Source organism: Curvibacter sp. PAE-UM, assembly GCF_001432305.1.
Classification (GTDB): domain Bacteria; phylum Pseudomonadota; class Gammaproteobacteria; order Burkholderiales; family Burkholderiaceae_C; genus Hylemonella.
The window spans coordinates 3,315,200-3,372,003 of record NZ_KQ483358.1; the positions used below are offsets into that span (position 1 = coordinate 3,315,200).

Annotated in this window: 56 protein-coding genes (1 of these 56 cut by a window edge); 20 read left to right on the forward strand and 36 right to left on the reverse strand. The window is 65.1% G+C overall.

What is annotated here, in order from left to right; translation table 11 throughout:
- Positions 1-103: 103 nt before the first annotated feature.
- The 13 genes from AO057_RS15845 to AO057_RS15905 all read left to right on the forward strand — a co-directional run bounded on the left by AO057_RS15845 (position 104) and on the right by AO057_RS15905 (position 13,917).
- Positions 104-484 (forward strand): hypothetical protein, encoded by a 381-nt coding sequence (locus AO057_RS15845; RefSeq protein WP_057676855.1) that lies wholly within the window; start codon positions 104-106, stop codon positions 482-484.
- A gap of 140 nt (positions 485-624) precedes the next feature.
- A complete protein-coding gene (locus AO057_RS15850; RefSeq protein ID WP_057676856.1) occupies positions 625-1,548 on the forward strand; it encodes a LysR family transcriptional regulator in 924 nt (307 codons plus the stop codon).
- A gap of 25 nt (positions 1,549-1,573) precedes the next feature.
- Positions 1,574-2,995, forward strand: a complete 1,422-nt coding sequence (leuC, locus tag AO057_RS15855; protein ID WP_057676857.1) for a 3-isopropylmalate dehydratase large subunit — start codon at positions 1,574-1,576, stop codon at positions 2,993-2,995.
- A 10-nt stretch (positions 2,996-3,005) separates the two neighbouring features.
- Positions 3,006-3,656, forward strand: coding sequence for a 3-isopropylmalate dehydratase small subunit (gene leuD, locus AO057_RS15860; protein ID WP_057676858.1), 651 nt, complete (start codon positions 3,006-3,008; stop codon positions 3,654-3,656).
- A 30-nt stretch (positions 3,657-3,686) separates the two neighbouring features.
- A complete protein-coding gene (leuB, locus tag AO057_RS15865) occupies positions 3,687-4,769 on the forward strand; it encodes a 3-isopropylmalate dehydrogenase (RefSeq protein ID WP_057676859.1) in 1,083 nt (360 codons plus the stop codon).
- Between the two features lie 71 nt (positions 4,770-4,840).
- On the forward strand, positions 4,841-5,980 hold the full coding sequence (gene asd, locus AO057_RS15870) for an aspartate-semialdehyde dehydrogenase (RefSeq protein ID WP_057676860.1): 1,140 nt from the start codon (positions 4,841-4,843) through the stop codon (positions 5,978-5,980).
- 317 nt (positions 5,981-6,297) lie between these two features.
- Positions 6,298-8,664, forward strand: a complete 2,367-nt coding sequence (locus tag AO057_RS15875) for a motility hub landmark protein FimV (protein WP_156404587.1) — start codon at positions 6,298-6,300, stop codon at positions 8,662-8,664.
- Between the two features lie 38 nt (positions 8,665-8,702).
- Entirely contained in the window at positions 8,703-9,485 is a 783-nt protein-coding gene (gene truA, locus AO057_RS15880) for a tRNA pseudouridine(38-40) synthase TruA (RefSeq protein WP_057676861.1), read from the forward strand.
- Complete coding sequence (locus AO057_RS15885) at positions 9,485-10,246, forward strand: phosphoribosylanthranilate isomerase (RefSeq protein ID WP_057677340.1); 762 nt, start codon at positions 9,485-9,487, stop codon at positions 10,244-10,246. Before truA ends, AO057_RS15885 begins: the two co-directional genes overlap by 1 nt.
- 3 nt (positions 10,247-10,249) lie before the next feature.
- A complete protein-coding gene (trpB, locus tag AO057_RS15890; RefSeq protein WP_057676862.1) occupies positions 10,250-11,539 on the forward strand; it encodes a tryptophan synthase subunit beta in 1,290 nt (429 codons plus the stop codon).
- Positions 11,536-12,354, forward strand: a complete 819-nt coding sequence (gene trpA, locus AO057_RS15895; protein WP_057676863.1) for a tryptophan synthase subunit alpha — start codon at positions 11,536-11,538, stop codon at positions 12,352-12,354. Before trpB ends, trpA begins: the two co-directional genes overlap by 4 nt.
- A gap of 57 nt (positions 12,355-12,411) precedes the next feature.
- Positions 12,412-13,284, forward strand: a complete 873-nt coding sequence (accD, locus tag AO057_RS15900) for an acetyl-CoA carboxylase, carboxyltransferase subunit beta (RefSeq protein WP_057676864.1) — start codon at positions 12,412-12,414, stop codon at positions 13,282-13,284.
- 33 nt (positions 13,285-13,317) lie between these two features.
- Complete coding sequence (locus tag AO057_RS15905) at positions 13,318-13,917, forward strand: hypothetical protein (protein WP_156404588.1); 600 nt, start codon at positions 13,318-13,320, stop codon at positions 13,915-13,917.
- A 122-nt stretch (positions 13,918-14,039) separates the two neighbouring features.
- Here AO057_RS15905 and AO057_RS15910 read toward each other — a convergent pair whose 3' ends face one another.
- Positions 14,040-14,600: a YggT family protein gene (locus AO057_RS15910; RefSeq protein WP_057676866.1), complete on the reverse strand. Its 561-nt coding sequence runs from the start codon at positions 14,598-14,600 to the stop codon at positions 14,040-14,042.
- A gap of 100 nt (positions 14,601-14,700) precedes the next feature.
- On the opposite strand from AO057_RS15910, the gene lysS reads away from it, so the two are divergent.
- Together lysS and AO057_RS15920 are read left to right on the forward strand one after the other, a co-directional pair.
- Complete coding sequence (gene lysS, locus AO057_RS15915; RefSeq protein WP_057676867.1) at positions 14,701-16,233, forward strand: lysine--tRNA ligase; 1,533 nt, start codon at positions 14,701-14,703, stop codon at positions 16,231-16,233.
- Between the two features lie 24 nt (positions 16,234-16,257).
- Positions 16,258-16,776, forward strand: coding sequence for a YgjP-like metallopeptidase domain-containing protein (locus AO057_RS15920; RefSeq protein WP_057676868.1), 519 nt, complete (start codon positions 16,258-16,260; stop codon positions 16,774-16,776).
- Positions 16,777-16,819: 43 nt separating this feature from the next.
- Here AO057_RS15920 and AO057_RS15925 read toward each other — a convergent pair whose 3' ends face one another.
- The 23 genes from AO057_RS15925 to AO057_RS16035 all read right to left on the reverse strand — a co-directional run bounded on the left by AO057_RS15925 (position 16,820) and on the right by AO057_RS16035 (position 37,609).
- Positions 16,820-18,406, reverse strand: a complete 1,587-nt coding sequence (locus AO057_RS15925; RefSeq protein ID WP_057676869.1) for a methyl-accepting chemotaxis protein — start codon at positions 18,404-18,406, stop codon at positions 16,820-16,822.
- A gap of 106 nt (positions 18,407-18,512) precedes the next feature.
- Positions 18,513-19,571, reverse strand: coding sequence for a beta-N-acetylhexosaminidase (gene nagZ, locus AO057_RS15930; protein WP_057676870.1), 1,059 nt, complete (start codon positions 19,569-19,571; stop codon positions 18,513-18,515).
- A 19-nt stretch (positions 19,572-19,590) separates the two neighbouring features.
- Positions 19,591-20,013, reverse strand: coding sequence for a holo-ACP synthase (gene acpS, locus AO057_RS15935; protein WP_057676871.1), 423 nt, complete (start codon positions 20,011-20,013; stop codon positions 19,591-19,593).
- The gene (locus AO057_RS15940) at positions 20,010-20,759 is read right to left on the reverse strand and encodes a pyridoxine 5'-phosphate synthase (protein ID WP_057676872.1); all 750 of its coding nucleotides are present in this window, start codon (positions 20,757-20,759) and stop codon (positions 20,010-20,012) included. Before AO057_RS15940 ends, acpS begins: the two co-directional genes overlap by 4 nt.
- Positions 20,756-21,505, reverse strand: coding sequence for a DNA repair protein RecO (gene recO / locus AO057_RS15945; protein WP_057676873.1), 750 nt, complete (start codon positions 21,503-21,505; stop codon positions 20,756-20,758). Before recO ends, AO057_RS15940 begins: the two co-directional genes overlap by 4 nt.
- 24 nt (positions 21,506-21,529) lie before the next feature.
- Positions 21,530-22,465: a GTPase Era gene (era, locus tag AO057_RS15950; RefSeq protein WP_057676874.1), complete on the reverse strand. Its 936-nt coding sequence runs from the start codon at positions 22,463-22,465 to the stop codon at positions 21,530-21,532.
- Between the two features lie 4 nt (positions 22,466-22,469).
- On the reverse strand, positions 22,470-23,156 hold the full coding sequence (gene rnc, locus AO057_RS15955; protein ID WP_057676875.1) for a ribonuclease III: 687 nt from the start codon (positions 23,154-23,156) through the stop codon (positions 22,470-22,472).
- A gap of 1 nt (position 23,157) precedes the next feature.
- A complete protein-coding gene (locus AO057_RS15960; protein ID WP_057676876.1) occupies positions 23,158-23,514 on the reverse strand; it encodes a DUF4845 domain-containing protein in 357 nt (118 codons plus the stop codon).
- 28 nt (positions 23,515-23,542) lie between these two features.
- A complete protein-coding gene (lepB, locus tag AO057_RS15965; RefSeq protein WP_057676877.1) occupies positions 23,543-24,517 on the reverse strand; it encodes a signal peptidase I in 975 nt (324 codons plus the stop codon).
- Complete coding sequence (gene lepA, locus AO057_RS15970) at positions 24,517-26,325, reverse strand: translation elongation factor 4 (RefSeq protein ID WP_057676878.1); 1,809 nt, start codon at positions 26,323-26,325, stop codon at positions 24,517-24,519. Before lepA ends, lepB begins: the two co-directional genes overlap by 1 nt.
- 492 nt (positions 26,326-26,817) lie before the next feature.
- Positions 26,818-28,278: a DegQ family serine endoprotease gene (locus AO057_RS15975; protein WP_082605665.1), complete on the reverse strand. Its 1,461-nt coding sequence runs from the start codon at positions 28,276-28,278 to the stop codon at positions 26,818-26,820.
- 67 nt (positions 28,279-28,345) lie between these two features.
- A complete protein-coding gene (locus tag AO057_RS15980) occupies positions 28,346-29,377 on the reverse strand; it encodes a MucB/RseB C-terminal domain-containing protein (protein ID WP_082605595.1) in 1,032 nt (343 codons plus the stop codon).
- 17 nt (positions 29,378-29,394) lie between these two features.
- The gene (locus AO057_RS15985; RefSeq protein ID WP_240480800.1) at positions 29,395-29,997 is read right to left on the reverse strand and encodes a sigma-E factor negative regulatory protein; all 603 of its coding nucleotides are present in this window, start codon (positions 29,995-29,997) and stop codon (positions 29,395-29,397) included.
- Between the two features lie 11 nt (positions 29,998-30,008).
- On the reverse strand, positions 30,009-30,632 hold the full coding sequence (gene rpoE, locus AO057_RS15990) for an RNA polymerase sigma factor RpoE (RefSeq protein ID WP_057676879.1): 624 nt from the start codon (positions 30,630-30,632) through the stop codon (positions 30,009-30,011).
- Positions 30,629-31,090, reverse strand: a complete 462-nt coding sequence (locus AO057_RS15995) for a hypothetical protein (protein ID WP_156404589.1) — start codon at positions 31,088-31,090, stop codon at positions 30,629-30,631. The genes rpoE and AO057_RS15995 overlap by 4 nt, the downstream gene beginning before the upstream one ends.
- Before the next feature lie 21 nt (positions 31,091-31,111).
- Positions 31,112-32,356, reverse strand: coding sequence for a beta-ketoacyl-ACP synthase II (gene fabF / locus AO057_RS16000; RefSeq protein WP_057676881.1), 1,245 nt, complete (start codon positions 32,354-32,356; stop codon positions 31,112-31,114).
- A gap of 116 nt (positions 32,357-32,472) precedes the next feature.
- A complete protein-coding gene (acpP, locus tag AO057_RS16005) occupies positions 32,473-32,712 on the reverse strand; it encodes an acyl carrier protein (RefSeq protein ID WP_057676882.1) in 240 nt (79 codons plus the stop codon).
- A gap of 106 nt (positions 32,713-32,818) precedes the next feature.
- Complete coding sequence (gene fabG, locus AO057_RS16010) at positions 32,819-33,565, reverse strand: 3-oxoacyl-ACP reductase FabG (protein WP_057676883.1); 747 nt, start codon at positions 33,563-33,565, stop codon at positions 32,819-32,821.
- Positions 33,562-34,512, reverse strand: a complete 951-nt coding sequence (gene fabD / locus AO057_RS16015; RefSeq protein ID WP_057676884.1) for an ACP S-malonyltransferase — start codon at positions 34,510-34,512, stop codon at positions 33,562-33,564. The genes fabG and fabD overlap by 4 nt, the downstream gene beginning before the upstream one ends.
- A gap of 54 nt (positions 34,513-34,566) precedes the next feature.
- The gene (locus AO057_RS16020) at positions 34,567-35,544 is read right to left on the reverse strand and encodes a beta-ketoacyl-ACP synthase III (RefSeq protein WP_057676885.1); all 978 of its coding nucleotides are present in this window, start codon (positions 35,542-35,544) and stop codon (positions 34,567-34,569) included.
- Between the two features lie 50 nt (positions 35,545-35,594).
- Positions 35,595-36,620, reverse strand: coding sequence for a phosphate acyltransferase PlsX (gene plsX, locus AO057_RS16025; RefSeq protein ID WP_057676886.1), 1,026 nt, complete (start codon positions 36,618-36,620; stop codon positions 35,595-35,597).
- Positions 36,621-36,728: 108 nt separating this feature from the next.
- Complete coding sequence (gene rpmF, locus AO057_RS16030) at positions 36,729-36,911, reverse strand: 50S ribosomal protein L32 (RefSeq protein WP_057676887.1); 183 nt, start codon at positions 36,909-36,911, stop codon at positions 36,729-36,731.
- Positions 36,912-37,060: 149 nt separating this feature from the next.
- The gene (locus AO057_RS16035) at positions 37,061-37,609 is read right to left on the reverse strand and encodes a YceD family protein (RefSeq protein WP_057676888.1); all 549 of its coding nucleotides are present in this window, start codon (positions 37,607-37,609) and stop codon (positions 37,061-37,063) included.
- 25 nt (positions 37,610-37,634) lie between these two features.
- Between AO057_RS16035 and AO057_RS16040 the strand changes: the two genes are divergently transcribed.
- The 3 genes from AO057_RS16040 to AO057_RS16050 are packed head-to-tail and all read left to right on the forward strand — an operon-like array spanning position 37,635 to position 40,257.
- On the forward strand, positions 37,635-38,237 hold the full coding sequence (locus tag AO057_RS16040; RefSeq protein ID WP_057676889.1) for a Maf family nucleotide pyrophosphatase: 603 nt from the start codon (positions 37,635-37,637) through the stop codon (positions 38,235-38,237).
- Complete coding sequence (locus tag AO057_RS16045; protein WP_057676890.1) at positions 38,234-38,998, forward strand: SAM-dependent methyltransferase; 765 nt, start codon at positions 38,234-38,236, stop codon at positions 38,996-38,998. The genes AO057_RS16040 and AO057_RS16045 overlap by 4 nt, the downstream gene beginning before the upstream one ends.
- 59 nt (positions 38,999-39,057) lie before the next feature.
- On the forward strand, positions 39,058-40,257 hold the full coding sequence (locus AO057_RS16050; RefSeq protein ID WP_082605596.1) for an HD-GYP domain-containing protein: 1,200 nt from the start codon (positions 39,058-39,060) through the stop codon (positions 40,255-40,257).
- A gap of 15 nt (positions 40,258-40,272) precedes the next feature.
- Here the strand turns inward: AO057_RS16050 and AO057_RS16055 are convergent, their stop codons facing one another.
- From AO057_RS16055 to AO057_RS16070, 4 genes are read right to left on the reverse strand one after another with little or no spacing between them, the layout of a single operon-like run.
- Positions 40,273-41,265 (reverse strand): S49 family peptidase, encoded by a 993-nt coding sequence (locus AO057_RS16055; RefSeq protein WP_082605597.1) that lies wholly within the window; start codon positions 41,263-41,265, stop codon positions 40,273-40,275.
- Position 41,266: 1 nt separating this feature from the next.
- Entirely contained in the window at positions 41,267-41,638 is a 372-nt protein-coding gene (locus AO057_RS16060; protein ID WP_057676893.1) for a Rieske (2Fe-2S) protein, read from the reverse strand.
- Between the two features lie 4 nt (positions 41,639-41,642).
- The gene (locus AO057_RS16065; RefSeq protein ID WP_057676894.1) at positions 41,643-42,308 is read right to left on the reverse strand and encodes an HAD family hydrolase; all 666 of its coding nucleotides are present in this window, start codon (positions 42,306-42,308) and stop codon (positions 41,643-41,645) included.
- A gap of 7 nt (positions 42,309-42,315) precedes the next feature.
- Positions 42,316-43,365: an RluA family pseudouridine synthase gene (locus tag AO057_RS16070; RefSeq protein WP_057676895.1), complete on the reverse strand. Its 1,050-nt coding sequence runs from the start codon at positions 43,363-43,365 to the stop codon at positions 42,316-42,318.
- Between the two features lie 494 nt (positions 43,366-43,859).
- Here AO057_RS16070 and AO057_RS16075 point away from each other — a divergent pair, with 494 nt between their 5' ends.
- Positions 43,860-46,763, forward strand: coding sequence for an Rne/Rng family ribonuclease (locus tag AO057_RS16075; protein ID WP_057676896.1), 2,904 nt, complete (start codon positions 43,860-43,862; stop codon positions 46,761-46,763).
- 682 nt (positions 46,764-47,445) lie between these two features.
- Here the strand turns inward: AO057_RS16075 and AO057_RS16080 are convergent.
- The 5 genes from AO057_RS16080 to hemC all read right to left on the reverse strand — a co-directional run bounded on the left by AO057_RS16080 (position 47,446) and on the right by hemC (position 52,673).
- Positions 47,446-48,513, reverse strand: coding sequence for a GGDEF domain-containing protein (locus AO057_RS16080; RefSeq protein ID WP_082605598.1), 1,068 nt, complete (start codon positions 48,511-48,513; stop codon positions 47,446-47,448).
- Between the two features lie 73 nt (positions 48,514-48,586).
- Positions 48,587-49,870 carry a heme biosynthesis HemY N-terminal domain-containing protein gene (locus AO057_RS16085; protein ID WP_057676898.1) on the reverse strand — a complete coding sequence of 428 codons (1,284 nt, stop codon included), beginning with the start codon at positions 49,868-49,870 and terminating at the stop codon, positions 48,587-48,589.
- Between the two features lie 21 nt (positions 49,871-49,891).
- Positions 49,892-50,971, reverse strand: a complete 1,080-nt coding sequence (locus tag AO057_RS16090; protein WP_057676899.1) for a uroporphyrinogen-III C-methyltransferase — start codon at positions 50,969-50,971, stop codon at positions 49,892-49,894.
- On the reverse strand, positions 50,968-51,738 hold the full coding sequence (locus tag AO057_RS16095; RefSeq protein ID WP_057676900.1) for a uroporphyrinogen-III synthase: 771 nt from the start codon (positions 51,736-51,738) through the stop codon (positions 50,968-50,970). Before AO057_RS16095 ends, AO057_RS16090 begins: the two co-directional genes overlap by 4 nt.
- Positions 51,739-51,743: 5 nt before the next feature.
- A complete protein-coding gene (hemC, locus tag AO057_RS16100; protein ID WP_057676901.1) occupies positions 51,744-52,673 on the reverse strand; it encodes a hydroxymethylbilane synthase in 930 nt (309 codons plus the stop codon).
- A 123-nt stretch (positions 52,674-52,796) separates the two neighbouring features.
- On the opposite strand from hemC, the gene ppc reads away from it, so the two are divergent.
- Positions 52,797-55,598, forward strand: a complete 2,802-nt coding sequence (gene ppc / locus AO057_RS16105) for a phosphoenolpyruvate carboxylase (protein WP_057676902.1) — start codon at positions 52,797-52,799, stop codon at positions 55,596-55,598.
- Here the strand turns inward: ppc and AO057_RS16110 are convergent.
- The 3 genes from AO057_RS16110 to queE form a co-directional block, all read right to left on the reverse strand.
- Complete coding sequence (locus AO057_RS16110) at positions 55,595-56,314, reverse strand: hypothetical protein (RefSeq protein ID WP_057676903.1); 720 nt, start codon at positions 56,312-56,314, stop codon at positions 55,595-55,597. The two genes, ppc and AO057_RS16110, sit on opposite strands and share 4 nt — an antisense overlap.
- Positions 56,315-56,392: 78 nt before the next feature.
- Positions 56,393-56,758: a 6-carboxytetrahydropterin synthase gene (locus tag AO057_RS16115; RefSeq protein WP_156404590.1), complete on the reverse strand. Its 366-nt coding sequence runs from the start codon at positions 56,756-56,758 to the stop codon at positions 56,393-56,395.
- Positions 56,755-56,804: the final stretch of a 7-carboxy-7-deazaguanine synthase gene (queE, locus tag AO057_RS16120; protein ID WP_057676905.1), read on the reverse strand. Its footprint extends 586 nt past the window's final position; the window shows 50 of its 636 coding nt (coding positions 587-636); its start codon lies beyond the right edge, outside the window — the gene reads right to left on this strand; it ends in the stop codon at positions 56,755-56,757. The genes AO057_RS16115 and queE overlap by 4 nt, the downstream gene beginning before the upstream one ends.

Consider the following 56,804-nt stretch of genomic DNA (forward strand, 5'->3'; position numbering starts at 1 on the left):
CGGCTCGCCGCGCCGCGACGTGCCGCCGCTGGCCAAGCGCTAAGCCGCGCCACACAGCCCGCCGCACGGCAACGTCGGCGGGCTTTTTCTTTGGGAACCCCGCATGAAACTGATCCAGCGCGCCGCCGAACTGCGTGCCCTGCAGGCCGAGGCCCCGGGCACGGCCCCTTGCGCCTGCGGCCTGGCGGCTTACACCGGCTGGACCAGCCTGACCGAAGAGCGCTGGCCCGCCGCGCTCATGACCCAGCTCGCCACCCTGCGCGACCCGGAGGTCTACGAACCGACCTTCGAGGAATACCACCCGGCCGGCACGCGTTATGACGACCCCGCCGCCCCGGTGGCCCTGGCCTGGTTCCCCTACAACCGCTGCGATGTCTGGCGCTGCCAGGCCTGCCAGCGCCTGGTGCTGCGTTACACCGAATTCGGTGGTTATTACGTGGACCACCGCGTGCGCGTCCTGGATCCAACCCTGATCACCGACTGAGCCCCCCGCCTCCGGAACCCGACCGCCGGCATCCCCCGTCAGGCAGCAGAGTCATCGCGAAACACGATGACAAACACATCCTTCATAAGGGAAAATTGGAAACTCATCGCCAAAAGCGATGACAAACCCCTACCTTCCCGATGAAAACCGCCGACCGCAGCTTTGCCCGCCGCATGGACCTCACGTCCCTGCAGCTGTTCGTGGCTGTCTGCGAACTGGGCAGCATCGGCAAAGCGGCCGAACGTGAATTCATCGCCGCCTCGGCCATCAGCAAACGCCTGGCGGATCTCGAAGCCACGCTGGGCACCCCGCTGCTTTATCGGCACACGCGTGGGGTGGACCTCACGCCGGCCGGCGAGAGCCTGCTGCACCACGCGCGCTCCGTGCTCTACAGCCTGGAAAAGATGCAGGGCGAGCTCAGCGAGTACGTGGACGGCGTGCGCGGCCATGTGCGTGTGCATGCCAGCATCTCTGCCATCGTGCAGTTTTTGCCCGAAGACCTGGGCGCCTTCATCCGCCAGCACGAGCAGGTCAAGATCGACCTCGAAGAGCACCTGAGCACCGAGGTCGTGCGCGCCGTGCAGGAAGGTGCCGCCGACCTCGGCGTCTGCAACGTGGCCGTTGGCACGGGTGAACTGCAGACCCTGCCCTACCGACAAGATCAACTCGTGCTCATCGTGCCCCAGGGCCATGCGCTGGCCTCGGCCGGCGCCATCGACTTTGTGCAGACCCTGGACTGGGACCATGTGGGCCTGCACGCCACCAGCTCCATCTACCTGGCCATGCGCGAAGCCGCAGCGGCTGCCGGGCGAAGCATCCGCCTGCGCATCCACGTCACCGGCCTGGACGCCATGTGCCGCATGATCCACAACGGCCTGGGGGTGGGCGTGATGCCGCGCCGCGCCTTCGAACTCATGCACGGCGTGGGCAAGCTGGCCTGCGTGACCCTGCGGGACGACTGGGCCCACCGCCGCATCGAACTGGTCGCCCGCGATTTTTCCACCCTGCCCGTCACTGCGCGGCTGCTGGTGGATCACCTCACAGCCGTGCCGGCTACCACCTAAAATCGAAAACTCTGCAGAGGACACCATGGGACGCACCCTTTACGACAAGATCTGGGACGAACACGTCGTCCACACCGAGGAAGACGGCACCGCCGTCCTCTACATCGACCGCCATCTGGTCCATGAAGTGACCAGTCCGCAGGCCTTCGAAGGCCTGCGCCAGGCCGGCCGCAAGGTCTGGCGCGTGAGCTCCATCGTGGCCACCGCCGACCACAACACCCCGACCACGGGCTGGGAACTCGGCTACGACGGCATTGCCGACCCGATCAGCAAGGAACAGATCACCACGCTGGACGCCAACATCAAGGAATCGGGCGCCGCCGCCTTCTTCCCCTTCTTGTCCAAGCGTCAAGGCATCGTGCACGTGATCGGCCCGGAGAACGGCGCCACCCTGCCCGGCATGACCGTGGTCTGCGGCGATTCGCACACCTCGACCCACGGCGCCTTCGGTGCGCTGGCGCACGGCATCGGCACCAGCGAGGTCGAGCACGTGATGGCCACGCAGACCCTGCTGGCCAAGAAGGCCAAGAACATGCTGATCAAGGTCGAGGGCAAGGTGGCCCCGGGCGTGACCGCCAAGGACATCGTGCTGGCCATCATCGGCCGCATCGGCACGGCGGGCGGCACGGGTTACACCATCGAATTTGCCGGCTCGGCCATCCGCGCCCTGTCCATGGAAGGCCGCATGACGGTCTGCAATATGGCCATCGAAGGCGGCGCCCGCGCCGGCCTGGTAGCAGTGGACGACAAGACCATCGAATACGTCAAGGGCCGTCCGCTCTCGCCCACGGGTGTGGAGTGGGACCTCGCTGCGGCCTACTGGAAGACCCTGCAATCCGACCCGGACGCGAAGTTCGACACCGTGGTCGAACTGGACGCCACGCAGATCCTGCCGCAGGTCACCTGGGGCACCTCGCCCGAGATGGTGCTGGGCATCGACGGCCGTGTGCCCGACCCCGACAAGGAAAAAGACGCCAACAAACGTGGCGCCATCGAGCGGGCCCTGACCTATATGGGCCTGGAGCCCGGCAAGCCGCTAACCGACATCACCATCGACAAGGTCTTCATCGGCTCCTGCACCAACAGCCGCATCGAGGACATGCGCGAAGCCGCCGCCGTGGTCAAGAAGCTGGGACAGAAGGTCGCCAAGAACGTCCGTCTGGCCCTGGTCGTGCCGGGTTCAGGCCAGGTCAAGGAACAGGCCGAACGCGAAGGCCTGCACGAGATTTTCAAGGCCGCCGGCTTCGAATGGCGCGAGCCCGGCTGCTCCATGTGCCTGGCCATGAACGCCGACCGCCTGGAGCCGGGCGAGCGCTGCGCTTCCACCAGCAACCGCAACTTCGAGGGGCGCCAGGGCGCCGGGGGCCGCACCCACCTGGTCAGCCCGGCCATGGCCGCAGCAGCCGCCGTGCACGGCCACTTCGTCGACATCCGCAAGTTCTCCTGAGAGGTCCCCCATGCAGAAATTCACCGTGCACAAGGGTCTCGTGGCACCCATGGACCGCGAGAACGTCGATACCGACGCCATCATCCCCAAGCAATTCCTGAAGTCCATCCGCAAGACCGGCTTCGGTCCCAACCTGTTCGACGAATGGCGTTACCTGGATGCCGGTTACCCGGGCCAGGACCCGGCCGCTCGCCGCCCCAACCCGGACTTCGTGCTGAACCAGCCGCGTTACGCGGGCGCCTCCGTGCTGCTGGCGCGCAAGAACTTCGGCTGCGGCTCCTCGCGCGAGCACGCGCCCTGGGCGCTGGACCAGTATGGCTTTCGCGCCATCATCGCGCCCAGCTTCGCCGACATCTTCTTCAACAACAGCTTCAAGAACGGCCTGCTGCCTATCGTGCTGCCCGAGGCCACGGTGGCCCAACTCTTCGACGAATGCGCAGCCTTCCCCGGCTACAGCCTGACCGTGGACCTGGAGCGCCAGGTCATCGTCAAGCCGCAGGGCGAAGAGATTCCCTTCGACGTGCAGCCCTTCCGCAAGTACTGCCTGCTCAACGGTTTCGACGACATCGGTCTGACCCTGCGCCACAAGGACAAGATCGCCGCCTTCGAAGCCGAACGGCTGGTCAAAAAGCCCTGGCTCGCCCATACGATGGTCGGCTGAGCACACTCTCCTCCATAACAGACAAGCACTATGAAAATCGCAGTTCTGCCGGGTGACGGCATTGGTACCGAAATCATTGCCGAGGCCGTCAAGGTCCTCCAGGTCCTGGACCTCAAGTTCGAAATGGAAACCGCCCCGGTGGGCGGCGCGGCCTATGAAGCTGCCGGCCATCCCCTGCCCGATGCCACGCTGAACCTGGCCAAGGCGTCCGACGCCATCCTCTTCGGCGCCGTGGGCGACTGGAAATACGACAAGCTGGATCGCCCCCTGCGCCCTGAGCAAGCCATCCTGGGCCTGCGCAAGCACCTGGGCCTGTTCGCCAACTTCCGCCCGGCCATCTGCTACGAGCAACTGGTGGGGGCGTCCAGCCTCAAGCCCGAGCTGATCGCCGGCCTGGACATCCTGATCGTGCGCGAACTGACCGGTGACATCTACTTCGGCCAGCCCCGCGGCCGTCGCATCGCGGTGGACGGTGCCTTCCCCGGCGCCGAGGAAGCCTTCGACACCATGCGCTACAGCCGCCCGGAGATCGAGCGCATCGCCCACGTGGCCTTCCAGGCCGCACGCAAGCGCAACAAAAAGGTCACCAGCGTGGACAAGGCCAACGTGCTCGAAACCTTCCAGTTCTGGAAGGACGTGGTCACCGAGGTGCACCAGCAATACCCCGACGTGGAGCTGAGCCACATGTACGTGGACAACGCCGCCATGCAATTGGTCAAGGCCCCCAAGAGCTTTGACGTGATCGTCACCGGCAACATGTTCGGCGACATCCTGTCCGACGAAGCCGCCATGCTGACCGGCTCCATCGGCATGCTGCCCTCGGCCAGCCTGAACAGCAAGAACCAGGGCCTGTACGAGCCCAGCCACGGTAGCGCGCCGGACATCGCCGGCAAGGGCATTGCCAACCCGCTGGCTACAATACTGTCTGCTGCCATGATGCTCCGCTTCTCGCTCAACCAGGCCACGGCCGCCGACCGTATCGAGTCGGCCGTGAAGAGCGTGCTTGCGTCCGGACTGCGCACGGCAGACATCTGGTCGGCAGGCACCACGAAAGTGGGCACCCGCGAGATGGGCGACGCGGTGGTCGCCGCCATTACGAAAACCAAGGGCTGAACAGCTCCCGGTTCGTCACGCCCTCCCGGCCGACGAGCCGGGTAAACAGGATTTGATTGAAAGGGCATGTGATGAGCAAGGTAGGCAATGTGGTGGGCCTCGTCGGCTGGCGAGGCATGGTGGGTTCGGTCCTGATGGACCGCATGCAGGCCGAGGGCGACTTCGGCCTGATCGAGCCCGTGTTCTTCTCGACCTCCAATGCCGGCGGCAAGGCTCCGGCACAGGCCAAGAACGAAACCACCCTCAAGGACGCCAACAGCATCGAGGACCTCAAGAAGTGCGACATCGTCCTGACCTGCCAGGGCGGTGACTACACGAAAGAGGTGTACCCGAAGCTGCGCGCTGCCGGCTGGAAGGGCCACTGGATCGACGCCGCTTCTTCGCTGCGCATGGCCGATGACGCCGTCATCATCCTGGACCCCGTCAACCGCCACGTGATCGACCAGTCGCTCGCCAAGGGTGGCCGCAACTGGATCGGCGGCAACTGCACCGTGAGCCTGATGCTCATGGGCATGGGCGGCCTGTTCAAGGCCGGCCTGATCGAGTGGGTCAGCGCCATGACCTACCAGGCTGCATCGGGTGCCGGCGCGCAGAACATGCGTGAACTGCTGAGCCAGATGGGCGCCCTGCACGACGCCGTCAAGGCCGAGCTGGCCGACCCGGCCTCGGCCATCCTGGACATCGACCGCAAGGTGGCCGCCACCATGCGCGAGGCCAGCTTCCCGACCAAGAACTTCCGCAACACGGCCCTGGCCGGCAGCCTGATCCCCTGGATCGACGTGCCCGTTGAACACGGCCAGAGCAAGGAAGAGTGGAAGGGCGGCGCCGAGTGCAACAAGATCCTGGGCAACCCGGCTTTCCGCAGCGCCGGCAGCATCCCGATCGACGGCCTGTGCGTACGCATCGGCGCCATGCGCTGCCACTCCCAGGGCCTGACCATCAAGCTCAAGAAGGACGTTCCCCTGGCCGAGATCGAAGGCCTGCTGGCCGGCGCCAACGACTGGGTGAAAGTGGTCCCCAACCAACGCGAGATCACCGAGCGCGAACTGACCCCGGCGGCCGTGACGGGCACATTGACCGTGCCCGTCGGCCGCCTGCACAAGCTGGCCATGGGCAATGACTACCTGGGCGCCTTCACGGTCGGTGATCAGCTTTTGTGGGGCGCTGCCGAGCCGCTGCGCCGCATGTTGCGCATCCTCTTGCAGGCCTGACGCTTAAAGAGATATTCGTTGTCCGTTAACAACAAATGTAGCCAGAAGCAGAGCAAGGATCTTAGGCTGAGAAGGTTAAGCGCTTTCTCAGCTTGTCAGGCTAAAGTATTGATGTTAAGGTACTTTTCCAGATTCAAGGCTCATTTTTGGGGATCGCCCAACATGACTGTTTACGCTATTTGTCCGCCCGATCATCGGAGGCCCCTAAATTGATTGCTAAGTCACAACGCTGGCAAAGAACCGCCCTGGCGATTGCCTCTGCCACGGTTCTGGGTTTGTGGAGCTCGCAAGCCGCGGCGCTCTCCCTGGGGCGCATCATGGTCCAGTCAGCGCTGGGCGAACCGCTGCGCGCCGAGATCGAGATCCTGGAAATCAGCGAGGACGAAGCCTCCTCACTGCGGCCCCGGGTGGCCTTGCCGGACACCTTCCGCGCCAGTGGCATGGAATACAGCTCGGCCCTCAATGGCTTGCAGATCTCCCTGCAAAAACGCGCCAACGGACAGCAGTACCTGCGTCTGAGCAATACGCGGGCCGTCAATGAACCCTATGTGGACCTGATCCTCGAGGCCAACTGGTCCTCAGGCCGCATCGTGCGTGACTACACGATGCTCTTCGATCCGCCGGCCCTCAATGGATCCCAGACCATCGTCGTGCCGCAGGCGCCCCAGGTCAGTTCGGTGCCGATCCGCATCGCACCGCCTCCCGCGCCTGTTGAAGCTGCGGCCCCGGTCCCCGTGCCTGCACCGGAAACACCGGCCAGCGCGCCGACGGAACCGGTAGCGGCAGCTGCGGCCCAACCTGCAAGCGATGCAGCCAGTGCTCCGGCCCCCGCGACCTCCGTCGAACCCCAGAAGAGCGCGGAGCCCCCACCGCCCGCCGTGGCTGGCCGCGAGCGCATCACCGTCAAGGCTGGCGATACCGCCGGCAAGCTGGCACTGAACCAGAAGCCGGCCGACGTATCACTCGACCAGATGCTGGTGGCCATGTTGCGCAGCAACCCGGAAGCCTTTATCGGTGGCAACGTCAACCGGCTGCGCAAGGGCGCCGTGCTGGACATGCCCGGCGCAGAAGACGCGCAAGCCACCCCGGCCGACGAAGCCCGCCAGATCCTGCAGACCCAGAGCAAGGACTTCAACGAATTCCGCCGCCGCCTGGCGGCCAGTGCTCCGGCCAGTCCTGAGGCAGCGGCCGATCGCAAGACCAGCGGCACCGTGCAGACCCAGGTCGAGGAAAAGAAACCTGCGACCAGTGCACCCGACAAGCTGACCCTGTCCAAGGGCGCCGTCCAGGCCAAAGCCCCGGAAGACAAACTGGCCAAGGAACGCAGCGCCAAGGATGCGGCAGCCCGCACCGAGGAACTGTCCAAGAACGTGGCCGAGCTGGAAAAACTCAGCAAGGCTGCCACCCCGGCACCCGCACCGGCCACCAAACCGGCCGCTCCCGCCGTGCCGGCAGCGGCGCCAGTGGCTTCGGCACCGGTAGCGACACCCGCGCCCGCACCGCAAGTTGCGGCAGCCCCCGTGACGCCGCCCGTCGCTGCGCCGGCTGCGGCCGCATCCGCGCCCAAGGCGGCTGCGCCTGCTCCGCGCCCGACAGCATCGGCCCCCATGCCGGCGCCCGTCGCCGAGGAGCCCTCGCTGCTGGACGAGTTGATGGACAACCCGCTGATCCCGGCTGCGGCCGGCGGTCTGGTGGCCCTGCTGGCCGGTCTGGCCTTCTATCGCAGCCGTCAGCGCAAGAATGCAGGACAAGTCGACAGCGCCTACCTGGAGAGCCGTCTCCAGCCTGACTCTTTTTTCGGCGCAAGCGGCGGACAACGAGTTGACACCAATGACAATGGTGCCAGCAGTTCCTCGTCCATGGTCTACTCGCCCAGCCAGCTTGACGCTGGCGACGATGTCGACCCCGTCGCTGAAGCCGATGTCTATCTCGCTTATGGCCGTGACCTGCAGGCCGAAGAAATCCTCAAGGAAGCGCTGCGCAATCATCCGAGTCGTGTCGCCATCCACCAAAAGCTCCTGGAGATCTACGCCAAGCGGCGCGATGTGAAGAATTTCAGCGTGATCGCCAAGGAAGCCTACAAGGTCACCGGCGGCAGTGGCTCCGAGTGGGAGCACATCTGTGAACTCGGTCGCGGCATCGACCCGAACAACGAGGCCTACCACCCCGGCGGCGAACCCCCGGCTTCGGCACCCGCCCCCTTGCAGGCCACCCCCAGCAGCTACGCCAGCCAGCCCGCACGTCAGGCAGCCCCCGCTCCTGCTGCCGCAGCCAGCATGGACCTGGATCTGGACTTGGACTTCTCGCTGGATGAAGCTGAGTCGCGCGCTGCCGCGCCCTCAGCCTCCACCATGCCCGCACCGATCGCCTCGGCACCCGACAACAGCCTGGCCTTCGAAGCCTCGCCCCTGCCGCAGATCAGCCCGGCGGCCTCTGCCCCGGCCCCCGCGGCGGACAACATGATGAACTTCGACATGGGCGGGCTCTCGCTCGACTTGGGCACACCCTCCGTGGAACCCGGCACCGGCTCCGACGACCCACTGGGCACCAAGCTGGCACTGGCCGACGAGTTCAAGGCCATTGGCGACACCGACGGCGCCCGCGCGCTGATCGAGGAGATCATTGCCGAAGCCTCGGGTGACATGAAGGCCCGCGCACAGAAGGCCCTGGCCCAGCTCGGCTGATCCGGCCGGGTCCCTTCGTCCATGGCACAGGCCGCGTCGTGAGGGTCGCCCTCGGCGTCAGCTACGACGGCCACTCCTACGACGGCTGGCAGAGCCAGCCGTCGGGCCGCACGGTGCAAGACCAGCTGGAAAAAGCGCTGGGCCAGTTCGCCGATCAACGCATCTCCACCCTCTGCGCCGGCCGCACTGACGCCGGCGTGCACGGCCTCATGCAGGTGGTGCACTTCGACACCACGGCCGAGCGCACACCCTACGCCTGGGTCCGCGGGACCAACAGTTTCCTGCCGCGCGATATCGCGGTGCAATGGGCGCAGATCGTCCCCGAGGCCTTCCACTGCCGCGCCAGCGCCACCTCACGCCGTTACGCCTACCTGCTGCTGGAGTCGCCGGTGCGCCCCAGCGTCGACGCGCATCGGGTCGGCTGGGTCTTCCAGCCCCTGGATCTGGAGCGCATGCAAGAAGCGGCCCGGCATCTGCTGGGGGAGCACGATTTCACCTCCTTCCGGGCCTCGGCCTGCCAGGCCCTGTCACCGGTCAAGAACATGCTGCGCATCGAGATCAGCCGGCGTGGCGCCTACTGGCGCTTCGAGTTCGAGGCCAGCGCCTTCCTGCATCACATGATCCGCAATCTCATGGGCTGCCTCATCGTCATCGGCCAGGGCAAACAGCCCCCAGCCTGGATGGCCGAGGTACTGGCCGCACGCAGCCGCGATGCCGCCGCCCCAACCTTCGCGCCCGACGGCCTGTACTTCCTGGGGCCCCGCTACGACGCCCACTGGGGCCTGCCGGAACGCACGCCTGCGTATGATTGGCTGCCATGATGAACAAGGCCCCCACGCTTGCGACGTCGTCTGCTGCGCTGCCCCCCGAGGGGGCCCCATCCGCCTTGGGGCGGCCCGGCGGCGGATTGAGCCACGGCCGCACCCGCATCAAGATCTGTGGTCTGACGCGCGAGCAGGACGTGGAGGCGGCTGTGGCCGCGGGCGCCGACGCCGTGGGTTTCGTGCTGTATGAGAAGAGCCCCCGTCACGTGACGGCCCAGCGCGCCGCCGAACTGGCGCGCCGCCTGCCCCCCTTTGTGACGCCGGTGCTGCTGGTCGTCAATGCCAGCCCGCAGGCCATCCGGGCCGCCTGCGATCTGGTGCCGACCGCCACCCTGCAGTTCCATGGCGACGAAACCCCGGATCAGTGCCAACTGGCTGCCGGCACCCGCCCTTTCCTGCGCGCCGCCCGCATTCCCGTCGGGGAAGCGGGGCGAAGCTTCGACCTCGTAAAATACGCCCAGGATTACTCGGCCGCCCAGGCCATCCTGCTCGACGCCCATGTCGAAGGTTTTGGGGGCGGCGGCAAGGCATTCGATTGGTCACTTCTTCCTCCAAGCGTCGACGCTCACCTCGTCTTGAGTGGTGGACTCACGCCTGCAAACGTGACCGAAGGCATACGGCAGCTGCGGCCGCGCTGTAAGTCGCTGGCCGTTGACGTCAGTTCCGGCGTCGAGTTCGCCAAGGGCATCAAGGATGCCACCAAGATCAACCAGTTCGTCGCGGCCGTGCGTGCCGCCGATGCACACCTCGCAGGTTAAAACATGTTCGACTACCAACAGCCCGATGCCAAGGGCCATTTCGGCATCTACGGCGGCAGCTTTGTCAGCGAAACGCTGACCCATGCCATCAACGAGTTGCGCGCGGCCTACGCCAAGTACCAGCACGACCCGGCCTTCATCGCCGAGTTCAAGTACGAGCTGGCCCACTTCGTCGGCCGCCCCTCGCCGGTCTACCACGCCGCCCGCATGAGCCGCGAGCAGGGCGGCGCCCAGATCTTCCTCAAGCGCGAGGACCTGAACCACACCGGCGCGCACAAGATCAACAACACCATCGGTCAGGCCATGCTGGCCCGCCGCATGGGCAAGACGCGCATCATTGCCGAGACCGGCGCCGGCCAGCACGGCGTGGCCACCGCCACCATCTGCGCGCGCTACGGCCTGGAATGCGTGGTCTACATGGGCTCGGAAGACGTCAAGCGCCAGAGCCCCAACGTCTACCGCATGAAACTGCTGGGCGCCACCGTGGTGCCCGTCGAATCCGGCAGCAAGACCCTGAAGGACGCGCTGAACGAGGCCATGCGCGACTGGGTGGCCAACGTCGACAACACCTTCTACATCATCGGCACCGTCGCCGGCCCGCACCCTTATCCCATGATGGTGCGCGACTTTCAGAGCGTGATCGGTGAGGAATGCCTGGTGCAGATGCCCGAGATGCTGCAGCGCACCGGCTGCAAGAGCGCCCAGCCCGACGCTGTGGTCGCCTGCGTGGGCGGCGGCAGCAATGCCATGGGCATCTTCTACCCCTACATCCAGCACGAGCAGACGCGCCTGATCGGCGTGGAAGCCGCTGGCGAAGGCATGGACTCCGGCAAGCACTCGGCCTCGCTGCAACGCGGCAGCCCGGGCGTGCTGCACGGCAACCGCACCTACGTGCTGCAGAACGAGGACGGCCAGGTGACAGAGACCCACAGCATCAGCGCCGGCCTGGACTACCCCGGCGTCGGCCCCGAACACGCCTACCTGAAGGACATCGGCCGCGCCGAGTACGTGGGCATCACGGACACCGAGGCGCTGGCCGCCTTCCACTACCTGTGCCGCACCGAGGGCATCATCCCGGCGCTGGAGTCCAGCCATGCCGTGGCCTATGCCATGAAACTGGCCAAGACCATGCGAACCGACCAATCCATCCTGGTCAACCTCTCCGGCCGGGGCGACAAGGACATCGGCACCGTGGCCGACCTGAGCCAGGCCGACTTCTACTGCCGCCCGAGCTGCAAGGGCCAGGCCGTCAAGGGTGGCATGGCCGAACAAAAGATCGAGTTGAAAAAATGAGCCGCATTGCCTCCACGTTCGCCGCGCTGCAGAAGAACCAGCGCAAGGCCCTGATCCCCTTCATCACGGCCGGCTACCCCTATCCCGACATCACGCCCGAGCTCATGCACGGCATGGTGGCTGCGGGCTCCGACGTCATCGAGCTGGGTGTGCCCTTCTCCGACCCCAGCGCCGACGGCCCGGTCATCCAGGCGGCGGGTGACAAGGCCCTGGCCGCCGGCATCGGCCTGCGCCAGGTGCTGGAGATGGTGCGCATCTTCCGCCAGAAAAACAGCGCGACCCCCGTGGTCCTGATGGGCTACGCCAACCCGATCGAGCGCTACGACCAGTTGCACCAGGCCAGCGGCCCCAACGCCTTCGCGCGCGACGCTGCCGCTGCCGGCGTGGACGGCGTGCTGGTGGTGGACTACCCGCCCGAGGAATGCGAAGCCTTCGCCGCCGCCCTCAAGCAACACGGGCTGGACCTGATTTTCCTGCTGGCCCCCACCTCGACCGACGAGCGCATGGCCCAGGTCGCCCGTGTGGCCAGCGGCTACGTCTATTACGTCTCGCTCAAGGGCGTGACGGGCGCCGGCACCCTGGACACCGCCGCCGTGGAAGCCATGCTGCCGCGCATCCGCCAGCACGTGAAGGTGCCGGTGGGCGTGGGCTTCGGCATCCGCGACGCGGCCAGTGCCAAGGCTGTGGGCCGGGTGGCCGACGCCGTGGTCATCGGCAGCCGCATCATCCAGCTGATCGACCCGCTGCCCCGGGCACAAGTCGTTACCGTGGCCTCGGATTTCCTGCGGGAAATTCGACAGGCTTTGGATTCATAATCCCGGTCTTGCGCCTGACCGTCGTTGGAACCTGACCCCAATTAAAGGAAGCATCCCATGAGTTGGCTCGAAAAACTTCTGCCCCCGAAAATCCAGCACACCGACCCGGCCGACCGCCGCAGCGTGCCCGAGGGCCTGTGGATCAAGTGCCCCAGCTGTGAGTCCGTGCTCTACAAGACCGATCTGGAGCAGAACCAGAACGTCTGCCCGACCTGCAGCCACCACCACCGCATCGACGCGCGCACGCGCCTCAACCTGTTCCTGGACAACGAAGGCCGCTTCGAGATTGGCCAGGAAGTGCTGCCGGTGGATGCCCTCAAGTTCAAGGACAGCCGCAAATACCCCGAGCGCCTGAAGGAAGCCCTGGAAGCCACCGGCGAAACCGACGCCCTGGTGGTCATGGGCGGTGCCGTGCACGGCATCAGCCTGGTGGCGGCCAGCTTCGAGTTCGGCTTCATGGGCGGCAGCATGGGTTCGGTGGTCGGCGAGCGTTTCGTGCGCGGCGTCGAGACCGCCATCGAGCAGAAGGTGCCCTTCCTGTGCTTCACCGCCACCGGCGGCGCCCGCATGCAGGAAGGCCTGCTCTCGCTGATGCAGATGGCCAAGACCAATGCCGCCCTGACCCGCCTGGCCAAGAAGAAGCTGCCCTACATCAGCGTGCTGACCGACCCGACCATGGGCGGCGTGAGCGCCGGCTTCGCCTTCCTGGGTGATGTGGTGATCGCCGAGCCCAAGGCCCTGATCGGCTTTGCCGGCCCGCGCGTGATCGAGTCCACCGTGCGTGTGAAGCTGCCCGAAGGTTTCCAGCGCGCCGAGTTCCTGCAGGAAAAGGGCGCCATCGACTTCATCTGCGACCGCCGCGAACTGCGCAAGACCGTGGCCAACACCCTGGCCATGCTGCAGCGCCAGCCGGCTGACGCCGTGATCTAAAGAGCTCAGCCCCAATACAAAAGGGGACTATAGATGAGCGATCAAGAGGATCGGAACATAGAGCGCGCACTGTTGGATGCCTCTAGAGCGCCTCTGTGGAAAAGGATCAAACCATTTCTATTGATCCCGCTCGTAATGCTGCTGATCTACATTGGCATCAAGCCAATGTTTGTCACGATGTGGACCACTGAATCTGTGGCTGGCACATATGAACTCCACGGCAAAGACGGTCGCTCACTTGTCATTACATTCCTGCCAGACAGAGAAATATTGATGGCCTACCGAGAAGAATCGACAGGCTATCTGGAAGTAGCAAAAGCGAAGGCAACGGGACATATGGCGACCCATTACTTCGGCCCATTCTGGAGCATTGCGAAGGACGGCTCAATGACAACGCCGTTCGATTTGAGGCTGTACTTCAACGACGAAAAACCAGCCATTGTGCAGATAAAAATCGAACAGAAATACACATCTCAGGAAGGAAAAGATGTGTTTCTTAAGACCGGAGAGTCCAACGTTTCAGTTCTGTTGTTCAGGCCCAAAGAATTCAGGTTCGACTCGATGTGGCTTGAACATAAACCAGTTGACCAAGCTCTGGTTGCCAAGACAATTCAACTGTTGGACATGAAATAGGCTTTTCATGCCGCCGGCCAAGATACCAATAATACGGGTATGGCTACGAGCCCCCCAGCGTGGGAGATTCTGAAAGCACCCCATTGCAAAAGCAAAAACCGGCCGCGCGGCCGGTTTTTGCTTTACAGCAAGGCCACGCCCTGCAAGTGCCCCAGCACGATGGCCGCCACCTGCAGCAAGACCAGCAGCACCAGGGGCGACAGGTCCACCCCACCCACCAGCGGTACGAAACGGCGGATCGGTGCCAGAAAGGGGGCCACCAGGCGCTCGATGATGTCGGACAGAACGGTATGGGACTGCACCCAGGACAGCACCGCGTACACGATCACCAGCCCGGTCAGGCCGGAAATCACGAGGCGCACCACGCCAAACGCGGCCAGGATCAGCACCGACACATAGCTGGCGACGAAACTGGTGAAAGCCCACAAGAGCGAGAACATGGCCAGCTCGATCAGCCAGGCCGCCAGCAGGCTGGAAAGATCCCAGCGGCCGGCAGAGGGCACAAAACGCCGCAGCGGCAGCACCAGCCAGTCGGTCAAGGCAAAGACAAAACGACCCAGCGGATTGCCCGAGCGCGACGACATGGGGATGCGCTGGTACTGCATGTACAGGCGCAGGAGACAGGCGCCACCGAGTACGCCGGCCACGACTTCGAGCAGGAGGGAAAAGATCTGGAACAGCATGACGGGCCCGGTCAGAAGGGAAAAAGCTGAAGGGATGATAGCGTCATTAAAATAGCGGGTTCTGGCCCTCTCTCAGGGCCACCTCCTACCCGGCCCTCTCATGTCAGAACAACACACCGCTGCCCCCGCCCAGGACGAAAACCAGCTGATCGCCGAACGGCGCGAAAAGCTCAAGGCCATCCGCCAGCAGCAGGCCGACGGCAAGGGCCCGGCCTTCCCCAACGACTTCAAGCCGGCCGACCGCGCCGCCGAGCTCTTTGCGGCCCACGCCGGCCAGACCCCCGAAGGTTTGCTGGCCCAGGCCAGCCGCGCCAGCGTGGCCGGCCGCATGATGCTCAAGCGCGTGATGGGCAAGGCCAGCTTCGCCACCCTGCAGGACAGCAGTGGCCGCATCCAGATCTACGTCAAGCGCGACGAGATCGGCGAGGAAGCCTACGAAACCTTCAAGCACTGGGACCTGGGCGACATCGTGGCCGCCGAAGGCCTGGTCTTCAAGACCAAGACCGGCGAGCTTTCCATCCAGGCCAGCAGCGTGCGCCTGCTGACCAAGAGCCTGCGCCCCATGCCCGACAAGTTCCACGGCGTGGCCGACCAGGAGGTGAAGTACCGCCAGCGCTACGTGGACCTGATGACCGACGAGGAGGCACGCCAGCGCTTCGTGGCCCGCAGCAAGGCCGTGAGCTCGATCCGCGAGTTCATGGTTTCGCATCGCTTCCTGGAAGTCGAGACGCCCATGCTGCACCCGATCCCGGGCGGCGCCAATGCCAAGCCTTTCATCACGCACCACAACGCGCTGGACCAGGAGATGTTCCTGCGCATTGCGCCCGAACTGTTTCTCAAGCGCCTGATCGTGGGCGGTTTCGAACGCGTGTTCGAGATCAACCGCAACTTCCGCAACGAAGGGATCTCGGTACGCCACAACCCCGAGTTCACCATGATGGAGTTCTATGCGGCCTACTGGGACTACCAGGACCTCATGACCTTCACCGAAGGCCTGGTGCGCCATGCCGCCCAGCAGGCCACGGGCACCTTGCAACTGAGCTACGGTGGCAAGCCGGTGGACCTGGCCCAGCCCTTCGAGCGCCTGACCATCCGCGAAGCCATCATCCGCCACAGCGAAGCCGGCAGCGCCTATGTGGACGACAGCGCCTGGCTGATCAACGCGCTCAAGAAACTCGGCATGAACGAGGAGAAGCACAAACTCTCGACCCGTTCGCTGTCCAGCCTGCAGGTGCTGTATTTCGAGGAAGTGGTGGAAGAAAAGCTCTGGCAGCCCACCTTCATCTGCGAACATCCGGTGGAAATCTCGCCGCTGGCGCGCGCCAGCGACACGCGTCCCGACGTGACCGAACGCTTCGAGCTCTACATCACCGGTCGTGAATTCGGCAACGGTTTCTCCGAGCTGAACGACGCCGAGGAACAGGCTGCGCGCTTCCACGCCCAGGTGGCGGCCAAGGACAGCGGTGACGACGAGGCCATGTTCTTCGACCACGACTTCGTGCGCGCCCTCGAATACGGCATGCCGCCAACCGGCGGTTGCGGCATCGGCATCGACCGCCTGATGATGCTGCTGACCGACAGCCCCAGCATCCGCGACGTGATCCTCTTCCCCGCGCTGCGCCGCGAAGGCTGAGCCGGCCCCACACCGACAGTCATCTTGAAATATCTGTCGGGTTATCCGCAGCCGATTCAGAGCCAGGTCCAGCAGCTGCTCGCCCAGGGCCGTCTGGGTGACATGCTGCTGGGCAAATACCAGCGCCGGCATGGCATCCGCACCGACCGTGCCCTGTTCTCTTACGTGCAGGACCTCAAGGCGGATTTCCTGCGCAGCGCCGAGCCCTTGAACAAGGTCTGCTTCGACAACAAGCTGCACGTGATCCAGCATGCGCTGGGCACGCACACGAGCATCTCGCGCGTGCAGGGCAGCCGGTTGAAGGCCAAACGCGAGATCCGCATCGCCACCTTGTTCCGGGACGTGCCCCTCGAATTCCTGAAGATGATTGCGGTGCATGAACTGGCCCATCTGAAGGTCCAGGCCCATGACAAGGCCTTTTACCAGCTCTGCACCCACATGGAACCGGACTACCACCAGATAGAGTTCGATCTGCGCCTGTACCTCACCTACGCCGAGGCCAGCGGGCGCCTGGACTGGCCGGATCAACCAGGCAGTTCCTGATACAGGCCGCAGTGAAGTACCGCCGCATGCGCGGCGATCCGCATCACGCCGTCAGCAGCAAGGGCTGGCGTTCCCGGTTCACGACGAAACGGCGCATCACCCCGGCCATGCGATCGGCCTGATCCTTGAGGCTGGCAGAAGCCGCTGCCGCCTGCTCGACCAGGGCCGCGTTCTGCTGGGTCATCTGTTCAAGCTGGCCCATGGACTGGTTGACGCCGCCGATCTCGTTCGACTGCACACTGGCGTCCTGTGTGATCGCCTGGATCATGCGGCTGACCTCGGCCACCTGCTGCACGATCTGCGCCATGGCCCGGCCGGCATCCTCGACCTGCCGGGAGCCTGCCGCCACTTCGGCACGGCTGGCATCGATCAGACCCCTGATCTCGCGTGCCGCCTCTGCCGAACGCTGCGCCAGCAGGCGCACCTCACCGGCCACCACGGCAAATCCCCGGCCCTGCTCGCCGGCCCGCGCTGCTTCCACGGCCGCATTGAGCGCCAGGATGTTGGTCTGGAAGGCGATGCCGTCGATCACCGCGGTGATATCGGCAATCCGGCTACTGGAGGCCTGGATGCCCTGCATGCTGTGCACGACCTGCTGGACCAGTTCACCGCCCTGCCCGGCGGAACTGGCGGCGGCACTGGCCATCTGGCTGGCAGATCGCGCCGACTCGGCCATGGTGCGTACCGTGGCGGTCAGGGCATCCAGCGAAGCGGCCGCCTGCTGCAGGCTGGCCGCCGCCTGTTCGGTGCGCGAGCTCAGGTCCAGGTTGCCGCTGGCGATCTGTGCGCTGGCGCCCGTGATGCTGTCGGCGGACAGCCGGACGTCCAGCACCATGGCCTGCAAGGCATCGACCATGCCATTGAAATCGTGTGACATGCGGCCCAGCTCGTCCTCGGAGCGCACCTGTACTGCGCGCGACAGATCCCCCGATCTGACACGCGTGATGCCTTCGGTCAGCTGGGCCAGCGGCTGGCGAATCCGCGCCAGCAGGACGCTGCCCAACGCCAGGCCGCTGAGCACGGCAAATGCAAGGCCCACGCCCACCAGCCAGGTCAGTTGATAAACGGCCGCATTCACCTTTTCCCCGCCGGCCTCGGTCAGCCGGCGGTTCTGCTCGATCGCCTGGCCGATACTGGCTTCGGCCGCCAGCGCAGACAGCACAGGCTGCTGGATTTCCTCTTCGAAGATCGCCTGATCGAGGATTTCGCGGCGCTCGATCCTGCCAACGATGCCGCCAACCCGGGCGATGTAGCTGTCCTGATGCGCCTGCCCGTCCCTCAGCATCCGGGCCAGGGCCGGATCGGGCTCGGCCTCGATGGCGGCGTGCAGCTGCGTGGTGACTGCGGCGCCATGCAACTTCCACTCCGCGATGCGCTGCGGGACCCGCTCCATCTTCATCAGCAGATCGATGGAAATATCCTTTTCGGCACGGCGCAGTTTCAGCAGGTTTTCCTGGACCGCGGCCATGCGTACCAGTTGGGCCAGGTCCGCGTTCACGGTCTGGTGGGCCTGGGCCTGGATGCCTTGCACGGCCCAGGCCGTGAAAACACCGACCAACAGAAACACGCCGACCAGCAGCGCGATGGTCATCCCGATCCGCTGAACCAGCGTCAACTTCAGACTCGTCATCCCAACTCCCCGATACCGCAGGTCAAACGTGATCTGCTAGGCGTCAGTAGAAAAGTTTATGACTCTTGTGTTTCGGTTTCGTGACAGACGGGACATCGACCGGGACTCAGGGGATCAGGTCCAGCGCATGCATATAGGCCGAGCTGACCATGAGTTCGTCCCAGTCGGGCGGCGGTGTCTGCGACAGCAGGGCCAGGCGCCGGGCTTCCCCCGCCTCGTCGGGTTGCCACTGGCCCTTGACCTGCGCCTCGGTCAAACCGGCGATCAGTTCGTCCACGGCCTTGCCGCCGTCGAGCGACTGGTTGCACAGCAGCACCATGTCGCAGCCGGCGTTCAGCGCCGTGACGGCCGCCTCGGTGTAGCTGACCTGGCGGCCGTCGATCAAACGTGCCCCGGCCATGCTGAGGTCGTCGCTGAAAACCGCCCCCTGGAAATGCAGACGACCGCGCAGGATATCGCCCAGCCATTTTTCGGAGAAGCCGGCAGGCCGCGCGTCCACCTTCGGGTAGATCACGTGGGCCGGCATCACGCTGTCCAGTGAGGTACTGAGCCAGCCATAGGGTGCGGCATCGTCGGCCAGGATGGCCTTGAGGCTGCGTTTATCCACCGGGATCTCGGTGTGCGAATCGGCCTTCACGAACCCATGCCCGGGAAAATGCTTGCCGCAGCTGGCCATGCCCCCCAGGCGCAGGCCGTGCATCAGGCTCTTGGCCAGCAGGGTCACGACACGCGGGTCGCGACCGAAGGCGCGGTCGCCGATGACACCACTCTCGCCATGGTCCAGGTCCAGCACCGGGGTGAAGCTGAAGTCCACGCCGCAGGCACGCAGCTCGCTGGCCAGCACCTGGCCGCAGGCGGTGGCCGCGTTGGTGGCGCCCAGCTGATCGCGTGACCACAGCGTCCCCAGGGCGCGCATGGGCGGCAGATGGGTGAATCCCCCGGTCTTGAAGCGCTGCACACGGCCGCCTTCATGGTCGACACAGATCAGCAGATCGGCCCGAATACGCTTGATATCAGAACAGAGCGAAACCAGCTGGGACCGATCCTGCCAGTTGCGCGCAAAGAGGATGACGCCGCCGACCAGCGGATGGGCCAGGCGGCGGCGATCGTCCGCGTTCAGCATGGTGCCGGCAATGTCAATGATCAGGGGGGCATGTTGACTCATACGGGGCCTTCACAAAGGATCAGTCGTTGGGCGTTGCGCCGGGCATCGTGGAGATCTTTTCCACCACGACAAAACTGGCCGCGTAATCCGTCTCGTCGGTCACGGTGACATGGGCACTCAGGCCCTGCGCCTCGAACCAGGTCTTGAGCTCACCGTGCAACACGATGACGGGCTTGCCGCTGGGCAGCTTGCCCACCTCGCACAGGCGCCAGCTCATGGGCAAACGCATGCCCAGGCCGATCGCCTTGGAAAACGCTTCCTTGGCCGAAAAACGGGTCGCGAGATAGAGCAGGCCACGCTCGGGCCAGCGTACGCTGCGCGCCTTCCAGGTAGCGAATTCGGCGTCGCTGAGGATGCGCTGGGCGAAGCGCTCGCCGTGTCGCTCCATGCTGAGGCGGATGCGGCGCACGTCGCAGATATCGGTGCCGATGCCGTAGATCATTTGGCAGCGTCCGCGATGCAGCGCAGGTAATCCCTGACCGTGGCGCTGTAGCCCAGCTCCAGTGCATCGGCGATGAGAGCGTGGCCGATCGAGACCTCGGCCACGCCCGGCACCTGGCGCAGGAAGTCGGTGAGGTTGTCGCGGTTCAGGTCGTGGCCGGCGTTCACCCCCAGTCCGGCATCCAGCGCTGCCTGCGCCGCCACGGCATAACGCTGCAGCTGCGCGGCCTGGCTGGCGTGGCCCCAGGCTGCCGCGTAGGGTTCGGTGTAGAGCTCGACACGGTCGGCCCCGGCAGCCCGGGCCAGCACCATCTGCCCGGGCACCGGATCCATGAACAGGCTGACGCGCACGCCCAGATCACGACATTCGGCAATCAACGGGCGCAGGCGCTCGGCATCCTGCGGAAAGCTCCAGCCGTGGTCACTGGTGAACTGGCCCTCGGCGTCGGGCACGAAGGTGGCCTGCTGCGGCCGGACCTGACGGATGAAATCCATCAGATTGTGGAAGGGGTTGCCCTCGATATTGAATTCGCGGCCCGGCCAGTCCTGCATCAGGGTGGCGATATCAAACACGTCCTGCGCGCGAATATGGCGTTCGTCAGGCCTCGGATGCACCGTGATGCCATGGGCGCCGGCCTGCAGGCACAGGACGGCTGCACGCGTGACGCTGGGGATGCCCAGATGGCGCGTGTTACGGACCAGGGCCACTTTGTTGACGTTGACGGAAAGAGCAGTTGGGGATTTCATAGCGACTGGAGATCAATCATCATCTGCCGGGTGCGCAGCGTGGACACGCCGCAATGGTAATGGAGCAAGGCACGCAGTTGCGGTTTCAGTTCATGCATCACGGCCGCACAGGCGCGCAAGGTGTCGGTAAAAGGCGCCCCGGATTCCAGCGCCAGTTGCAACGTCTGCCACTGTGCGCCGCTCAAGCCCGCACGATCTGCCTCGCTGCGCGTGCGCAGGCCGCCTTCGGGCACCAGCACGTACTGGGCATCGGCCTGCAGCGGCGCCAGTGCCAGCGTCTGGTGGTCCAGCCGCGGCAGCAAGCCGATCTCACGCAACAGCAGAAGCTCGAAGGTTCGCAACGCAGCCTGCAGCACCTCGTCGTGTTCGGAAGCCAGCACACGCACCACATTGGCATAGACATCGAACAAGACCGGGTGCGGGTCGTCACGCGCCAGCAGCAGCAGCAGCAATTCGTTGAGGTAATAGCCCGACAGCAGGGACTCGCCGGTGGGCATGACGTGGCCGCCCATCCATTCCGCGCCCTTGAGCGTGCGGATCTCGGCGTCGCCACCGTAGCTGACCTGCAGGGGCTGCAGCGGCAGCAACACGGGGCGGAAACTGGAACTGGGGCGCTTGGCGCCCTTGGCCACCAGGGCAATCCGGCCATGATGACGCGTGAACACTTCCAGGATCAGGCTGGTCTCGCTCCAGTCGTAGCGGTGCAGCACATAGGCCGGCTCTTCTGAAATGCGTTTCGTCGCCATCGCACTAGCCGGCCTGGCGGCCACTCACTCGTAGCCGAAACTGCGAACGCGAGCCTCGTCATCCGCCCAGCCGGAGCGAACCTTGACCCACAGCTCCAGGAAGACCTTGGCGTCAGCCAGCTTCTCCAACTCCACCCGGGTTTCCATGCCAATGCGCTTGATGCGCTCACCCTTATCACCGATCACCATGGCCTTGTGGCCGTCGCGCTCCACCACGATGGTGGCAGCAATGCGCAGCAGGCGCTTCTGTCCCTTCTTCTGCGGTGGTTCTTCTTCAAACTTGTCGATCACCACGGTAGAGGTGTAGGGTAGCTCGTCGCCAGTGAGGCGAAACAGTTTTTCGCGTACCAGCTCGCTGGCGAGGAACTTTTCGCTGCGATCGGTCAGCTCGTCTTCGGCATACCACCAGTCCTGCTCGGGAAGATATTTTTCGCAAATACCCAGCAGGCGCTCGATGTCCTTGGGGTTCTTGGCCGACATGGGCACGAACTCGGCAAAGGCGTGCTTGGCCTGCATTTCCTGCAACCAGGGGGCGATGTCACCGCGGCGGTGCACGTTGTCGAGCTTGTTGGCCACCAGCAGTGTAGGAATGCCCTGCCCCAGGAGGGCCAGCACGCGCGCATCTGCAGGGGTGAAGCTGCCGGCCTCCACAACCAGCAAGATCAGGTCCACGTCGGACACCGCGCCCACCACCGTCTTGTTCAGCGATTTGTTGAGCGCATTTCCGTGCACGGTCTGGAAGCCAGGCGTATCCACAAACACGAACTGGGTCGAACCCTGGGTTCGCATGCCGGTGATGCGGTGGCGCGTGGTCTGTGCCTTGCGCGAGGTGATGCTGATCTTCTGTCCCACCAGGGCATTGAGCAGCGTGGACTTGCCGACGTTGGGTTTGCCGACGATGGCCACCAGGCCGCAGCGATGCGGTGCTTCGGCAGACGGAGTTACCACTGTGCTTTCCATGAGGTCAGGCCTTGTCCCGCGTCTTGAGAGATTGCAACATGGCAGCGGCTGCCGCCTGCTCACCGGCCCGGCGCGAGTTGCCGATGCCGCGCTCGTTGAGGTTCAGTTCGGAGACTTCGCATTCGATATCGAAAGTCTGCCGATGGGCGGCCCCCAGGGTGCCCACCACACGGTACAGCGGCAACTTGAGTTTGCGCGCCTGCAGCCATTCCTGGAGCTCTGTTTTGGCATCCTTGGCACTGGCCTGCATCTGCGGGTTGATTTCCACGGCCTCGAAGAGACGCTGAACGAGCCCCTGGGCGGCGCCATAGCCGGCATCCAGATAGACCGCGCCGATCAAGGCCTCCAGGGCATCGGCCAGAATGGACGGCCGGCGGCTGCCTCCGGAACGAACTTCACCCTCGCCCAGGCGCACCACCTCGGACAAGCCCAGTCCGACGGCCAGCTGATGCAGGGTGTCCTGCTTGACCAGGTTGGCGCGGATGCGCGAAAGATCACCTTCCGGCAAGGCACTGAGTCGCTGGTAAAGCAGGTCGGCCACGGACAGATTGAGGACGGAGTCCCCCAGGAATTCCAGTCGCTCGTTGTGGTCGGCCGCGAAACTGCGGTGCGTGACCGCGCGCGCCAGCAAGCCTGGGTCAGAGAAACGATGCTGCAGGCGCTCCTGCAATGCGGTCAGACCATCAGCCACGCTATTTGGTGCTTCCTTCGTACTTGAGCGTCAGCCAGGCCGGACCGGCCAGATGGATCTCGCGCTCATAGGCAAAGCTGACGACCACCTTGTCACCCACCTTGGTTACCGTCAGGTCCTTGCCCTCGATGGACTTGATATCGTCGATCGTCGCTGCCTTGTCGAAGACGGCTTTCACCTCGGCCACCGTCCCTCCCTCTGCCGCCGCCTTCTTGGCCGCCTTGTGGATGGCCTGCAACTCGATCGCCGTCGGGACGATCTGTGCCAGGATGACCCCGCTGACCGCCAGGATGCCACCAATGAACAGCAGGCCGATAAAGGTGATGCCACGCTGCCCCGACTTCAGTTGCCTTGTCATAGTTTCCCCCGTCTATCCATCATCGATATCAGTTGAACGAACCAATGCGCTTGAGGTTGCCGAAATTCATCCAGACGAAGAAGGCCTTGCCAACGATATTCTGGTCCGGCACAAAACCCCAGTAACGCGAATCCAGCGAATTATCGCGATTGTCGCCCATCATGAAATAGTGTCCTTCGGGCACCTTGCAGACCACCCCCTCCACGCTGTAGCGGCAGTTCTGGCGGGAGGGGAAGTCGCCGATCTCGGCCTCCGAAAAGCCGCCACGACGCTCGCCGTCGACGATCATGCGGTGCGGCTTCGCCCCCAGGGCCTCACCATACTGCTTGAAGTAACGCATGACGTCTTCGTCGAAGAACTCGGGCAGTTCGCTGGTTGCCACCGGCTGGCCGTTGATCGTCAGCCGCTTGTTCAGGTAGGCCACCTCGTCACCGGGCACACCGACGACGCGCTTGATGTAGTCTTGGCTGGGCCGAGGCGGGTAACGGAATACCATGACGTCGCCGCGCTGGGGCTTGTTGCCCTCAGTGAGCTTGGTATTGAGCACTGGCAGGCGGATGCCGTAGTGGTATTTGTTGACTAGGATCAGGTCACCCACCAGCAGGGTCGGAATCATGGAGCCCGAGGGGATCTTGAACGGCTCGAACAGGAAGGAGCGCAGCAGGAAGACCACCACGATCACCGGGAACAGGCCGGCCGTCCAGTCCAGCCACCAGGGTTGCATCAGCAGCGTCTCGCGGGCTTGGGCCAGTTCGCCTCCTTCGTCCACGGCAATGCCCTGCTCCTGCAGGCCGGCGCGCCGCTGCAGCGCCTCGGCTTCCAGCCGGGCTGCTGCCTTCTGGCGCTGCGGCAGGAAATAGAAACGCTCGGCCAGCCAGTACAGGCCGGTCACCACCGAGGCCAGGAACAGCAGCAGGGCGAAGTTGCCCTCGATCGACCCGAAATACCAGGCACCTATATAGCCGGCGAAGGCCGCCAGCACCATCGCGGTGAGGATCTGCATCAATCCTCCACCTGCAAAATGGCCAGGAAGGCCTCCTGCGGCACTTCCACCGAACCGATCTGCTTCATGCGTTTCTTGCCTGCTTTTTGTTTCTCGAGAAGTTTCTTCTTGCGGCTGATGTCGCCGCCGTAGCATTTTGCCAGCACGTTCTTGCGCAGCGCCTTGATGTTCTCGCGCGCAATGATGTTGGCGCCGATGGCGGCCTGGATGGCCACGTCGAACTGCTGGCGGCTGATGATCTCGCGCATCTTGGCCGCCACGGCCCGGCCCCGGAAGGCGGCCTGGGTGCGGTGCACGATGATGGACAGGGCATCGACCTTCTCGCCGTTGAGCAGGATGTCGACCTTCACCACGTCCGATGCACGGTACTCCTTGAACTCGTAGTCCATGCTGGCGTAGCCCCGGCTGACGGACTTGAGTTTGTCAAAGAAGTCCAGCACGATCTCGCCCAGGGGCAACTCGTAGGTCAGCATGACCTGGCGGCCGTGGTAGGCCATGTTGAGCTGCAGGCCGCGCTTCTGGTTGGCCAGCGTCATGACCGGGCCCACGTACTCCTGCGGCATGTACAGGTGCACCGTCACGATGGGCTCGCGGATCTCCTGGATCTGGCTCTGGTCCGGCATCTTGGCAGGGTTCTCGACCATGATGACCTCGCCATCACCCCGGAGCACTTGGTAAACCACGCTGGGCGCGGTGGTGATCAGGTCCTGGTCGAATTCGCGCTCCAGCCGCTCCTGCACGATCTCCATGTGCAGCAGGCCCAGGAAACCACAGCGGAAGCCGAAACCCAGGGCCTGGGACACCTCCGGCTCGAAGTGCAGGGAAGCATCGTTGAGCTTGAGCTTTTCCAGGCTGTCTCGCAGGCCTTCGTACTGATTGGCTTCGGTCGGGTACAGACCGGCGAACACCTGCGGCTGGATTTCCTTGAAGCCGGGCAAGGCTTCGGTGGCCGGACCGGCGTTGTTGGGCAGCTTCTTTTCCAGCGTCACGGTGTCGCCCACCTTGGCGGCCTGCAGCTCCCGGATACCGGCAATGATGTAACCCACTTCGCCGGCCCGCAGCGACTCACGCGGCTGATTGGCCGGCGTGAACACGCCCAGGCTGCCGGCTTCATAAACGGCATTGGCGGCCATCAGCCTGATGCGTTCACCCTTGAGCAGGCGGCCGTCGACCACCCGCACCAGCATGACCACGCCAACGTAGCTGTCGAACCAGCTGTCGACGATCATGGCACGCAGCGGGCCGTCCGGATCACCCTTGGGCGCTGGAATCCGGGCCACGATGGCCTCCAGGATGTCGTCCACGCCCATGCCGGTCTTGGCCGAACAGGGGATGGCGTCGTCGGCGTCGATGCCGATCACGTCCTCGATCTCGGCCTTGGCATTCTCGGGATCGGCATTGGGCAGATCCATCTTGTTGAGTACCGGCAGCACCTCCACACCCAGGTCCAGCGCGGTGTAGCAGTTGGCCACCGTCTGCGCCTCCACGCCCTGGCTGGCGTCGACCACCAGCAAGGCGCCTTCGCAGGCCGACAACGAACGGCTGACCTCATAAGAGAAATCCACGTGGCCAGGTGTGTCGATCAGATTCAGGTTGTAGATCTGGCCATCACGGGCCTTGTATTGCAGTGCAGCGGTCTGTGCCTTGATGGTTATCCCACGCTCTTTCTCGATGTCCATGGAGTCGAGTACCTGTGCCTCCATCTCGCGCTCTTCCAGTCCGCCACAACGCTGGATCAAGCGGTCCGCGAGCGTCGATTTGCCATGATCGATGTGCGCGATGATCGAAAAATTTCTGATGTGCTTCATCAACGAAAACGTTTAAGTGATTGAATTTAAAAAGACGCGGGCAAGAAAAAAGGGCGCGTCGGGTTGTGACGCGCCCTGAACCAACAATCTATGGCAACTGCGATAGTTGGAGCTTCATTGTAGGCAAAAAGGCAGCCCCGTACAGCCCGAAAAATCGCAAATTTCCGTCGTTGCGACGTCACAACATGAATTTATCAACAGTTTATCAACAGATTCTTGTGCGCTGATCTTGAACAAGTTGTGGGTGATCTGTGGATGCCTCTGTATGAAGGCCCAAAGATCCCGCATGGTGGATTCAGCCCAGGACTATATGCAGGTAATGCCTGTCCGAACGCTGTGCATTCTAACCAAAATGTCGAATCTTGGCAATAAGTAAGTGAATGCAAACTTATAGAATGAACTTTGCACTGAGAATTTAAAAGATATTTGGCACAGGGTTTTCGCGGCAAAGCCCCTATCCCCAACTCGGGTTGGAGACGAGGTCGCTGGCCATCAGCGCACGGGCCTGATCACGGCGTACTGCGCCCACTCGCCCCGGCGGAACAGCACATGGACGGGTTTGCCCTTTTCGAGCTTGCCCTGCAAGGCTTCGAATTCGCGCACACTGGCGACCTCGACATTCGCCAGAGCCAGGATCACATCGCCCTCGCGCAGGCCGGCGCGGGCAGCGGCCTCGACCGCCGACTCCACCCGCACACCCCCCTTGAGATTGAGCTCCTTCTTCTGCGCCTCGCTGAGGTCGGTCACGGTCAGGCCCAGCGTCGGTGCGGCCCCGGAGCGCGGTTTGTCCTCACGCTCCTTGCGCGCCACCGGCTTCTCGACCTCGAATTGGCCGATGGTCACCGTGAGATCCTTGCTGCTGCCTCGGCGAAACACGGTCAACGTGCTGCGCGTGCCCGGCTTGATGCTGCCGACCATGCGCGGCAGGTCCGTCGATTTCTCGATCGCCTTGCCATCGACCCTGGTGATGATGTCGCCGGCTTCCACCCCGGCCTTCTCGGCCGGCGAACCGGTCTCCACCCCACGCACCAGCGCGCCCTGGGGCTTGCCCAGGCCGATGGCCTCGGCCACCTCCTTGGTCACCTGGTCGATCTGCACGCCAATGCGTCCGCGCGTCACACGCCCGCTGGCACGCAGTTGCTCGCTCACGCGCATGGCCTCGTCGATCGGGATGGCGAAGGCGATACCCATGTAACCACCCGAACGCGAATAGATCTGGCTGTTGATGCCCACCACCTCGCCGCGCAGGTTGATCAGCGGCCCCCCCGAATTGCCGGGATTGATCGCCACATCGGTCTGGATCAGGGGCAGATAGTCACCCGTGTCACGCTGCTTGGCACTGACGATGCCTGCCGTCACGGTGTTTTCCAGGCCGAAGGGCGAGCCGATGGCCATCACCCACTCTCCCACCTTGAGGCGGTTCACGTCCCCTACCTTCACGGCCGGCAAGCCCGTGGCCTCGATCTTCACGACGGCCACGTCGGTGCGCTTGTCGGCGCCCACGATGCGCGCCTTGAATTCGCGTTTATCGGGCAAGGTCACGAGCAACTCATCGGCGCCATCGACCACATGGGCATTGGTCATGATGTAACCATCAGCCGACAGGATGAAGCCCGAGCCCACGCCGCGTGGTTGCTCCTCGGGCTGCGGACGACCTGACCGCGGTGTCTGGCGCGGCAGGTTCGGGGGCACCGGCAGGCCAAAGCGGCGGAAGAACTCCAGCATTTCCTCATCCGTGCCGCTCTCGTCAGCCGCACGAGCGCTGACCTTTTCCAGGGTGCGGATATTGACCACCGAAGGCCCGACCTGATCGACCAGTTCGGTGAAATCCGGCAGGCCGCGCCCTTGGGCTGCGGCCGTGCCGCTCATGGAATAGGCCGCCATCGCCAGCAGGAGCACGGTCGCCAGCGTGAACAGCTTGCGCCTGGGTCCGGTGAACACCGATATAGCCATCACAGACATGTTGAACCCCATGTGATCAAAGGATTAAAGAAAAAAGGAAGGCCATGAAGATGTGGGCTCAGCGCGTGCGCTCAAGCCCCTGGGAAAAAGCCTGCAGGGTCTGGGCCGGCACCTCGCCCACGAGTGTCAACCACCAGGACGTGCCGCCCGCCATGACGCGGCGCACCAGCGCATGGGTGGCACCCAGGGCTTGCAGCCCCTCCTGACCGTGGTGGCGTGGGTCATAGGCCTCGATGAACACCGAGACCGAGGCCAGACCGTCCGAGAATGCCCACTGCACGGCATCCACCCCTGAGGCCGTAGGACGGCGGTAACAGCTCATGGCGCGAAAGCCTGGTACTTCCTGGACCAGCCGCCAGCCTTCGGCCGCAGGTGTGGTTTTCACCAGCGCCGGAGACTCCACCTTGTAGCCTTCGGTATTGCCCATCATGCGGCTGAGCTTGTCCATGCTGACCGGGGCGTCGAGCTGCAGTTCTGAGAATGCCACCTGCTCCAGAACCCGGCCCTGGTCGTCCAGGGTCTGCAGCTTGACCACCAGTCCCGTGCGTTTTTCACTCCAGATCCGGTAGCCAAAACGCAGGCTGTCCCGGGGGGTCAGCTGCACGATGTCGGCCTCGAAACCGGCCACACGTTCGCTGCCCTGGGGGCTGGCGCTGTAATGCTGTTCGATCGCGGCATCCACGGTCTTGAGCAGGTGCGGGAACAGCCCCAGGGCCTCGCGCTTTTCCGCCACAGCCACACGACTGAGCGGCGAGAAAGTCACGACCTCGTCGTTCCGCCGGAAGGTTGAACGTGGCGTACCGGTCAGCGACTCCACGCGTTCCATCTGCTGTTCCCCGTCGCACACGTGCCAGACACGCGCGCTGGCCATACTGCCACCCGAGGACACCACCAGCGTACCGATGTAGGCCCGGCGGCGCGAGGCCTCGTGCATGCGCAGCAGCCATTCGGAAATGCTGCGCTCACGCGAAACCACTTGGGCCGCTGCGCCAGAGGCACCTTGGTCAGCAACGGCCGGCAACACCAGCCCCGAAAGCAGGGCCGCCAGCAGGATCAGCTGAGGCCAGGAGAAGGTCGGCAAACGAAGCATGGACAGGCCCGCCTGATTCAGCGCGACGGGCGCTCGAAGGTGGCGTTGCGCAGGAAGCCCGCCGGCATCTGCAGGGCAGAGGTGCCCCCCAGTTGCTGGTGCGCGGTGATCAGCTGGTCCAGCCTCGGATCACGGATCATGACGGGGGGCTCGGCGTTCGTCTGCGCCACGGATGTCTGCGGCTTGACGGGCGCCGGCCCGGAAACCGCCATCTGTGCAGCTTGCGGCGAGGGAACGGCCAGTTGCCACCCCAGCACGGCCACCACAGCCAGAGAGCTCAGGCCAGCCACCAGCTTCCAACGCCAGACGCTGTCGTTGGCGCTGGACGGCACGACGCCCAGGCCGAGCCTGACCTCAGGCTGCGGACGGCTCCCCTCCTGATGCAAACGCAGGCGCAAACGCGCCACGAACTCGGCATCATGCGCACCGACTGCAGCGCCCGCCCCCGCGCGCATGACATCGCCGACCAGGTGGTAGCTGTGCCAACGCGACTGCGCCTCCGGGCTGGACTCCAGCGCGAGCAGGGCCTGCGTGAACTCCGCACCCTGCAGTTCGCCATCGGCCAGGGCCGAAGCCAGCTCATGGGCCTGCTCTGCCTGCTGCATCTTGGTTTCCTGCATCTGTTCTGTTCCTACCAACGTTTGCCTGTCTGCCGCTCCAGCATGGGACGCACCCGCGCCGAGATCGCCTCACGCGCCCGGAAGATCCGCGAACGCACCGTACCGATCGGGCAGTTCATTACGGCCGCGATGTCTTCATAGCTCAAACCCTCGATCTCGCGCAGGGTCACCGCCTGACGCAAGTCCTCCGGCAAGGCCTCCAGCGCGGCCTGCACAGCCTCGGCGATTTCGCGCGCGGCCAACAGGGTTTCCGGCGTTTCCTCTGCTATTGGTTCCCTTCCGGGCTGGAAAGTTTCATCCTCATCGCCCTCGGGTCGCAGCGCCGCCATGGTCACCAGCGGGTCGTGCTTGAGATCCAGCAAGGCTTTTTTGGCCGTATTGACGGCAATCCGGTACAGCCAGGTATAGAACTGCGCCTCTCCCCGGAACTGGTGCAAGGCCCGGTAGGCACGAATAAAGGTCTCCTGGGCGATGTCTTCCACCAGGTCGGTGTCACGCACCATGCGAGCGATCAGGCGCTGGATGCGGCGCTGGTACTTGAGAACCAGCAGCTCAAACGCCTTGGCATCACCCGCCAGGGTGCGTGTCACCAGCTGGGCATCGCCGTCACCACTCGGGGGTGGGGTCGCCGTCAAGATCCGGCCTCCTGCTGCGCCGGCAGGGCGGGCAGAGCCGGCGCCGCTGGCGCATACACGGCACGCCGCAAACTCTCCCACATCAGGGGCGCCATCCCGCGCTCGAGCCAGAGCCAGAAACCCCGGCCGTCCAGCGACTGGAATTCCAGCAGCACTCCCTGCTGCCAATCCAGACGCGAGCGTAGCTCACCGACGCACTGCACGCCCTGCGCTTCCCAGTTCCAGGACTGTCCATCCCAGGCGAGCAGACCCTCGGGCTGGCGACGCAGTTCCGCATGAACCAGCCAGGCACCACCCAGCCACAGAATCAGCGCCAGGCCGTGGGCCGCAGCAAAGTGGTCGGATTGCAGGACCCAGACCGCACAGACCAGGCCCGCCAGCAACCAGGGCAGCAGCAGGCACGCCGTGCGCATGGAAGAACGCCCCACCGGATAAGAAACCGCTGGGGCGCTGTGCATGTCGCTCTGAAATTCTGCGCGTCAGACGCGCTTGAAGACCAGGGTACCGTTGGTTCCGCCGAAGCCGAAGTTGTTCTTCACCGCGACATTGATCTTCACATCACGCGCGGTATTGGCGCAGTAATCGAGATCGCACTCCGGATCCTGGTTGAAGATGTTGATGGTGGGCGGGCTCTTCTGGTGATGCAGTGCGAGCACGGTGAAGACCGACTCGATGCCGCCAGCCCCACCCAGCAAGTGGCCCGTCATGGATTTGGTCGAATTGACCACGGTCTTCTTGGCGTGGTCGCCCAGCGCCGCCTTGATGGCGTTGGTTTCGTTGATGTCACCCAGCGGCGTGGAGGTGCCGTGGGCATTCAGGTAATCCACCTGATCGGCGTTGACGCCGGCATTGCGCATGGCACCCAGCATGGCGCGACGGGGGCCGTCCATGTTCGGGGCGGTCATGTGACCGGCATCGGCGCTCATGCCGAAACCGGACAGTTCGGCATAGATCCTGGCGCCACGGGCCTTGGCATGCTCGTACTCTTCGAGCACCATGACACCCGCCCCCTCGCCCAACACGAAGCCGTCGCGGTCCTTGTCCCAGGGGCGCGACGCCGTCTTGGGATCGTCGTTGCGGGTGGACAGCGCGCGCATGGCGGCAAAACCACCCACGCCCAGGGGTGACACCGTGGCCTCGGAACCGCCGGCAATCATCACGTCGGCGTCGCCGTACTCGATCAGTCGGCCGGCCTGGCCGATGCTGTGCAAGCCCGTGGTGCACGCCGTGACGATGGCCAGATTGGGACCCTTGAAACCGAAGCGCATCGAGACGTGCCCGGAAATCATGTTGATGATGGAGGCCGGCACGAAGAACGGCGAAATGCGACGCGGACCGCGGTTGGTGTACTCGGCATGCGTCTCTTCGATCAGCGGCAGGCCGCCGATGCCCGAGCCGATCAGACAGCCGATCCGCACCGCCTGTTCTTCGTCCAGTCCCTCACCGGTGGGCAGGCCGGCATCTTCGACCGCCTGCACGGCGGCGGCGATGCCGTAGTGGATGAAGGTGTCCATCGTGCGCGCTTCCTTGCTGCCGATGTACTTCTCCAGCTCGAAACCCTTGACCTCGCCGGCGAACTTGCAGGCGAAGTTGCTGGCATCGAACCTGGTGATCAGATCGATGCCGGAGCGACCGGCCAGCAGGCTGGACCAGGACTCGGCCACGGTATTGCCGACCGGGCTGATACAGCCCATACCTGTTACGACGACGCGACGACGGGACATAGTTTTCTGTGCAGGCTAGGAAACGGGAACCACCGCAAGCGGAAGACCCCATCCGGTTGGACAGGCCGCTTGCAGAGACGGGCGGCACAGCTGCGCCGCAACCGCCGGGTTGGCCATCAGGCCTTGTGGTGCGCCTTGGCGTAGTCGATGGCGTTTTGCACCGTGGTGATCTTCTCGGCGTCTTCGTCCGGGATCTCGATGCCGAACTCGTCTTCCAGTGCCATCACCAGTTCGACGGTGTCCAGGGAGTCGGCGCCCAGATCAGCCACGAAAGCCTTCTCGCTGGTCACCTGGGACTCTTCCACACCGAGTTGTTCGGCAATGATTTTTTTGACGCGTGCTTCGATATCGCTCATGTGTTCCCTCAGAGGGTTGTAAATGAATCCGTGATTTTAGCTGGCCCGGGAAAAGGGTTTTCCCGGGCTGCTGCCGTACGGATAAATCGGCTTGATTCTTGCCCCGTTACATGTACATGCCGCCGTTGACGTGCAGTTCCTGCCCCGTCACGTAAGCGGCATGCGGCGAGGCCAGGTAGGCCACGGCGTGCGCAATGTCGGCCGGCTTGCCCAGGTGACCCAGCGGAATCTGCCCCAGCAGGGCCTTCTGCTGCTCTTCAGGCAGATGGGCCGTCATGTCGGTCTCGATGAAACCCGGCGCCACGCAGTTCACCGTGATGTTGCGCGTGCCGAGTTCTCTCGCCAGGGCGCGCGTCATGCCGGCCACGCCGGCCTTGGCAGCCGCGTAGTTGGCCTGGCCCGGATTGCCCGAGGCGCCGACGACCGAGGTGATGCTGATGATGCGGCCGTAACGCTGCTTCATCATGGTGCGCATCACGGCCCGGCTCATGCGGAACACGGCCTTGAGGTTGGTGTCCAGCACCTCGTCCCACTCGCCATCCTTCATGCGCATGGCCAGATTGTCACGCGTGATGCCGGCGTTGTTGACCAGCACATGCAGAGCGCCTTGCTCCTTGACGATGGCATCGATGGCGGCATCGCAGCCTGCCGCGTCGTTGACGTTGAGCTTGATGCCCTTGCAGCCGTTGAAGGCCGCCAGGGCGGCGCTGATCTTCGCCGCGCCGTCGTCACTGGTGGCCGTGCCGATGACCTTGAGGCCCTGGTGGGCCAGTTCGTGCGCAATGGCCGCGCCAATGCCACGCGAAGCGCCGGTGACCAGGGCCACCTGGCCATCGAATTTCATTTCACTCATGCCAAAGCTCCTTTGACTTCCGCCAGCGTGGCCGGATCAAACAGGGCCATGCCGGTCAGCTCGGCGTCGATACGCTTGACCATGCCGGCCAGCACCTTGCCGGGGCCGCACTCGACGATGTTCACCATGCCGTGCGCCTTGATGGCCTGCACGCACTCCACCCAGCGCACCGGCCCGAAGGCCTGGCGATAAAGGGCGTCGCGAATCCGGTCGGCGTCGACCTCGACCGTCACGTCGATGTTGTTGATCAGGGTGATCTGCGGCTCGCCCAGCTCCATGTCCTCCAGACGCTCGCGCAGTTTCTCGGCGGCCGGCTTCATGAGGCTGGAGTGAAAGGGTGCCGACACCGGCAGCGGCAGGGCGCGCTTGGCGCCGTTGGCCTTGAGGACTTCACAGGCCTTCTCGACCGCCGCCTTGGAGCCAGCGATCACGGTCTGGGCCGGATCGTTGAAATTGACGGCTTCGACCACTTCGTTCGAATTCGGACCGAAGGACTGCACCACCTCGGCACAGCCCGCGATCACCTTGGCCGCCTCCATCCCGAGGATGGCGGCCATGGCACCGGTGCCCACCGGCACGGCCTCCTGCATGGCCTGGGCGCGAAAGCGCACCAGCGGCACGGCCTGCGACAGCGTCAGCACACCGGCTGCCACCATGGCCGAATACTCACCCAGGGAATGGCCGGCCACAGCGGCCGGTACAACGCCGGTCTCGCTCATCCAGACACGGTAGGCGGCGACACCAGCCACCAGCATCACGGGCTGGGTATTGGTGGTCAGCGCCAGGGCCTCCTTGGGGCCGTCCTTGATCAGCTGACCCAGGTTTTCACCCAGGGCATCGGAGGCTTCCTGCAGCGCTTCGCGCACTTCGGGATGGTCGCCCCAGGCATCGAGCATGCCGACCGACTGCGACCCCTGGCCCGGAAAGACAAAGGCAAACGGTTTCATCTTGTTGCTTGGTGTTGTGTATTGGAGTGAAGGCGCCGTGTACGGCGCCCCTGCCTACATTTTCAGCAGGACGGCGCCCCAGGTAAAGCCACCGCCTACACCTTCGAGCATGACCAGGTTGCCCGGCTTGACGCGGCCACTGCGCACGCCGACGTCCAGCGCCAGCGGGATCGAAGCGGCCGACGTGTTGCCATGCTGGTCCACGGTCACGATCACCTTGTCCATGGGCAGCTTCAGCTTCTTGGCCGTGCCCGTCATGATGCGGATATTGGCCTGGTGCGGGATCAGCCAGTCGATGTCGCTTTCCTGCTTACCGGCCTTGGCCAGCACCGCGCGGGCCGTTTCTTCCAGCACCCCCACAGCCAGTTTGAAGACCGCCTGGCCATCCATCTTGAGCAGCGGGTCGCCCAGCACGATGCCACCACAGACATGGCCCGGCGTGCACAGGATGTCGACATGCTTGCCATCGGCATGCAGGTCACTGGCCAGCAGGCCCGGCTCCTCCGATGCCTCCAGCACCACCGCACCGGCGCCATCACCGAACAGCACGCAGGTGGTTCGGTCCTTGAAATCGATGATGCGAGAAAAGACCTCGGCACCCACCACCAGCGCCCGGCTCGCCGCGCCGCTCTTGATCATGGCGTCGGCCACGGTCAGCGCATAGACAAAGCCGCTGCAGACCGCCTGCACGTCGAAGGCCGGGCAGCCGTTGGCGCCAATCTTGTTCTGCAGGATGCACGCCGCGGACGGGAACACCATGTCAGGCGTCGAGGTCGCCACGATGATCAGGTCGATATCCTTGGCGGCCACGCCAGCCGCGTCCAGCGCACGGCGAGCGGCTTCGGCCCCCAGGTCGCTGCTGGTCACGCCGGCTTCGGCGAAGTGACGGGCACGGATACCGGTGCGCTCGACGATCCACTCATCCGAGCTTTCAATGCCATCGGCAGCCAGCTGGGCCACCAGATCGGCATTGCTCAGGCGCTTGGGCGGCAGGAAACTGCCGGTACCGGTAATGCGGGAATAACGACTCATTGATTGTTCTGCTTGAAATTCGGGTTACGGGCGCGGCGGGCCCGCCCTGGCTACTCTGCAGCGGCCACCCCGGCCAGCAGCGGAGCGGCATGCGCGATACGGGCCTGGACCCGCTCAAGTAGCTTGTTCCGGGCTGCATCATACGCGCGGTTCAGGGCATGCTCAAAAGCCAGTTCGTCGGCCGAGCCATGGCTTTTGAACACCAGCCCCCGCAGGCCCAGCAAGGCAGCGCCGTTGTAACGGCGGTAGTCCATCTTCTTTTTAAGAGAAGATAGAACAGGATACGCAACAATAGCCGCCATTTTTGTGAAGATGTTGCTCGAAAAGCCTTGCTTCAGAAAACCGCCGATCATCGCAGCCAAGCCTTCACTCGCCTTCAGGGCCACATTACCGACAAAGCCGTCGCAGACCACGATATCCGTCGTTCCCTTGAAGATATCGTTGCCTTCAACATTGCCGTAAAAATTTAGATCGCCAGAATTGGCGGCAGATCTAAGCAATTCACCAGCTTTTTTAATGACTTCGCTGCCCTTGATGACTTCCTCGCCGATATTGAGCAAGCCGACCGATGGGTTGGGATCATCCCGCAGCACCGACACCAGGGCCGAGCCCATGACGGCAAACTGCAGCAGGTGCTCTGCGGTGCAATCCACATTAGCCCCAAGATCCAGCACCGTGGTGGCCCCGCCGGCCGCATTCGGCAGTTGGGTGGCGATGGCCGGGCGATCGATGCCCTCCATCGTCTTGAGCACGTAACGGGCAATCGCCATCAAGGCCCCCGTATTGCCAGCCGAGACGGCCGCCTGGGCCGTGCCGGCCTTGACCTGCTCTATGGCCACCCGCATGGAGGAATCCTTCTTGCGGCGCAGGGCGACCTCGATCGGATCGTCCATGCCCACTACCTCACTGGCAGGAACGACGCGCGCGCGCGCATAGGTGGCGCCGCTCAGGCGGTCGGGCAGGCCGACCAAGAGCAACTCGGCATCCGGGTGGTGGTCAAGGAAATTGCGGCACGCCGCGAGCGTGACGCGGGGGCCGTGATCGCCCCCCATGCAGTCCACAGCAATGGTGATCATGGGCAAGCTAGGCAATCAGGCGCAAGAGGAACCGAAAGAGGATCGGCATCAAGACAAAGGCCCGAGCTACCTGTTGTGTAGCGTCGGGCCCTGCAGAACCTGAGGTGGTCAGGCTTCGGATTTGGTCTTCAGCACCTTGCGGCCACGGTAGAAGCCGTTGGGGCTGATGTGGTGACGCAGGTGGGTCTCACCCGTGGTCGGCTCGACGGCGATGCCGGGCACGTTCAGGGCGTTGTGCGAACGGTGCATGCCGCGCTTGGAGGGCGACTTTTTGTTTTGCTGGACTGCCATGGTTGGCTCCTGGTAATCAGGCCGCGCGACAGGCGCACGGCACAGGTTGTTCAAGGGTGGGACAGATCGGCACAGGTTGGGTCTGCGCGAAACCGTGAATTATAGCTTAACTTGTTGATTTGACGCCAGTTTTGCAAAGCGCCCGGCCTTCAGCCCTTCTTGGCGCCTTTCAGGCCCGCCAAGGCGGCAAAGGGGTTGGGCTTTTCAGCCTGGGCCGCCTCGAAATCCGCGTCCTGGGCAACCAGCTTGACCTCGGTCGGGCAAACCTCGTGACGTGGCACCACGGGCATCTCCATCAGCAGCTCGTCCTCGATCAATTCCTGCAGATTGAACTCGCGGGTCAAGGCCAGCACGTCCTCTTCGGCCTCCTCGTCCTCAGTCTCGGCCTGCTCTTCGCTGGGCACAAAACGGAAGTCACGCACCACCGCAAGCTCGATATCCGCCGGCCCCAGGCAGCGCTGGCAGGTCAGCGGCAGACTGACCTGGGCGCTCAGGTGCAGCCAGATCTGGGCAAAACCGCTGGCGTCGATGCGCTGCTCGCCCCGGGCATTCCATCGCACCGGGCGCTCGGCGCCAACACCACCGGTTTCTGCGAGCAATCGCTCATATTTTGATAGCAAATCCTGGCCGGACAGGACTGCACCGGCTTGGGCAAAGGCCTTGATATCCAGGCGGCGGGCATGAAACTCTTGGGTCATGCCGGCAGTGTAAGAGAATCGACGCATGAGCGCCCCCGCCCCCCGCCCCCTGATCCTCGGCTCCACCTCGGCCTACCGGCGCGAACTGCTGCAGCGCCTGCGCCTGCCTTTCGAGGTGGTCTCGCCCGAGGTCGACGAAACCCCCCTGCCCGGCGAAAACCCGCGTGATCTGGCCCTGCGTCTGGCCCTGGCCAAGGCGCGCGCGGTGGCGACACGCCAGCCGTCGGCCGTGGTGATCGGCTCGGACCAGGTCGCCGACCTGGGCGGCGAACCTCTGGGCAAACCCGGCACGCACGAACGCGCCGTGGCCCAGCTGCGCCGTATGCGCGGCCGCACGGTGATCTTCCAGACCGCCGTGGCGGTGGTCTGCGTCGAGACGGGTTTCGAACAGGTCGAGCTGGCGCCAGTGCGCGTGCGCTTTCGCGATCTGACGGACGCCGAGATCGAAAACTATCTGCGTGCCGAGACACCCTATGACTGTGCCGGCAGCGCCAAGAGCGAGGGCCTGGGCATTGCCCTGCTAGACACCATCGAGAGCGATGACCCAACCGCACTGGTCGGCCTGCCGCTGATCCGCACGGCCCGCCTGCTACGCGCGGCTGGCCTGTCCCTGCTGGGCACGGTATGACCACGCCCGGCAAGCTCTATCTGGTGCCCGCGCCGCTGGACTTCGGCTGCAGCACCCAGACCCCGCTGACCGAGGTGCTGCCTGCCGGTACCCTGGCCGTGGCGGCGCAGCTGCAGCACTGGATCTGCGAGAACGCCAAGAGTGCCCGCGCCTATCTCAAGCGCGTGGGTGAACTGCACCCTCTGGCAAGCCCGATCCAGTCACTGGACCTCCAGGAACTGCCGCGGGAAGTCCACAAAAAGGGCGACCACGGCAGCACGGGTTTCGACGCCAAACCCCTGCTGGCCCCGGCGCTGGCCGGCCACGACCTGGGGCTGCTGAGCGAAGCTGGCATGCCCGCCGTGGCCGATCCGGGATCTTCCGTGGTACGTGCCGCGCACGAGCTCGGCATCACCGTGGTGCCGCTGGTAGGGCCGGTCTCCTTGCTGCTGGCGCTGGCCGCCAGCGGCCTGTCCGGCCAGAACTTTGCATTCGTCGGGTACCTGCCGCAAGACGCCGCCGAGCGCGCCATGCGCATCCGCGAGCTGGAGTCGCTGGCACTCAAGAGCGGACAAACCCAGCTCTTCATCGAAACGCCCTACCGCAACGCTGCCCTGCAGGAAGCCCTGCTCAAGACCCTGCAGCACAACACCCGTCTGGCGGTGGCCAGCGGGCTGACACTGGCCACCGCGCAGCTGCGCAGCAACACCGTCAAGAACTGGAAACAGCAGCCGCTGGCGCCGGACAAAGATACGCCGGCGGTCTACGCCATCGGACGCTGACCCCACCGCAGGGCAACTCCGCTTGTTGTCCGACAGGATCATCCCCATAATGCTTCTGCATGAAGCTGCTTCGACTGCCCCGCTCGAAGGTCAGACTGGGGGAGCCCTTGCCATGGAATGTCCGTGACGAGAGCACCCGGCTTCTGCTGTCACGGGGCCACATTGTCGAAAGCGAGGAGCAGCTCGATGCCCTGCTGACCCGTGGTGCGTTCGTCGACATCGAGGAAGCCCGTGCGGTCGCTCACCTTGCGGACCTGGCCGAAAAAGAGCGGGCCAACATCTCCGCCCTGAAACGCCCGGAGAATCTGTTCAGCCTCTGGGACCAGAGCGCCGAGGAGATGTACAAGCTCATGGCCAAGCTGCCGGAGGCGCCGCCCTCGCTGGTCCAGCTCACCGACTTTGCCACCCGGCTGATCGATCTGGTGGACCAGGACGTGGACATGGCCCTGTACCACATGGTCCGGCAGGAATCAGCGCACCTGTATTACTACGGCTACAACCACGCCATCCATGCGTCCGTTCTCTGCCTGTTGATGGCGCGCCGGCTGCAGTGGCCGCAAGCCAGGATCCTGAGCCTGGTGCACGCCGCACTCACCATGAACATGCCCATCCTGCAGCTGCAGGGTGTGATGGCCGAGCAGGATGAACCCATGCGCGAAAGCCAGAAGACGCAGATCCACGCGCACCCGGAACTGGCGGTCCAATGGCTGACCGAGGCCGGCGTCACCGATGGCGACTGGTTGACCGCCATTGCCCAGCACCACGAGCATGCGGATGGCAACGGTTATCCGCAGGGCCGGACCGACCTCACCGACCTGGCCGTCGCCCTGCGTGTCGCCGACGTCTTCACCTCCAAGATCAGCCCCCGCAAGCTGCGAGCTGCACTGCCGATCCAGGAGGCGGCCCGGCAACTGTTCCGTGAAGATCATGGCGGCCCGCTCTCATCGGCCGTCATCAAGGAGTTCGGACTCTACCCGCCAGGTGAGGTCGTGAAACTGAGCAGCGGAGAGATCGGGATCGTGATGCGACGCACCGACAGCGTCAAATGCCCACTGGTGGCAGCCATCACCGATGACAAGGGCCACCCGACGGTCCACACCGTCCAGCGCGACACCTCCCAGGCGCAGTACGCCATCGTCGGTCCCGTGGCCGACAAGACGCTGGTCGCCCGCATGCCTCCGGAACGGATCTACGGCTACCAGCAACTCGCGCCGGCCAGCACACAGGACGCAGGCAAACTACCCCATCGTCCTGCTTGATGCCAGGATGCCGGCTCAGCGCCAGGTCGGCTGCGCGCGCACGGCCTTGACCGAACCCTCACCGATCGCCGCGCCAAAGCGCTTGATCAGGCGTTCGGCCACGTTCGGATGACGCGTGTAATCGACGATCTCCTCGGCCTTGACCACCTCGCGCGCCACGTAATCCAGGTTGCCGAGCTGGTCGGCCAGGCCCAGGTCCACGGCCTGCTGGCCGGTCCAGAACAGGCCGCTGAACATATCGGGCGTTTCCTTCAGGCGCTTGCCGCGCCCGGACTTGACCACGTCGATGAACTGCTTGTGGATCTGGTCCAGCATGGCCTGGGCAAAGGCGCGCTGCTTGTCGGTCTGCGGGCTGAAAGGATCGAGAAAGCCCTTGTTCTCGCCGGCGGTCATGAGGCGGCGCTCGACGCCCAGTTTGTCCATCAGGCCGGTAAAACCGAAACCGTCCATGAGCACGCCGATGCTGCCCACGATGCTGGCCTTGTCCACATAGATCTTGTCGGCCGAAACGGCGATGTAATAGGCCGCCGAAGCGCAGGCCTCTTCCACCACCGCGTAGACCGGCTTGTTGTGCTTGGCCTTGAGACGACGGATCTCGTCGTTGATGATGCCGGCCTGCACCGGGCTGCCGCCGGGTGAGTTGATCAGCAGCACCACGGCCTGGGCGCCATGGTCCTCGAAGGCGTTGCGGATCGCCGCCACCACCAGATCGGCACTGGCCTCGCTGTCCGAGGCAATCTCACCCTGGATCTCCACCAGGGCGGTATGACGCGTGCTGGGGGCACTGCCACCCTGACCCAGACCAAAAATCAGCCAGACGAGCAAGAGCAGGACGGCCAGCGTCGTCAGACGACTGATGATCTTCCAGCGTCGTGCCGCGCGCTGTTCCTCCAGCGCGGCAAAGGCCAGTTTTTCCAGCACGGCGCGCTCCCAGCCCGGGGCCTGGGCCGCAGACGGGGATGTTTCCTGCCTGGGGCTGCCGGATTCGGCGCCAAAGTTGTCACTCATGTCAGAACTCAATAGGTTTCAGGTTGTAGGCAGTATGCCAGTGCACGACACCGTCCTGCTCGGTGAGGGCAATCTTGACGAGCCCGCCTCGGCAAGGCCCACCGCGGCACGCACCGGACTCGGGCGAGTAGAGGGCGCCATGCGTGGAGCAGATCAGCCAGTGGCCGGTGATGTCGAAAAAATGGTTGGGCTGGTAATCCAGCTCCATGGCCACGTGGGTGCAGCGGTTCAGGTAGGCCTGCGCCCGGCCAGCGTAGCGGATGGCAAAGGCACGGCAGGTCTGGCCGCCGTAGACCACATCAAAAGGCACACCCAGACCGCCGTCGGCCAGGTCGGCCGAGTTGCACAGGGGGATCAGTTCCTCGGCCTCCATGGCCTTATGCGTTGTGCAGCAACCAGTCGTGCAGGTCGCGCACCGAATGCGCTACATGCAGCGGTTGCAGAGCATGGAAAGCCTCGGGCTCGTGGGCGCCGTAACTCACCCCCACGCTGGGACAGCCGGCATTGAGCGCCATCTGCAGGTCATGCGTGGTATCACCGATCATCAGCGTGCGCTCGGGCTCCACGCCGAACTCGCGCATCAGCTCCTGCAACATGCGCGGATGCGGCTTGCCAGCGGTTTCGTCGGCGGTACGCGAACCGTTGAACACGCCCTTGAGCTGCACTGTGTGCAGCACCTCGTCCAGGCCGCGCCGGCTCTTGCCCGTGGCCACGGCCAGCCAGTGGTGGCGCTGCTTGAGGTCGGCCAGCAGCTCCAGCACGCCGGCAAACAGGCTCAGGTCATTCTGGCGCGCCATGTAATGAAAGCGGTAGCGTTCGCCCAGCAGGGGGTATTTGTCGGCCGGCACATCGGGCGCGGCATGCGCCAGCGCCTGCATCAGGCCCATGCCGATCACATAGGCGGCTTCCTTGTCGCCGGGCACGGTACCGCCCACGTCACGCACCGCGTTCTGGATGCAGCGCGTGATGATGGCCGTGGAATCGAACAGTGTGCCGTCCCAGTCGAAGGCGATCAGGTCGTACTGTCTTGGTCGGGAACTCATGAGGTCTTCAAGTCTTGTCGGGAATGGCCTGGGCCAGGAACTGTTCCAGCTCCGGCGGCAAGGGGGCCAGCAGCTCGATGCGCTCCTCGCTGGCCGGATGGTTGAACTGTAAACGCCAGGCATGCAGGAACATGCGCTTGAGCGACACCGCCCCCTCGCCGGCTGCGGGTTTCTGCAGCGCCTTGTTAAGTTCGAAATCGCCGTATTTGTCGTCGCCCACGATGGGCAGCCCTTCGGACGCCAGGTGCACGCGGATCTGGTGCGTGCGGCCGGTCTTGATGGTCACCTCCAGCAGGCTGTAGCCGGTGGCGGACGGGGCCACACCCCCTGTCGAGCGGCTGCGTACCTTGACCAGGGTGACCGACTTCATCCCGTCCGGGTCGTCGCGCGCCACCACCTTGACGCGGCGCTCGCCATCCTCCAGCAGGTATTTGTGCAGGGGTTTGTCCAGCACCTTCTTGTTCAGCGGCCACTGGCCGGCCACCAGGGCCAGGTAGGTCTTGCCCGTTTCACGCTCGCGAAACTGGTCCTGCAGGTGCTTGAGCGCGCTGCGCTTCTTCGCCAGCAGCAGGATGCCGCTGGTCTCACGGTCCAGCCGGTGCACCAGTTCCAGGAACTTGGCCTGGGGCCGGGCCATGCGCAACTGTTCGATCACCCCGAAACTCACGCCTGAGCCGCCATGCACGGCCACGCCAGCGGGTTTGTCGATGGCCAGCACGGCCTCGTCCTCGAACAGCACCGGGAATTCGCGCGCCGGCGCGCCCTGGGCCACCAGACCCGCCATGGCCTCGGCCTTTTCGGTGGCCCGTTCGGACAGGCGCACGGGGGGCACCCGCACCACATCGCCGACCTCGACCCTTGTATCCGCTGAGGCACGGCCTTTGTTAACCCTCACTTCGCCACTTCGGATGATCCGGTAGACATGGGTCTTGGGCACGCCCTTGAGCTGGCGCAGCAGGAAATTGTCCAGGCGCTGGCCGGCCGATTCCTCGTCGACTTCTACCTGTTTCACTTCAGGACTGGCGGGGGCCAATTTGCCCCCTATAATGTGTTTCACTAGCGACGCGCTGTAAGTGGTTGATTTGTCTGGAGTTTAGTCCACATGACACCACCAGCCGCGCTGGAAGGTCGATGTCACCGACCACCGGGTACGCAAACCGCAAGCCAGCTGCTTGCCGTGGCCTGCCCAGTGGAAGGCGCAACCGACGCCTTGAAACACTGAACGGAATACCCAGTGCTGCCAGCCACAAGCTGGCAGCCGGATCTAAGCGAAATGTTTGTGTTGATGAGCCTGATACTCATGTGCCTGCAGCGCGTACGCGTGCTGATCAATGGCACGGGTCAGCCGTCAGCGCCCGCAGTGCGGGCAGCCTGGGCCACCAAGTTGGTGGTGGCCCCACACTCACCTCCCCTCGCCCCCATCCACGCGCCTATGCCGCGGCTCACCAACTGAGCCTGCGGTTCTCCGGCAATTCCATCCGTTTCGAAGCGTCAGTTCCGGCATCGTGCGCCCGCACAGGGCATGTGTACTGATGTAAAGGAAACCATCCCATGAAACGGATGCTGATCAACGCCACGCAGGCCGAAGAACGCCGCCTGGCCATCGTCGACGGGCAAAAGCTCCTCGACTACGAAATCGAGGTCGAAGGGCGCGAACAGCGCAAGGGCAACATCTACAAGGCCGTCGTCACGCGCGTCGAGCCCTCGCTGGAAGCTTGCTTCGTCGACTACGGTGAAGACCGCCACGGTTTCCTGCCTTTCAAGGAAATCTCGCGCCAGTATTTCCAGCCGGGTGTTGCGGTCAGCCAGGCCCGTATCCAGGACGCCATCAAGGAAGGCCAGGAGCTGCTGGTCCAGGTGGAAAAGGAAGAACGCGGCAACAAGGGCGCCGCCCTGACCACCTTCGTCTCGCTGGCCGGCCGTTATGTCGTGCTGATGCCCAACAACCCGCGTGGTGGTGGTGTCAGCCGCCGCATCGAGGGTGACGACCGCGCCGACCTGAAGGAAGCACTCGACCAGCTCGAGTACCCCAATGGCATGTCCATCATCGCGCGCACCGCCGGCATCGGCCGCGCCGCGCCCGAACTGCAGTGGGACCTGAACTACCTGCTCAAGCTGTGGACCGCCATCGACGGCGCTGCCAAGGGCGGCAAGGGTGCCTACCTGATCTACCAGGAATCGAGCCTGGTGATCCGCGCCATCCGCGACTACTTCAACAACGACATCGGCGACATCCTGATCGACACCGACGACGTGTACGACCAGGCCCAGCAGTTCATGGCGCACGTCATGCCCGAGCATGCCGCCCGCGTGAAGCGCTACCGCGACAACGCACCGCTGTTCAGCCGCTTCCAGATCGAGCACCAGATCGAGTCGGCCTACGCCCGCACGGTCAACCTGCCCTCGGGCGGCGCCATCGTGATCGACCACACCGAAGCCCTGGTCTCGGTGGACGTCAACTCCGCACGCGCCATCAAGGGCAGCGACATCGAGGAAACCGCCACCCGCACCAACCTGGAAGCCGCCGACGAAGTGGCACGCCAGATGCGCCTGCGCGACCTCGGCGGCCTGATCGTGATCGACTTCATCGACATGGAAGAGTCGAAGAACCGCCGCGAAGTGGAAAACCGCCTGCGCGACGCCCTGCGCCAGGACCGCGCCCGCGTGCAGTTCGGCACCATCAGCAAATTCGGCCTGATGGAAATGAGCCGCCAGCGCCTGCGCCCGGCCCTCTCCGAAGGCGCCTCCATCCCCTGCCCGCGTTGCGGCGGCTCCGGCCACATCCGCGACACCGAGAGCTCGGCCCTGCAGATCCTGCGCATCATCCAGGAAGAGGCCCAGAAGGACAACACCGCTGCCGTGCACGTGCAGGTGCCGGTCGACGTGGCTTCCTTCCTGCTCAACGAGAAGCGCAACGAGATCACCAAGATCGAACTCAAGCAGCGCCTCAACGTGCTGATGGTGCCCAACAAGTCGCTGGAAACGCCGAATTACAAGCTCGAGCGCCTCAAGCACGACGACCCGCGCCTGGACCACATCGAAGCCAGCTACCAGATGGTCGAGGAGATCGAGGATCCCACCGCCGTCACGCGTCGCTCGCAGGAACCGACCAACAAGCAGACCCCGGTCATCAAGGGCGTGCTGCCCGATGCGCCGGCCCCCATCGTGGCGCCGAAGCCGGTGGCCGAGCCGCAACCTGCCCCCAAGCCCGTGGCGCGCAAGGCCGAGCAACCGGCCAGCGCAGGCTTCGTCGGCTGGCTCAAGGGCCTGTTCGGCAGCAAGCCGGCCGCCGAGCCAGCCAAGACGACCGAGAAGAAGGAAGAGAAACGCGAAGGCCGTGGCGGCCGTGACGGCAACCGCAGCGAAGGCCGCGGTGAAGGCCGGGGCCGTGGTGGCCGCGGTGGCCGGGGCGAGCGCGGTGAGCGCCAGGAACGCGGTGACCGCAACGAGCCACGCGGCAACCGTGGTGAACGCCAGGGCCAGCGCGGCGACGCCGAACAGCGCGCCCCTCAGACCACAGAAGCCGGCGGTGAACAGCAGCCGCGTCAGGAACGCGCTCCGCGCAACGGCGAGCAACGTGGTCGCGGCGAGCGCGGTGACCAGCCTCGTGGCGAGCGCCAGGAACGTGGCAACCGTGGCGACCGTCAAGGCCAGCGCGGTGAAACCGAGCAGCGCACACAGCAGACCACAGAAGCCGGCAGTGAACAGCAGCCGCGTCAGGAACGCCCTCCGCGCAACGGCGAGCAGCGTGCTCGCGGCGAACGTGGTGACCAACCACGTGGCGAGCGCCAGGAACGTGGTGAACGCAATGAGCGCGGCCCGCGCCCCGAGGGCGAACGTCGCCCCGCCGATGACATCCGCCCGCAGGACGGTGCTGTCGAGCAGCAACTGCCCGTCGAAGCCCTGAACGGCGCCGACACGCAACCGATGGTCGACGCCCGCCCTGAAGGCGAGAGCAACGGCCAGCGTGAGCGCCGCTCGCGTGACCGTTACGGCCGCGACCGCCAGCGTGGCGAACGCGGTGAGCGTGGTGAACGCCAGGAACGCCCGGCCCAGGAAGTGGCCGCCCCGGAGGATGTTGTCGCCAGCGAGAGCACACCGGCACCGGCAGCTGAAGTTCGCAGCGCGCCCGCTCCGGCCAGGACCGCAGCACCCGCTGCACCTTCTGCAGCCACCCCGGCTGCGCGCGCACTGCCGCGCGTACAGGGCTACAACCTGCCGCTGTCCGACCTGAACGAAATTGCCAGCACTGCGGGCCTGCAATGGGTCAACTCCAACGCTGACAAGATCGCTGCCGTGCAGGCAGCCATTGCCGCCGAACCCAAGCCGGTGCACGTGCCGCGCGAGCGGCCGGCTCCGGTGGTGATCGACGAGGGTCCGCTGATCCTGGTTGAGACACGCAAGGATCTGCGGGACATGAAGTTGCCGTTTGAGCAGGGTTCTGCTCAGGGTTGATTCTCTGTTCGGTTGGTTGAGAAAGGCACCTTCGGGTGCCTTTTCTATTTCTATTTGCCCAGACTTTGGCGATCGTGACAGGCCGGGTCTCGCCCCGGCGGGCGACTCACTTTCTCTTGCTTCGCCAAGAGAAAGTAAGCAAAGAGAAGGCGAGCCGAAGTCAGGGCCCCTGCGGGGTACCTTGCGCTGCTCGCATCGGGCGGGGTCGGGCTAAACTCGCTTCGCTCAAACAACGCCCGCCCTGATCCGCCCGCTGCTGCGCTGCTCAGCCCTGCCACACGGCATAGGGAACCCAACAGCCGGGAACCAACCGCCAGAACCCCACAAGGACGCGCCATGGCGCGTCCTTGTTGTCTTGGTATTTAGTATTCGGTAGTCGGTTTCCACTGCCGTGTGCGGAGGCGAGTAGCGCAGGCCAGGGCGGAAAAAGAAGTGCAGATGTCTGAGCCCGCAGGGCGAGTTTCTGCACTTCCCGCCCTGGCCGAGCAACGCAGCGTGCCTGGAGCGCAGCGGAAGGACGACGCACCCGGCTCGCCTTTTCTTTGGTGACTTTCTTTTGGCGAAGCAAAAGAAAGTTACTGCCCTGCCGGGGGCACATCCCGGCAATGACACGACATCAAAAACATCACGCAGAAAAAGAAAAGCCCGCATGAAGCGGGCATCTCATCACGAACCGGAAGGTTCAGAACACGTCCACCGACCCCGTCCTCGCCACTTCCCCAAACAGCCCACGCCGCACCAGGTCCAGATGGCTGCAAACCTTGTTGCGCCCGTTCTTCTGCGCAAAGTCGATGGCCTGCTCTGTGCGTTCCAGTGCCGTGCTCGGCGAATCGTCGGCCAGCACACGGGTGAAGCCCGAACTGACGGTGACACGGCCGACCTGCGGAAAACTGAACTTCTCGACGTTGGCGCGCATGCGCTCGAAGGCGCCCAGGGCCAGGGCTTCCTCGGGACAGTGGAACAGCACGGCGAACTGTTCGCCGCCGAAGCGGTAAAGCCGGTCGTGCGTTCGGAAGGTGCTGTTCATGATGCGCGCTACCAGCAGCGTGACCTCTTCCATGATCAGGTGACCGTGCTTGTCGTTGAGCAGGTGGAAGTTGTCGATGGTGATGGTACCCAGCCAGTAGTTGGGCGGCACGCGGTGGCGGCGCTCCTTGCCCGGGGACGGTTCGTTTTTGGCGTCTTCCAGGATGCCGTCCAGCTCTTCCAGCACGGCGCTGTAGAAGGTGTCGTCCAGGGACTTGCGGTTGAGCAGGCCGGTGAGCGCATCACGGTCGCTGTAGGCCAGCAGCGTGTACATGTTGCGGTAGATGTGGTGCAGCTGCTCTATGGTCTGCCGGTCTTCCGGCGCCAGCACGCCGGCAGAATGGATCTCGATCACGCCCTGCTCGTCGTCAGCGCGCGAATCGGCAAACAGGGGCAGGTAGTAGATGCGCGGGCCGTCCTCGCCGGCCCAGGCCACCTCGATCTCCTGGCGCCCGCGCAGGCTGCGCAAGCGGTCATAGGCGTCTTCCAGGCGCGGCAGGCTCTGGAAATCGATGCGCAGCGGGTCCACCACCTTGCCGCCGCCGCGTGCGTCCAGCGAGACGATGTCCAGCCAGCGCTTCTCGTTGTCTTCGGTGCTCACGCGCGCAATCACGACACGCTGGATCGGCACCAGGTCGATCAGGGCCTTAGTCAGCGTCAACTCCAGCAGATCGCGCTCACGGTGATCGGTCAGCTTGATCAGGTGTTCGGTCAGGGTCGCCATAGTGCTGACCATATTAGCCGGGAAAGTCGCAAACGTCACCCCCTGCTTGTCCCGGGGGACGAGACAGCCCCAATCAGCCTTGGGCGGCCTGTCGCCAGGCTTCCAGGGCGGCTGCACCATCCTCGCGCTGCTCGGCCAGGCGGGCCAGGGCGGCCCAGGCGCGCCGGCGCAGCGATTCGTCAGCCAGCTGGGTCAGGGACTGGCGCAGCAGTTGCTGCGCCTTGCCCCAAAGGCTCAGATGCATGCAGGCAATGCCGGCCAGGTACTGCAACAGGGCTTCACGCGGGTTGCCCATCTGGGCCGCTTCGATGCGCGCCAGCCAGACCGCATCGGGCTGGCCCGGGGTCTGGTGAAAGCCGCGCTCCAGCACCAGCACCAGGCGCAGGCGCAGTTCCTGCGGTAGCGCCGAGGCCGGGCGCACGAGTTGTTCCCAGACCGGCAGCAACCACTGCTGCACCAGCGCGAAGTCGCCGCCCAGGACCAGCATGCGTTCGCCGGCCTGCAAGGCCACCTCGGGCAAACGGCGTTCGGCCTCGTCAAGTTGGGCCCAGGCCTTCTGCAACTGGGCCGGATCATGGCAGGTGCGCAGCCATTCGGTGGCCAGACCGCGCACGATGCTGCGGCTGGCCGATTCGGAAAAGGCGCGGTGCTTGCCCAGCAGGCGCGCAGTCTCCAGCGCAGCGCGGGACTGGCCGGCCAGGCGCGCGACCCGCAGGCGCAGGCGCAGTGCCAGGGTGCGGCGTGCCACGCCCTGGGGCAGTTCATCCAGCCGCTGCAAGGCAGCCTGCACGTCGCGGTCGTCGAAGGCCCAGCGTGCCACGCGCAGCTGCACGCCCTCCCGGATTTCCTGTTCGTCGCGGCGCCGGGACTGGGTCCGTTCCAGCGCCTGGCGTGCATGTTCGTCGCGCGCGCTGCGGTCCTGCAGGGCATGGGCGCACTCGGCAGCAAGCAAGTGGGCCATGGCGGCCAGCCGGGTGCCGTAGGGCAGGCCCTGTTCGCCACGCGTCAGCGCCTCGGTCTGGGCCAGCACATGCTCGGCTGCCTTGCGCGCACGGATGTAGCGCCCTGCCGTCAGATGCGACAGCGCATCGAGCAGCCCCTGCTGCAGCACACGCTCCTGATGGCGCATGCGCCAGCGCAGCGCCTCACCCGGCAGGGCCAGCAAGAGGGCCACGCTGCGCAAGGCTGCATAGAGCAGCAAAAAGGCCGCCAGGAGGAGCAGCAGCACCAGGTTGAGGGACAGGTCGATGCGATAGGGCGGCCAGAACAAGGTGACCGTGCCCTGGTTGTTGCCGGCAAACAGCGCCACCCCCGCCGCCATGGCGAAGAGGGCCAGGAACCACAGAACGTTGCGCATGAGGCGAGCCGTCCCGTGTTCTCAGCGACCGGCAGCGGCCGTGGTCAGTGCCGCCAGCGTGTCATCCACACGCGGCAGCTCCAGCGTCTTCATCTGTTCACGGGTCTGTTGCAGCAGGCCCGCAGCCGCGCGCAGGCGGCGTGAATTGGCATCGAAATACTTGTCCATGGCAGTCGCCGCCTTGAGCAGATCAGCCCGGGCGGCATCGGGCTGGCGCGCCAGCAGGCCCAGCCGGGCGTTGAGCAGGAGCAGCTTGAGGTTCTCGCGCACGAAGAAGGATTGCTCGGGCGTGAGCAGCACCGCCTCCGGGTGATCGATGCGGTTGACGCGCACCAGGCCGCGCACCTCGTCCAGCACCAGCTGCAGGCTGCGCTGCCACCAGGCCGTCAGCCCGGTGTCGCTACGCGGCTTGGCTGCCGTGTCTGCGGGCGCCTTCGCCACGGCCACCGCATTGGCCAGCGGCAATTCGTCGGCCAGGCGCACCAGCTCGTCGAGGCGGGCCAGCAGGGTCGGCGTATCGGTCAAGGGCGTGGCCTTGATGCGCGCCATGTCGCGCGCCAGCGCGCGCTGCAGGGGCACCAGCCGGGCCTGGGGCACACGTTGCACACGCTGCTCGGCCGTGCGCAGCGCCGCCAGCAAGGGCTCCACGCTGCCGGTCAGCTGGGCCTGCTGCTGTGCCAGGCGGATGGCGGATTCGATGTCCACCACCAGGTTCTCGTCGCGCGAGCGCGACAGGCTCTGCATCAGTTCCTCGAGCTGGCTGCGCTGCAACGCCACCTCGCCCAGGCGCGCTTCCATCACGGCCTGGCGCGCGGCCAGCTCACGCTCCTGCTCCTGGGTCTGGCGTGCCAGCATGCGCGCCTCGGCCGCGTTGGCACCGGCCTCGGCCGTCTGGCGTGCCAGCTGATCCTGCAGGGTGGACAGGCGCTCCCACAGCAAGACATTGAGCAGCAGGGCGAGCAGGGCAGCGACGCCCAGGGCCAGCACCAAGGCACGCGACGCCGGCGCAGCGTCGGGCACAGCGGATGGTGCAGACACCACCGAGCCGGCAGGCTCGGCGCTGCCGGCGTTGTGGGGCTCCAGGGGCTCGGGTGTCGTCATTGCATCGATTCTATCGAGGCCCGGACATCGGCCAAGGCCGGACGTGACTCACGCACCACGGCAAAGCCGGCCGCACGCACTGCCTGGGCGATGCGCGCATGCGTGGCCACGGCACGCGCGGCGCGCCAGTCCTGCTGCGGCAGGCTGGCCTGCAGGTTCAACACGGCCTCACTGCTGCTGAACAGCCAGACCGAACCATCGCCGGCCGCAACCCGTGCCAGCTGCAACTGGGCCGCATCAAACTGCGGACGACAGCGCTGGTAGCTGACGACAAAATCCACCGCACCACCGGCGGCAGCGACCTGGCGCGCAAACCAGTCGCGCCCGGCCCCCTGCGTGCTGCCTTCGGCCGCATCGGCGCCGCGCACGACCAGCACACGCACACCGGGAACGATCCGCCCGGCCACCAGCTGCCACAAGGCTTCGGAATCGAATTGCGGTGCATCGGCGGGCGGCGCGGTGATGTGCGGTGCCGGAATCCCGGCGCGCAGCAACGCACCGACCGTGCCGGGCCCGGTAGCCCAGGCCTGCAGCGGAAGTGGCGCATCGGCCGGGCGGGCCGCGAAGAAGCCGTCGACCGCATTGGCGCTGACGAACATCAGGCCCAGGTAGCCGCCGAGCTGGCGCCAGGCCTGCTGCAGCGCGGCCGCATCGGGCGCCGGAGCGATCGCGATGAGCGGCAGGGCCAGCGCCTCGTGGCCCGCCTGCTGCAACACCTGCACCCAGTCCTGCGCCTCGCGCTGCGGGCGGGTGACGATGACGCGCATGGTGTTCAGTGCTTCTCGGTATCCAGGGAGCCGCCGGCGCGCAGCACCCCATCCTTGAGCCGGGCTGCGACCTGCGTGCCCAGCACCTCGGCCGCATCCAGATCGGCCGCATCGGCCACCGCATCGGCGCGCACCAAGGCCACGCGGCCCTCCGGGTCACCCCAGGCGGCCTGGATCGTGAGATGGCCGCCCTCCAGCGTGGCGTAGGCCGCCAGCGGCATGGAACAGCTGCCGCCCATGGCACGGCTCACGGCGCGTTCGGCCGCCACGCGCAGCCAGGTGCCCTGGTGCACCAGCGGTGCCAGCGCGGCCGCGACGTCCTGGCGATCGCTGCGGATCTCGATGCCCAGCGCGCCCTGGCCGGCGGCGGGCAGCATCTCGCCCGGTGCGAAAACGGCACGAATGCGGTTTTCCAGGCCCAGGCGCTTGAGGCCGGCCGCAGCCAGCACGATGGCGTCGTATTGCCCTTCGTCCAGCTTGCGCAGGCGGGTGTCGAGGTTGCCGCGCAGCGGCTCGATCTTCAGGTCCGGGCGGGTCGCACGCAGCAGGGCCACACGGCGCAGGCTGGAGGTGCCCACCACGGCACCCTGCGGCAGCGCAGACAGGTTGGCGTACTTCGGTGAGACAAAGGCGTCACGCGGGTCCTCGCGCTCCATCACGCAGGCCAGGGCAAAACCCTCGGGCAGCTCCATGGGCACGTCCTTGAGCGAATGCACGGCCAGGTCGGCACGGCCTTCTTCCAGCGCCACCTCGAGTTCCTTGACGAACAGGCCCTTGCCGCCGACCTTGCTCAGCGAGCGGTCCAGGATCTGGTCGCCCTTGGTCGTCATGCCCAGCAGCGTGACGCTGTGGCCCTGTTGCTCCAGCAGGGCTTTCACGTGTTCGGCCTGCCAGAGGGCGAGGCGGCTCTCACGGGTTGCAATGGTCAGTTTCATCGGGCGCTTGGAGAGTGTGGAAAAGTCGCCGATGCATCAGTTACAGAGAGTAGACACATCAGCGAGCCGGCGATGCTAGCATGCATCGCACAGCCTCCATTTAACACCACACGGTACCTCGCCATGCCCGCCCCCGCCGCCCGCTCCCGAGACAACGAACGACCGCTGGTCGAAGACATCCGCCTGCTCGGCCGCATCCTCGGTGATGTGATCCGCGAGCAGGAGGGCAGCGCCGCCTACGAGCTGATCGAACAGATCCGCAAGCTCTCGGTGGCCTTCCGCCGCCACGACGACACGGAAGCCGACAAGACCCTGAAAAAGCTGCTCAAGGGCCTGAGCGACGACCAGACCGTCAGCGTCATCCGCGCCTTCACCTATTTCAGCCACCTGGCCAACCTGGCCGAGGACCGCCACCACATCCGCCGCCGCGCCGTGCACGAACGTGCCGGTAACGAGCAGGAAGGCAGCATCGACGTCGCCCTGTCGCGCCTGCGCTGGGCCGGCATCAGCCCCAAGATGATCGCCAACACCCTGGCGCACAGCTACCTCTCGCCCGTGCTCACCGCCCACCCCACCGAGGTGCAGCGCAAGAGCATCCTGGACGCCGAACGCGATATTGCCCGCCTGCTGACGCAGCGCGACGAGATCAAGACCCGCGCCGTGGGCGTGGACCCGCGCAAGGACATGCTGACCCCGCGCGAGCTGGCGGCCAACGAAGCCCAGCTGCGCGCGCGCGTGCTGCAACTGTGGCAGACCCGCCTGGTGCGCAGCAGCAAGCTCAGCGTGGCCGACGAGATCGAGAACGCGCTGAGCTACTACGAGCCCACCTTCCTGCGCGAGATCCCCGCCATCTATGCCAACCTGGAGCGTGAGCTGGGCCAGGCCCATGTGCACAGCTTCCTGCGCATGGGCCACTGGATCGGCGGCGACCGCGACGGCAACCCCAATGTGGGCGCGCACACCATGGCGATGGCCCTGGGCCGCCAGGCCGACGTGGCGCTGCGCCACTACCTGACCGAGGTGCACCTGCTGGGCAGCGAGCTGTCCGTCTCCGACCTGCTGGTGGGCTGCAGCCCCGAAATGCGCCAACTGGCCGACAGTTCGCCCGACACCAGCGAGCACCGCAAGGACGAGCCCTACCGCCGCGCCCTGATCGGCGTCTACGCGCGCCTGGCCGCCACCCTGCACGAACTCACCGGCGGCGAGGCCGCGCGCCACGCCGTGGCCCCGCAGAACCCCTATGCCAGCGCGGCCGACTTCCTGGCCGACCTGCAGACCATCGACACCTCGCTCAACACGCGCCATGGCGCCGCTCTGACGCAGCAGCGCCTGCGCCCGCTGATCCGCGCCGTCGAAGTCTTCGGCTTCCACCTGGCCACGCTGGACCTGCGCCAGAGTTCGGACAAGCACGAGGAAGTCATCGCCGAACTGCTGGCCACGGCGCGCATCGAGTCGCAGTACTCGAAGCTCGACGAAATGGCCAAGCGCGCCCTGCTGCTGCGCCTGCTGGGTGATGCCCGGCCGCTGCGCGTGGTGGGCGTGGACTACAGCGCCCACACGCAGAGCGAACTGGCCGTGTTCGAGACCGCACGGCAGATGCGCAAGCGCTACGGTGTCGAGGCCATCCGCCACTACATCATCAGCCACACCGAGACGGTGAGCGACCTGCTCGAAGTGCTGCTGCTGCAGAAGGAAGTGGGCCTCATGCGCGGCACGCTGGACGACCCGAACTGCATGAACGACCTGATCGTCGTGCCCCTGTTCGAGACCATCGAAGACCTGCGCCAGGCCGCGCCCATCATGCGCGACTACTACGCCCTGCCCGGCATCGCCGCGCTGATCCGGCGCAGCGGTGGCGAACAGGACATCATGTTGGGTTACTCCGACAGCAACAAGGACGGTGGCATCTTCACCAGCAACTGGGAGCTGTACCGCGCCGAGATCGCGCTGGTGGAGCTGTTCGACCAGCTCGCCCCCGTGCAGCTGCGCCTGTTCCACGGCCGTGGCGGCACCGTGGGCCGCGGCGGCGGCCCCAGCTACCAGGCCATCCTGGCCCAGCCCCCGGGCACGGTGCGCGGCCAGATCCGCCTGACCGAGCAGGGCGAGGTGATCGCCTCCAAATACTCCAACCCCGAGATCGGCCGGCGCAACCTGGAAACCCTGGTGGCCGCCACGCTGGAAGCCACGCTGCTGCAACCCACCAAGCCGGCGGCCCCCGCCTATCTGAAGGCCGCCGAGGCGCTGTCTCAAGGCAGCATGGCCACCTACCGCGCCCTGGTCTACGACACCCCTGGTTTTGCCGACTACTTCTTCGGTTCCACCCCCATCCGCGAGATCGCCGAACTCAACATCGGCTCGCGCCCGGCCTCGCGCAAGGCCACTCAGAAGATCGAAGACCTGCGCGCCATCCCGTGGGGCTTCAGCTGGGGCCAGTGCCGCGTCACCTTGCCGGGCTGGTACGGCTTCGGCACCGCCGTGGAGAACTTTCTGAACGCCGAAGGCCCCAAAGCCGCCAAGGAGCGTCTGGCCCTGCTGCAGAAGATGGCCAAACAGTGGCCCTTCTTCAAGACCCTGCTCTCCAACATGGACATGGTGATGGCCAAGAGCGACCTGGCCCTGGGCTCGCGCTACGCCGAACTGGTGGGCGACGGCAAGCTGCGCAAGAAGGTGTTCACCCAGATCGAGGCCGAATGGCAGCGCACCGTGCATGCGCTGACTCTGCTGACCGGCGAAAAACAGCGCCTGGCCGGCAACGCCGCCCTGCAGCGCTCCATCCGCCACCGTTTCCCCTACATCGACCCGCTGCACCACCTGCAGGTGGAGCTGATGCGGCGTTACCGCGCCGGCCAGGCCGATGAGCGCGTGCGCCGCGGCATCCACATCTCGATCAACGGCATTGCGGCGGGCTTGCGCAATACGGGCTAAGCTGGATCAGCCGGGGTCCACCGGCCTGTCGCCGGGCACACACGGGCCCGCGCGCCGTTGAGCCAGACCTGCTCATCCTCAAGGCGCAAGGCCGTTGTGGGGTCGATGTCGAAAGCGATCTGCAGCGCGTGCGCGACATGGGCATCCTCGATGGGTAGCTCCCAGCTCAGGAAAACCTGATCGCGCTCACGCTCGGGCGGGAAGTCACCCACATCAAAGCCGCTGCTGTTGCGATCAATGACGGCGTGCGGCTGGCCCGTATCGAAGATCACGGCCGTCCCCCTGGCCAAGGGGATGCGCTGACCGGTCGCCGGAAAATGCAGATCCAGCCCCCGGTCTTCGCTCAGGAAGAGATTGCAGAAGGCCGCACCGCCATAACGCTCGCCGTCATGGTGGTACCTCGCGCCGCGGCAGGCCATCAGGGCGACTTCACTGGAAGCCAGCACCTCCTGCAAACCGAGCGAACGTGTCCAGTCGGCCACCGTCTGCACGCAGAGGCGGTAATCCGGCCAGCGGACGCGCGCTCGCACCAAAGGCAAAGTCTCGACGTCGCCGGGCTCCAGGCCCAGGCGCAACGCGATCTCCCTTCGCCAATCGGCCACCAGCCTGGCAGGGGGCGCAGGCACATCAAGGGTTCCCATGGGCACGACATCGCTCACGCTTCGGCTGCGGATGGTTTCGCCACTCCAGTAATAGGAGGTTGGGGTATGTCGCATGGGATGCACTTGGTACGTGGCAAAAAACGCGGTTACCCGGCTGTTGCGCGTGTTGTCCCAACGCCGCGCTACAGGGCCTCACTCAGGCCGATAGACGCACTTGTCACCAATGGCATGACGCTCCACCGTCACCGCCGACAAGCCCGGCACCTTGGGCTGCAGTTCCTTCCAGATGAAGGCGCAGAGGTTCTCCAGCGTGGGGATGCCCAGGCCTGCCACCTCGTCGAGGAAATGGTGGTCCAGCTTCTCGCGCAGCACCTCCACCTCGCGCCGGACATAACCCAGGTCCAGCACCATGCCGGACGTCCCCTTGGGTTCCCCGCGGACGAAGACCTCGGCGTAATAGGTGTGTCCATGCACGCGCTTGCTGCCCTCGGCCTCGATCTCGCGGCGCAGGGTGTGGGCGGCGTCAAAGAAAAAACGCTGGCTGATTTCGTACATCAACGGATTCCGATCATCTTGTGCGACTGGATGCCCAGCCGCCATTGCG

Bases quoted from the DNA above. Each gene is read 5' to 3' on its own strand.
- fabD (WP_057676884.1), bottom strand. From the start codon at position 34,512: ATGAAACCGTTTGCCTTTGTCTTTCCGGGCCAGGGGTCGCAGTCGGTC.
- AO057_RS16040 (WP_057676889.1), top strand. From the start codon at position 37,635: ATGAGCGCCCCCGCCCCCCGCCCCCTGATCCTCGGCTCCACCTCGGCC.
- AO057_RS15980 (WP_082605595.1), bottom strand. From the start codon at position 29,377: ATGCTTCGTTTGCCGACCTTCTCCTGGCCTCAGCTGATCCTGCTGGCG.
- AO057_RS15875 (WP_156404587.1), top strand. From the start codon at position 6,298: ATGGTCCAGTCAGCGCTGGGCGAACCGCTGCGCGCCGAGATCGAGATC.
- AO057_RS15885 (WP_057677340.1), top strand. From the start codon at position 9,485: ATGAACAAGGCCCCCACGCTTGCGACGTCGTCTGCTGCGCTGCCCCCC.
- AO057_RS16110 (WP_057676903.1), bottom strand. From the start codon at position 56,314: ATGCGACATACCCCAACCTCCTATTACTGGAGTGGCGAAACCATCCGC.
- AO057_RS15905 (WP_156404588.1), top strand. From the start codon at position 13,318: ATGAGCGATCAAGAGGATCGGAACATAGAGCGCGCACTGTTGGATGCC.
- accD (WP_057676864.1), top strand. From the start codon at position 12,412: ATGAGTTGGCTCGAAAAACTTCTGCCCCCGAAAATCCAGCACACCGAC.
- lysS (WP_057676867.1), top strand. From the start codon at position 14,701: ATGTCAGAACAACACACCGCTGCCCCCGCCCAGGACGAAAACCAGCTG.
- plsX (WP_057676886.1), bottom strand. From the start codon at position 36,620: ATGATCACCATTGCTGTGGACTGCATGGGGGGCGATCACGGCCCCCGC.
- trpB (WP_057676862.1), top strand. From the start codon at position 10,250: ATGTTCGACTACCAACAGCCCGATGCCAAGGGCCATTTCGGCATCTAC.
- AO057_RS16045 (WP_057676890.1), top strand. From the start codon at position 38,234: ATGACCACGCCCGGCAAGCTCTATCTGGTGCCCGCGCCGCTGGACTTC.
- leuD (WP_057676858.1), top strand. From the start codon at position 3,006: ATGCAGAAATTCACCGTGCACAAGGGTCTCGTGGCACCCATGGACCGC.
- AO057_RS16020 (WP_057676885.1), bottom strand. From the start codon at position 35,544: ATGAGTCGTTATTCCCGCATTACCGGTACCGGCAGTTTCCTGCCGCCC.
- AO057_RS16095 (WP_057676900.1), bottom strand. From the start codon at position 51,738: ATGCGCGTCATCGTCACCCGCCCGCAGCGCGAGGCGCAGGACTGGGTG.
- AO057_RS16060 (WP_057676893.1), bottom strand. From the start codon at position 41,638: ATGGAGGCCGAGGAACTGATCCCCCTGTGCAACTCGGCCGACCTGGCC.
- AO057_RS16090 (WP_057676899.1), bottom strand. From the start codon at position 50,971: ATGACGACACCCGAGCCCCTGGAGCCCCACAACGCCGGCAGCGCCGAG.
- leuB (WP_057676859.1), top strand. From the start codon at position 3,687: ATGAAAATCGCAGTTCTGCCGGGTGACGGCATTGGTACCGAAATCATT.
- AO057_RS16085 (WP_057676898.1), bottom strand. From the start codon at position 49,870: ATGCGCAACGTTCTGTGGTTCCTGGCCCTCTTCGCCATGGCGGCGGGG.
- AO057_RS15940 (WP_057676872.1), bottom strand. From the start codon at position 20,759: ATGAAATCCCCAACTGCTCTTTCCGTCAACGTCAACAAAGTGGCCCTG.
- recO (WP_057676873.1), bottom strand. From the start codon at position 21,505: ATGGCGACGAAACGCATTTCAGAAGAGCCGGCCTATGTGCTGCACCGC.
- trpA (WP_057676863.1), top strand. From the start codon at position 11,536: ATGAGCCGCATTGCCTCCACGTTCGCCGCGCTGCAGAAGAACCAGCGC.
- leuC (WP_057676857.1), top strand. From the start codon at position 1,574: ATGGGACGCACCCTTTACGACAAGATCTGGGACGAACACGTCGTCCAC.
- AO057_RS15985 (WP_240480800.1), bottom strand. From the start codon at position 29,997: ATGCAGGAAACCAAGATGCAGCAGGCAGAGCAGGCCCATGAGCTGGCT.
- lepB (WP_057676877.1), bottom strand. From the start codon at position 24,517: ATGCAGATCCTCACCGCGATGGTGCTGGCGGCCTTCGCCGGCTATATA.
- fabG (WP_057676883.1), bottom strand. From the start codon at position 33,565: ATGAGTGAAATGAAATTCGATGGCCAGGTGGCCCTGGTCACCGGCGCT.
- AO057_RS15995 (WP_156404589.1), bottom strand. From the start codon at position 31,090: ATGCACAGCGCCCCAGCGGTTTCTTATCCGGTGGGGCGTTCTTCCATG.
- ppc (WP_057676902.1), top strand. From the start codon at position 52,797: ATGCCCGCCCCCGCCGCCCGCTCCCGAGACAACGAACGACCGCTGGTC.
- acpS (WP_057676871.1), bottom strand. From the start codon at position 20,013: ATGATCTACGGCATCGGCACCGATATCTGCGACGTGCGCCGCATCCGC.
- fabF (WP_057676881.1), bottom strand. From the start codon at position 32,356: ATGTCCCGTCGTCGCGTCGTCGTAACAGGTATGGGCTGTATCAGCCCG.
- AO057_RS16080 (WP_082605598.1), bottom strand. From the start codon at position 48,513: ATGGCGACCCTGACCGAACACCTGATCAAGCTGACCGATCACCGTGAG.
- AO057_RS16055 (WP_082605597.1), bottom strand. From the start codon at position 41,265: ATGAGTGACAACTTTGGCGCCGAATCCGGCAGCCCCAGGCAGGAAACA.
- asd (WP_057676860.1), top strand. From the start codon at position 4,841: ATGAGCAAGGTAGGCAATGTGGTGGGCCTCGTCGGCTGGCGAGGCATG.
- AO057_RS15910 (WP_057676866.1), bottom strand. From the start codon at position 14,600: ATGCTGTTCCAGATCTTTTCCCTCCTGCTCGAAGTCGTGGCCGGCGTA.
- hemC (WP_057676901.1), bottom strand. From the start codon at position 52,673: ATGAAACTGACCATTGCAACCCGTGAGAGCCGCCTCGCCCTCTGGCAG.
- era (WP_057676874.1), bottom strand. From the start codon at position 22,465: ATGGAAAGCACAGTGGTAACTCCGTCTGCCGAAGCACCGCATCGCTGC.
- AO057_RS16035 (WP_057676888.1), bottom strand. From the start codon at position 37,609: ATGACCCAAGAGTTTCATGCCCGCCGCCTGGATATCAAGGCCTTTGCC.
- AO057_RS15960 (WP_057676876.1), bottom strand. From the start codon at position 23,514: ATGACAAGGCAACTGAAGTCGGGGCAGCGTGGCATCACCTTTATCGGC.
- AO057_RS15845 (WP_057676855.1), top strand. From the start codon at position 104: ATGAAACTGATCCAGCGCGCCGCCGAACTGCGTGCCCTGCAGGCCGAG.
- lepA (WP_057676878.1), bottom strand. From the start codon at position 26,325: ATGAAGCACATCAGAAATTTTTCGATCATCGCGCACATCGATCATGGC.
- AO057_RS15925 (WP_057676869.1), bottom strand. From the start codon at position 18,406: ATGACGAGTCTGAAGTTGACGCTGGTTCAGCGGATCGGGATGACCATC.
- rpmF (WP_057676887.1), bottom strand. From the start codon at position 36,911: ATGGCAGTCCAGCAAAACAAAAAGTCGCCCTCCAAGCGCGGCATGCAC.
- AO057_RS16075 (WP_057676896.1), top strand. From the start codon at position 43,860: ATGAAACGGATGCTGATCAACGCCACGCAGGCCGAAGAACGCCGCCTG.
- AO057_RS15850 (WP_057676856.1), top strand. From the start codon at position 625: ATGAAAACCGCCGACCGCAGCTTTGCCCGCCGCATGGACCTCACGTCC.
- AO057_RS15975 (WP_082605665.1), bottom strand. From the start codon at position 28,278: ATGGCTATATCGGTGTTCACCGGACCCAGGCGCAAGCTGTTCACGCTG.
- acpP (WP_057676882.1), bottom strand. From the start codon at position 32,712: ATGAGCGATATCGAAGCACGCGTCAAAAAAATCATTGCCGAACAACTC.
- nagZ (WP_057676870.1), bottom strand. From the start codon at position 19,571: ATGAGTCAACATGCCCCCCTGATCATTGACATTGCCGGCACCATGCTG.
- AO057_RS16050 (WP_082605596.1), top strand. From the start codon at position 39,058: ATGAAGCTGCTTCGACTGCCCCGCTCGAAGGTCAGACTGGGGGAGCCC.
- AO057_RS16065 (WP_057676894.1), bottom strand. From the start codon at position 42,308: ATGAGTTCCCGACCAAGACAGTACGACCTGATCGCCTTCGACTGGGAC.